Below are 57,671 nucleotides of genomic sequence, written 5' to 3'. Positions count from 1 at the left end.
GCGCATGGCTGAACTCAGCGATGCCTTCATCGCCCTGCCCGGCGGCCTCGGCACGCTGGAGGAGTTGTTCGAAGTCTGGACCTGGGGCCAACTCGGCTACCACGGCAAACCGCTGGGGCTGCTGGAAGTGAACGGTTTCTACAGCAAGCTCACCGCTTTTCTCGATCATATCGTCGGCGAAGGCTTCGTCCGCACGCCCCATCGTGACATGCTGCAAGTGAGCGAATCCGCGCAGAACCTGCTCGATGCCCTGGACGAATGGCAACCGTCCGTACAGCCAAAATGGGCCGAACAAAAACCCAGCTAACGGCTCGGCCCCGATACAGGGCAGAATATGCGCCGCTCAACCTCACCTTCGACCCCAGAGGATCGCCCATGGCCAAACCCAATTATTCCTTCGCCAAACGTCAGAGAGACTTGGCCAAGGAGCAGAAGAAAGAGGAAAAGCTGCAGCGCAAGAAAGCCACAGCTGAAGAAGAAGCCGCACTGAGCCCGGATAGCGAAGGCGAAGTAGCAGCAGAAGACGATGTCGATGCACCGAAAGATCAGGCTCCCGACGCCTGATTCCCCCAGGGCCCGATGATCCGATCCACACTGTGGGAACGAGCTTGCTCGCGATAGCGGATTAACAGTCAACCTCCTCATTGGCTGACACGACGTCATCGCGAGCAAGCTCGCTCCCACAGGGTTCACACAGTGTTCATGATTCCAACGGCATCACCGTCACCCGCACTTCAGGATCATGGGCACCGCCCCCCAGGATCACCCCCCGCAACGGTGACACATCGGAAAAATCCCGGCCCCAGGCCAGGGTGATGTGTTCCAGGGCCGGTTGGACGTTGTTGGTCGGGTCGAAATCCACCCACCCCAACACCGGGCAATACACCGAGACCCAGGCGTGGGACGCATCGGCGCCAATCAGCCGGGGCTGGCCGGGCGGCGGCTGGGTCAGCAGGTAGCCGCTGACGTAACGCGCCGCCAGGCCGCGAGAACGCACGCAAGCCAGCATCAGGTGGGCGAAGTCCTGGCATACGCCCCGCCGCCGTTCCAGCACCTCCACCAGCGGCGTCGCCACTTGGGTCGCCTCGGCGTCGAAGGTGAATTCCTCGAAAATCTTCTCCATCAGCGCTCGAACGCCGACCATCAACGGTCGTCCCGGCGGGAAGCAGCTTTCGGAAAACTCGACGAAGCTGCGCTTGAGATGCACATACGGTGATTCGAAACGATAACGGCACGCCTCCAGCAACGGCGCCGCCAATGGCCGGCCACTGTAGGTCAGCGCGTTGCGGGTCGACTCCCAGGCCGGGGACAGGTTGAAATCCAGCTCGGGACGGGCCAGCACCTCGACGCTCAGGCGGGCATTGACCAGCAGCTCGTCATGGGGCCGTTCAAAGGCCAGCCGGGTCAGCGGGTTGCCGAACACATCCTGTTCATCGCGCCGGGTCGTCGGTTCCGGGCTGATCAACAGTTGCTGTTCGGTGCAACGCTGCCAGTCACAGGCCCGAGGCCACAGATGAGCAAGCTGCTGGGCCAGGGACACCGGGCTGTCGTAGTGGTAATGGGTATCGTGGAGGATCTGGTAACGAGCGCTCATCAGACGGACACCGTGCGTTGGCTGACGTCATCGACGTGGGCGAAATGACGCAAGGCCAGGCGATCGGACACTTGGCCACTGGCATCGGCCACTTCCTGCAACAGGTCGGCCAGCCCATCGAGTGCGGCGCGCAGGCTGGCTTCGCCGAACAATGGGTTTTCCAGGCAACGCAGGTCAAAGCGTGACAGGCGTGCGACCAGGTCCGGCAAGGCGGTTTCCCTGGGCGCGGCAAAATCATCGTTCAAGCGCTTGAGCGTGCGGCTCACCAGCTTCAACTGGAAGAGCACCGCGTGGGGGTTCTGTTCGTCCAGCAGCAACAAGTCCAGCACCGGGATCAACTGGGCCACCGCCAAATAACGCGAACGGTAGGTGATGCTGCTGTTGCCCAGTTCCAGCAACCACTCAAGCCCAGCCTGATCGAATACCGCATCGCTGCGCAGGAACGCCGCCAGGCTGCTGCTGAGAAACTGCAGGCGCTCCAGGCGCCGGCCGATCATCAGGAAGCGCCAACCTTCGTCGCGGGTCATGTCATCCAGGGCGAACCCGGACAACGCCGCGAGGGACATCACCAGCCGATTGAGGAAATCCAGCAGCTCGCCGAAGTCCGCTTCCTCGGTTTCCAGTTCCATGGCTTCGCGCTGCAGTTCCACCAGCGCCTGCCAGTTCTCCCGGGACAGCTTGCCGCGCACTTGCGAGGCGGCCCATTGCAAACGCTGCAGGTTGGAGCGCAGGCTGAACGACCAGTCGTCCCCCAGCAGAGCCGCCAGCAAACGCTCGGGCAGTTCGCCCTCTTCGGGCAGCAGCATCAGGCTTTCGCCCAGCGCCACCGCCGATTGCAGGGCCTGCGGGTCGTCGCCATCGACATAACGCGCCAGCATGATCCGCAACAACCGCGCGCTGTCATCGCAACGCTCGCAATAGCGGCCGAACCAGAACAGGTTTTCCACCACCCGTGAAGGCAGGTACGGATCCCGTCGAACCAGGTCATGGACCCCCACGGTTCGCTGGGCCTTCCATTGTTCACCGCCGGGCGCCTGCTCTCCCAAGACCCAGGTGTCCTTGCTGGCGCCACCGCGCTGCATCGACACCACTTCGGCATCGGCCTCGGCGGCCACCCGGGTCAGACCACCCGGCAGCACCCGATAATCATCCTTGCCGGACACGGCATACATGCGCATGCCGATCGCCCGGGGCTGGATTTGCCCATCTTCGGCCTGCCAGACCGGTGCCTGGGACAGTTGCGCCAGTTCCTGGGCGACATAGGCATAAGGCCGTGCCTGCATGCGCGCCGCCAGTTGGCCGCGCTGCGCCTCGCTCAGGTCGCGACCGAACACCGGGCTGAAACTCTGGGAAGGAAACGCCGGCTTGATCAACAGTTGCGGCAATTTTTCCAGGGCCTGGGCCAACACCGGCGGCTCACCGCACCACCAGGTGGCGATGGACGGCAGCAGCAGTTCTTCGCCGAACAGGTACTGGTTGATCTTCGGCAGAAAGCCCAGGAGGCCCGGCGACTCCAGCACGCCACTGCCTAAGGCATTGGCCACCAGCACCCGGCCCTGGCGCACGGCTTCCAGCAACCCTGGCACGCCGAGGGCCGAATCGGTGCGCAGCTCCAGGGGGTCGCAGAAATCGTCGTCGAGCCGGCGCATGATGGCGTGGACCCGGCGCAGGCCGCTGAGAGTCTTGAGGTAGACCGTAGCATCGCGAACCGTCAGGTCGCCGCCCTCCACCAGCGGATAGCCCAGCTGGCGCGCCAGGTACAGGTGTTCGAAATAGCTTTCGTTGAACCGCCCCGGCGTCAACAGCACCACCAGCGGCGACTCGCCGTCGCTGGGTGCCTGTCGCGCCAGGGTTTCCTGCAAGGTGCGGAAAAATCCGGACAGGTGCCGCACCTTCAAGTCGCGATACAAGTCGGGAAAGGCGCGGGAAACGATCATGCGATTTTCCAGCGCGTACCCGGCCCCCGAAGGCGCCTGGGTCCGGTCCGCCGTGACCCACCAGCGGCCGTCGGGCGTGCGCGCCAGATCCACCGCATACAAGTGCAGGAAACTGCCGTCCGGCGGCACGATGCCCTGGCAGGGCCAGAGGAAATTGTTGTGCCCGAACACCAGCTCCGCCGGAAGCAGCCCTTCGCTGATCAGCCGCTGCGGCCCGTACAGGTCGGCCAGCACCGCATTGAGCAATCGCGCACGCTGGGCGATCCCGGCGGAAAGATGCTGCCATTCCTGCGGGTCGATCACATGGGGCAGCAGGTCCAGCTCCCACGGTCGGTCGGCGCCTTTCGGATCGGCGTAGACGTTGTAGGTCACGCCGTTTTCCTGGATCTGCCGGGCCAGCAGGGCCTGGCGCTGGAGCAACTGGGCCGGTGTGCTGCGCTGCAACTGGTCGAACAGCCGCCGCCAGTGCGTACGTACCGCACCGCTGTCGTCCATTAATTCGTGATAGGTGCCCGTCGTCAGCGGGTAACGGTCAAGCAGGTCAGGCATGGAAAGCTCGGCAGACGGCAATGAAAGGTGAGACTAGCGCAAGCGCATGACGCCCGGATAGGTGAAAGATTGTGATGATGCGCGCGCGGAGTAACGCCCCGGTAGGAGCTGCCGAAGGCTGCGATCTTTTGATCTTTCGCTCAAGACTCAATTGGCAGGGGAAAGATCGCAGCCTCGTTTCACTCGACAGCTCCTACACAGCTCCTACACCGCAGCTCCTACGCAGTCGAACGGGTTCTTTATTTTGTTGATGCGTCCTGGAAACGTCGCAGGTCGAGCGTGAGTGGAAACTCGTCATCCACTGCCAGGCTGGGCATCGGCAGTTTCCCCGGCGTGTGCCCGAGACGGAAGAAGCGCGCCATGCGCCGGCTCTCGGCCTCGTTGGCATTCACCGGCAGGCTGTCATAGTTGCGCCCGCCCGGATGGGCCACATGATACTGGCAACCGCCCACGGAACGTTGCATCCAGGTGTCGAGCAAGTCGAAAACCAGCGGCGCATGCACCGGGATGGTCGGTTGCAGGCAGTTGGCCGGTTGCCACGCTCGGAAACGCACCCCGGCGACAAATTCGCCGACCCGACCAGTCGGTTGCAACGGCACCGGCACGCCATTGCAGGTCAGCAGGTAGCGTTGCGGCGCCAGGCCGCTGAGCTTGACCTGCAAACGCTCCAGGGAGGAATCCACATAACGCACGGTGCCGCCGACCGCGCCCTCCTCCCCCAGTACATGCCAAGGCTCGAGGGCTTGGCGCAATTGCAGCTCGATACCGCTGACCGCGTAATCGCCCACCTTGGGGAAGCGGAACTCCAGGTGTGCGGCGAACCACTCGGCCCGCAGCGGGTAGCCGGCGGCGTTCAGCTCATGGATGACATCGGCAAAATCCTGCTCGATAAAGTGCGGCAGCAGGAAACGGTCATGCAGCTCGGTGCCCCAGCGCGCCAGTTTCGCCGGCGCATAAGGTTCGCGCCAGAACCGCGCCACCAGCGCCCGCAGCAGTAATTGCTGGGCCAGGCTCATGCGGGCGTGGGGCGGCATCTCGAACGCACGCAACTCCAACAGGCCGAGACGCCCCGTGGCGCCGTCCGGTGAATAGAGCTTGTCGATGCAGAATTCGGCGCGGTGCGTATTGCCGGTCACGTCGATCAACAGGTTGCGCAACAAGCGATCAACCAACCACGGCGGACACGCTTCGCCGGGCTGTGGCATTTGCGCGAACGCGATTTCCAGCTCGTACAAGGCGTCGTTGCGCGCCTCGTCCACGCGGGGCGCCTGGGAGGTCGGGCCGATGAACAACCCGGAAAACAGGTAGGACAACGACGGATGGTTATGCCAGTAACTGATCAGGCTGCGCAGCAGGTCGGGACGTCGCAGGAACGGCGAGTCGGCCGGTGTCGCGCCACCCAGTACAAAATGGTTACCGCCGCCCGTGCCGGTGTGCCGGCCATCGATCATGAATTTCTCGGTGGTCAGTCGGGTCTGTCGCGCTTCTTCGTACAAAAACTCAGTGCGCTCGACCAACTCATCCCAGGTCGCCGAGGGTTGTACGTTGACCTCGATCACACCGGGGTCGGGGGTAATGCGGAAATTGCTCAGGCGCGGGTCGTTCGGCGGTTCGTAGCCTTCCAACAGCACCGGACACCGCAGTTCCTCAGCCGTCGCTTCGATGGCACTGACCAGTTCCAGGTAATCTTCGACCCGCTCCAGCGGCGGCATGAACAGATAGAGCCGGCCTTCGCGGGCCTCGGCACAGAAAGCGGTGCGGGTCAGCCAGTCGGCGGACTTGTCGATCTCCGGGACACGCTCCTGCTCGGTCGCCGCCTCGCCGTGACGCGCCAGTTGCTCGGTGCCGGGCAGTTCGGGCAAGTCCTGGTTCGGGTCGGTGGGGTGGATGAACGGGTACTCGGCCGCCGTCACCCAAGGCTGGGACGCCAGCGGCAAGCGATACCCCAGGGGCGAATCCCCCGGCACCAGGCGACAGTGGTTGTCCCGCAGGTACCAGCGACCGCTTTGCCATTGATCCCCCTTGGCGGTACGAGCCAACGGCAGGACCTGGCCGATGACCTTGTCCAGGCCCTGGCTGAAGACCTTGCGCAACCGTGCACGCTCCAGAGCGTCCTCCAGGCGTGGGTCCTCGGCCGTGACGTTCGAAGGCAGTGCGCCTTCGCGCCAGAGGTAATAGAAGTTGTCTTCGTAGGCCGGAAACACGAACCGCGCAGGAATCTTCAAACGCTCGGCGACGCTCGCCAGGAAGCGTCCGGCCAGTTCGCCATCGGCGCCGTAATCCTCCTGCTCGTCGGCGATCAACGCGCTGTTGTGCCAGATCGGCACCCCGTCGCGCCGCCAATAGCAGTTGAGCGACCAGCGCGGCAGTTGCTCGCCGGGGTACCATTTGCCCTGGCCGAAATGCACCAGCCCCTTGGGCGCATAGTGATTGCGCATGCGCTGGAACAGCTCGGCGGAGAGCCGGCGCTTGTCCGGCCCGAGTGCCGCGGTGTTCCACTCGGCGCCGTCCGGGTCATCGATGGAGACAAAGGTCGGTTCGCCGCCCATGGTCAGGCGCACGTCGCCCTCCAGCAGATCGGCATCGATCTGCCGCCCCAGGGCCTGGATCGCCAGCCATTGCGCGTCGGTGTAAGGCTTGGTCACCCGCGGCGCTTCCCAGACCCGCTCGACGGACATTTCGTGGCTGAACTCACACTCGCAGGGCTCCACCAAGCCACTGATCGGTGCCGCCGAGGACGGATCGGGACTACAGGCCAGCGGGATATGGCCTTCACCGGCGAACAGCCCGGACGTCGCATCCAGGCCGATCCAGCCGGCACCGGGCAGGTAGACCTCGCACCAGGCATGCAAGTCGGTGAAGTCGACGTCAGTGCCGGACGGCCCATCGAGGCTCTTCACGTCGGCGGTCAACTGGATCAGGTAGCCGGAAACAAACCGCGCGGCCAGGCCAAGGTTGCGCAACAGCTGCACCAACAACCAGGCCGAGTCGCGGCACGAGCCGGACGCGTGCTCCAGGGTATGCTCCGGGGTCTGGACGCCGGGTTCCATGCGGATCAGGTAGTTGATGTCTTCGCTCAGGCGCTGGTTGAGCGCCACCAGGAAATCCACCGCCGGCAACGGCGTGCGGTCGATGCCGTCCAGGTAGGCCTGGAACCTCGGCGTCAGCGGCAGGGTTTCCAGGTAAGGCGCCAGCTCCTTGCGTTCGTCAGCCGCGTAGGCAAACGGAATTTTCTCGGCGTAGGGCTCGAGAAAGAAGTCGAACGGATTGAACACCGCCATTTCCGCCAGCAGATCGACTTCGATCCGCAGCTCCCGGGTTTTCTCGGGAAATACCAGCCGCGCCAGGTAATTGCCCTGGGGATCTTGCTGCCAGTTGATGAAATGCTGCTCGGGCGAAACCTTCAGCGCATAGGAAAGAATCCGCGTGCGGCTGTGGGCGGCCGGACGCAGGCGAACGATCTGCGGGCCGAGTTCGACGGCGCGGTCGTAGCGGTAATGCGTGACGTGATGCAATGCGACATGGATCGACACGACGTGCCTCCTGCGAGCCTGGGCGGTATCGAAAGCGGCGCAAGACTTATGCCATGCAGGCAGGCCCGACACTTTCTTTGTCTACTCAAGGCAGTAGAGCACTAAAAACGCGCGATGCCCGTATTCATCTGTAAAGGAATGCACATAAATGCGGCGCGAATCGACTCAGCGACGCGGGCGTGAGGCCTTGGCGGCCTGAATGATCAGCGCGCGTTGGCGGCGGATATCGACGAGTTTGCTGCGCATTTCCCGATGACGCTTGCTGTTGAGCAGTAACAGCCCCAGCAATGGCGACAGCAAAGCGAACAGGTACACGCCCTGATGCGCTCCATAAGCGAACGTCGGCAGCACCGCCGCCAGACAGGCCAGGAAATACCCCGCCACCCACCAGACCGCCCAGGCGCGCCCGCGAGCGATCAAGAGGTTGCCCAGGACCAGGACGAGCACCAGGGCCAAGGTGCCGAGCCCGACATAGTCGGTCCTGGCTGACGGCTCCAGGGCACGCCAATACGTGGCCCCGGCCAACACCAGCAGTGTGGACCCGGAAAAGCAGCCCAGCAGGATCGTCCCCATAAACACCGGAAAATAACGGGCGAGGAACGGCTTCAGCGATCCGCCCCCGATCATTCCGTGAACTCCTCGTACAGGCCGACGGCAACCGTCTTCACGGCGCCATCGCCGGTATAACTGCCAATGACCCCCAGCGCGCCTCCCAGGGAGTCCTTTATCTGTGTCAGCGTCGCGTGCCTGATCTCGGCAGACGAATAACGTGTGGGCAGGGCTCCCGCGCGTTGCTGCAGCTTGAGCAGCTTCGCGGTCAGACTCGGGTCCTTCAGCGTCAACAGCTCCTTGGTCAGTTTGCTGCGCTCTTGCCGATTCAGCCCCTTGAGCAACTGATACCAACTCTTTCCGGTGGCGGCCGCCTTGTTGGCCTTGAGCAGCCGGACAGTCGTCAGGGCCGAGCCACCGACCCCCACCAGGGAAACCCCGTCAAGGATCGGCGACACGATGTTGTACCAGTCGGCGTCGTTCATCTCATCGTTGCCGGTCGGATTGGTCAGCTCATTGGCCACCCGCATCCCGCCAATGACGCATTGCGCGGTACTGGCCGTCGCGGCAGCGGCGCCCAGGGCAACGACAAAGGCACTTGCCCCCGCCGTAAAGGGCACCGCGACGCTGCCACTGAACACCACCACCCAACCGATCACCGCGGCGACACAGGACAAGCCGGCATTGGTCGCTTCAAGCCCGAGCTTGGACTCGCGGGGGCTGCTTTTGACCTGATCGATGAACTGCTGCGGCGCGATGTATTTTTTCGCCTCGCGCAGAATGATGCGCTTGGGCGCGATGCTGCAAATCGGCTTGAACTCCCGCAGGGTCACGACGTTGTATTCGGAATCGACATACACCACGCCCGCCCCGGCGATGCCAGGATCGGCGTCAATGGCAGCAAACAGGCGCGGCAGGTTGATCTGGCTTTCGATGCGTTTGCGGGCCATGAACTGGGAGAAGCTCAGGTCCATGCCGATGCCCGTTGTAGCGCTGCTCATATGAATCGTCCTTGAGAATCGGAAGTGAGTCTTTATCCACACTGAACCCCTATGGTGGGGGAAATTTATCCCTGCTGGCTCTGTAGGAGCTGCCGAAGGCTGCGATCTTTTGATCTTTCGCTTGGGATTCAAGTGTCCGGGGAAAGATCGCAGCCTCGCTTCGCTCGACAGCTCCTACGCCGTCGAGCGGGAGCAAAGCTCCCTCGCTACAAAGGGCTCCGCATTTCGTCTTACATTGCGGGGCGGCGCCACGATAACAAACGGGCAGCACCGTCGCTAGAAAGCAAAACGCCAGCACTGAGGCTGGCGTTTTACATCGTGGATTGACCCGTTAGCGTGGCACGACAGGCTTGCGCGCCGGTTTCGGCCCCTTGCCCTTGGCCGCATCCTTGCGCTCCTTGGCCGCCTGCTGGTTACGGGCGAAAGCCGCGGCCTTGGCCTGCTCGCGCTTGTCCCACGGGTTGCCGCCATCGCTGGCCCGCGGCGGCAGGCCGGTGTGCTGGGTCAGGATCCTGGTGGTTTCCTTGCCTACCTTGTGGCTGCCGGCTGGCGTCGAGTTCTTGCGACGGGCGCTCTGGTAGCTGTCGGTGGCTGGCTGGTGCAGCGGGATCAATTGGTTCTTGCCCGGCCCGATCAGGTCGGCGCGGCCCATGCGGGTCAACGCTTCACGCAGCATCGGCCAGCCCTTGGGGTCGTGATACCGCAGGAAGGCCTTGTGCAGGCGGCGCTGCTCCTCGCTCTTGACGATGGTCACCGCATCGCTCTTGTAGGTGACCTTGCGCAGCGGGTTCTTGCCCGAGTGGTACATGGCGGTGGCCGTGGCCATCGGCGACGGATAGAACGCCTGCACCTGGTCGGCCCGGAAACCGTTGCCCTTGAGCCACAGCGCCAGGTTCATCATGTCTTCGTCGGTGGTACCCGGGTGGGCGGCGATGAAGTAGGGAATCAGGTACTGCTCTTTCCCGGCTTCCTTGGTGTACTTCTCGAACATCCGCTTGAATTTGTCATAGCTGCCGATGCCCGGCTTCATCATCTGGTTGAGCGGGCCTTCCTCGGTGTGCTCCGGCGCGATCTTCAGGTAGCCGCCGACGTGGTGGGTCACCAGCTCCTTGACGTATTCCGGCGACTCGACCGCCAGGTCGTAACGCAGGCCGGAAGCAATCAAAATCTTCTTCACCCCAGGCAAGGCCCGGGCGCTGCGGTACAGCTGGATCAGCGAAGAATGGTCGGTGTTCAGGTTCGGGCAGATGCCCGGGAACACGCAGGACGGCTTGCGGCACGCGGATTCGATTTCCGGGCTCTTGCAGGCAATGCGATACATGTTCGCGGTCGGGCCGCCGAGGTCGGAAATCACCCCGGTGAAACCTGGAACCTTGTCGCGGATCTCTTCGATCTCGCGGATGATCGACTCTTCGGAGCGGTTCTGGATGATCCGGCCTTCATGCTCGGTGATCGAGCAGAAGGTGCAGCCACCAAAGCAGCCACGCATGATGTTCACCGAGAAACGGATCATCTCGTAGGCCGGAATCTTCTCCTTGCCGTACGCCGGATGGGGAACACGCGCGTAAGGCATGCCAAACACGTAGTCCATTTCTTCGGTGGTCATCGGAATGGGCGGCGGGTTGAACCAGACGTCGACTTCGCCGTGCTTCTGCACCAGGGCGCGGGCGTTACCCGGGTTGGTTTCCAGGTGAAGCACGCGGTTGGCGTGGGCATAGAGCACCGCGTCGCCACGGACCTTTTCCACCGACGGCAGGCGAATCACGGTCTTGTCCCGGGTCATTTTCGGGCTCGCCAGGATCTGCACGACCTTGGCTTCGCTCGGGTCCTCAACCGGCCCCTTCTCCTGCTCGATGGCGCAGGCTTGAGTGTCCTGGGTGTTCACGTACGGATTGATGATCTTGTCGATCTTGCCCGGGCGGTCGATGCGCGTGGAATCGACTTCGTACCAGCCTTGCGGCGTATCACGACGGATGAATGCGGTGCCGCGCACGTCGGTGATGTCTTCGATCTTGTGACCATAGGACAGGCGCTGGGCGACTTCGACAATCGCCCGCTCGGCGTTGCCGTAGAGCAGGATGTCGGCGCAGGCGTCGATCAGGATCGAGTTGCGCACCCGGTCCTGCCAGTAGTCGTAATGGGCGATGCGGCGCAGCGACGCTTCGATACCACCCAGCACGATCGGCACGTGCTTGTAGGCTTCCTTGCAGCGCTGGCTGTAGACCAGGCTCGCGCGATCCGGCCGTTTGCCCGCCAGGCCACCGGGGGTGTAGGCGTCATCGGAACGGATTTTCTTGTCGGCGGTGTAGCGGTTGATCATCGAGTCCATGTTGCCGGCCGCGACACCGAAAAACAGGTTGGGCTCGCCAAGCTTCATGAAGTCGTCTTTGGACTGCCAGTTCGGCTGGGCAATGATCCCGACACGAAAGCCCTGGGCTTCCAGCAAACGGCCAATGATCGCCATGCCGAACGACGGGTGATCGACATAGGCATCACCGGTCACGATGATGATGTCGCACGAATCCCAGCCGAGCTGATCCATCTCCTCCCTGCTCATGGGCAGGAACGGCGCCGGGCCGAAACATTCGGCCCAGTACTTGGGATAGTCAAATAACGGCTTGGCTGCTTGCATGTCGATGACCGGTATAAAGGATGAAAAATCGCGGGCGCGGAATATAGCACAAATTTTGACCAATTCCGACGGCTATGGTCGGAAATCGGCGGCGCACCTATCGCGAGCAAGCTCGCTCCCACAGAGGAATGCATTCCTCTGTGGGAGCGAGCTTGCTCCGGGCGGCGATCCGACGATGAGGCCGGATCAGACGACGAAGAACTTACTCATCGTCATCGAAATTGTAGCTACCCGGCGCCAGGTTTTCGAAGCGCGTGTACTTGCCGATAAAGGCCAGGCGGATGAAGCCGATCGGGCCGTTCCGCTGCTTGCCGATGATGATTTCGGCGATGCCCTTGTGCTCCGTCTCGGGGTGATACACCTCGTCGCGGTACACGAACATGATGACGTCGGCGTCCTGCTCGATCGCTCCGGATTCCCGCAAGTCGGAGTTCACCGGGCGCTTGTTCGGGCGCTGCTCCAGGGAACGGTTCAGCTGGGAGAGCGCCACCACCGGGCAGTTGAATTCCTTGGCCAGGGCCTTGAGGGAACGGGAGATTTCGGAAATCTCGTTGGTCCGGTTGTCGCCGCTGGAACCGGGGATCTGCATCAGCTGCAGGTAGTCGATCATGATCAGGGCGATATCACCGTGCTCACGCACCAGGCGCCGGGTCCGGGCGCGCATTTCCGATGGGCTGATACCGGCCGTATCGTCGATGAACAGCTTGCGGTCGTTGAGCAGGTTGACCGCCGAGGTGAGGCGCGGCCAATCGTCGTCTTCCAATTGGCCGGAACGGACCTTGGTCTGGTCGATGCGCCCCAGGGACGAGAGCATACGCATGATCAGCGATTCGCCTGGCATCTCGAGGGAATACACCAGCACCGCCTTGTCGCTGCGCAGCACGGCGTTTTCCACCAGGTTCATCGCAAAGGTGGTCTTACCCATGGACGGACGGCCGGCGACGATGATCAGGTCGGACGGCTGCAGGCCACTGGTCTTCTCGTCGAGGTCGGTGTAGCCGGTGGACAGGCCGGTGATGGCGTTGTCGGTGTTGAACAAGGTGTCGATGCGGTCGATGGCCTTGGTCAACAGGTCGTTGACGCTCACCGGGCCGCCGGTTTTCGGCCGAGCCTCGGCGATCTGGAAGATCTGCCGTTCGGCTTCGTCGAGGATCTCGGCGGCGGTGCGACCTTCCGGGTTGAAAGCGCTGTCGGCGATCTCGGTGCTGATGCCGATCAACTGACGCAAGGTCGCCCGCTCGCGGACGATCTGCGCATAGGCCTTGATGTTGGCGACCGACGGCGTGTTTTTCGCCAGTTCGCCCAGGTAACCGAGGCCGCCAACCTGGGACGTCTGCCCTTCCTTGTCCAATTGCTCGGCCAGGGTGACGACGTCGATCGGCATGTTCTGATCGGCCAGACGGGCGATCGCACGGAAAATCAGGCGGTGGTCATGCCGGTAGAAATCGCCGTCGGAGACCTGATCGAGCACGCGTTCCCAGGCGTTGTTGTCCAGCATCAGGCCACCGAGCACGGCCTGTTCGGCCTCGATGGAATGCGGAGGCACCTTCAGGGCAGCGGTTTGCAGATCGTATTGCTCGGGAGCGGTGATTTCGTTCATGGCCACGTCTGGTTATGAAATTCAGCAATTGCAAAAAGACAAAGGGCACGACCTGTAAACAGGATCGTGCCCGATGTTACCGGCTAGCACCCGAGGGTGCCAACCGACAGGTGTTGCTTAGGCTGCTACCACGACAACGCGTACGGTGGCTTCAACTTCGGCGTGCAGGTGCACGGCTACGTCGAATTCGCCTACGTTGCGGATGGTACCGTTCGGCAGACGAACTTCGCTTTTCGCCACTTCAACGCCGGAGGCGGTCAGTGCGTCAGCGATGTCGTGAGTACCGATAGAACCGAACAGCTTGCCTTCGTCGCCAGCGGTGGCAGTGATGGTCACTTCCAGCTCGGCCAGTTGGGCAGCACGGCTTTCAGCCGATGCCTTACGGTCTGCGGCGGCTTTTTCCAGCTCGGCACGACGCTCTTCGAACGCAGCCAGGTTGGCGGCGGTCGCAGCGGTGGCTTTGCCGAAAGGCAGCAGGTAGTTACGACCGTAGCCGGCCTTAACGTTTACTTTGTCGCCCAGGTTGCCCAGGTTGGCGATTTTTTCCAGAAGGATCAGTTGCATGTGAAAATCCTCTAACTTTTAACCTTCACCGTTCGCGTTGTCGGCGTCTTTCGGCGCCATACGACCGCGAAAATCAATCAGGCTGTCAACGATGGCCAAGACCACGAGCAACGGACCGAGCAAGTGCATGAAAGGCAACAACGTCACGTATATCCCCACCAGCCAGAACGTGGCCAGTCGCTTCTGCGCCACCAGGCCGTGAATCAGGGCCAGGCCGGCGAAGACCAGCGCAACACTGCACAACGGCAACAGGATCAGTGCATGCAGCCCGAAAAACGGAGCGACACACATGACGGCCAGCAGTGACAGCGCCACGCTCTTGGGGAATCGGATGGTGCGAAACTCGCGACCGAAACCACCGGGGTTATACAACGACGCCTGCCAATAGCGCCCAAGAATCAGGCACAGCACGCTAAAGATCTGCAGCGAAGACGCTATCGAAATGATCATCAGCGGAGCGCTCAGGGCGGTGAGAAACGCCTTCTGGTCTGCCGAGAATGTCTCGTAGACCTCACCCATCGCCAGCGGCAGGACGTGTTCGAACGTCTGCGCCAGTGACTCGATGAAGGAACTGAATACAGTTCCCAGGCTCACCGCACACAACAACCCCACGGCCACGCTGCACAGCAGCACGCGGTTCCAGGTATGGCCGGCGCGCAAAACCAACGCCAGGCCACCAGCCCCGAGCAACACCAGAAGTGTTGTCGGGTCCTCCAGGAAGTACCAGCTCACCAACGCTGACAACAACCCGATACCCAGGACGCTCAAGGCGTCCGAACCGCGCCGCAGGAGCACAAGGCACCCAGCGGCGGCACTCAACCAGAACAACAGCGGCAATGCCGCGGATCCGGCCACAACCAACGTGGCCTGCACACGTCCCCGCATGATGAAGTCAGCTAAGGCGCGCATGCATTCAATCCCTTACTACTCGTCGACTGCCCGGTCTCAGCGGCCGTGGCTGTCGGTGTAGGCCAGCAGGGCCAGGAAGCGGGCGCGCTTGATAGCGGTGGCCAGCTGACGCTGATAACGAGCTTTGGTACCGGTGATACGGCTTGGAACGATTTTGCCGGTCTCGGATACGTAGGCTTTCAGAGTGTTGAGATCTTTGTAATCGATCTCTTTCACGTCTTCAGCGGTGAAGCGGCAGAATTTACGACGACGGAAGAAACGTGCCATGTGATTGGCTCCTTAAAAGGTCCGTGGATTACTCGTCAGCGTTATCGCTGTTGTCGCTGTCGCTATCGCTGTCATCGCCATCGGCGCTGTCAGAGTGCTCAGGACGGTCGCGACGCTCACGGCGCTCACTGCGGTTTTCTTCAGCCTTGAGCATCTCGGATTGGCCGGTGACGGCTTCTTCGCGACGGATGACCAGGTTACGGATCACTGCATCGTTGTAGCGGAAGTTGTCTTCCAGCTCGGCCAGGGCCTTGCCAGTGCACTCAACGTTCAGCATCACGTAGTGAGCCTTGTGAACATTGTTGATTGCGTAGGCCAGTTGACGACGGCCCCAATCTTCCAGACGGTGGATTTTGCCGCCGTCTTCTTCGATCAGCTTGGTGTAACGCTCAACCATGCCGCCGACTTGCTCGCTTTGATCCGGGTGGACCAAAAAGATGATTTCGTAATGACGCATGAATGCTCCTTACGGGTTGTAGCCTGCCGCTCAAAAACGGTCAGACAAGGAGTGAATGACACTTATGGACTTGTGGACGCTAGACACATAAGTGCCTGCCATCACAGCAAGGGGCGCAATTGTAGAGAAGGGCCGAGGGCGGCGCAAGGCAATTGGCGATTATTTGAACAGCCACCGAATCTCACCTTGCACAAACACTGTGGGAGCGAGCTTGCTCGCGATAGCGGCGTGCCAGTCGACGTTTACGTCACGGCGGCACCGTCATCGCGAGCAAGCTCGCTCCCACATTTGATACGCGTCTGGATCAGGGCTTTTTGGCGACAGCCTTGACGCTACGCTGGCGCAGCGCCTCGAACAGGCACACGCCGGTGGCCACCGAGACGTTGAGGCTGCTGACGCTGCCCGCCATCGGCAGCTTGACCAGGTAGTCGCAATGCTCGCGGGTCAGGCGACGCATGCCCTTGCCTTCGGCGCCCATGATCAGGATCGTCGGGCCCGTCAGGTCCTGGTCATAGATGCTGACCTCGGCCTCGCCCGCCGTGCCGACCACCCAGAGGCCGCGCTGCTGGAGTTTTTCCAGGGTGCGCGCCAGGTTGGTCACCGCCACCAACGGGATCACTTCCGCCGCGCCGCAGGCCACCTTGCGCACCACGGGCGTCAGGGTGGCCGACTTGTCCTTGGGCACGATCACCGCCAATGCACCGGCGGCATCGGCCGAACGCAGACAGGCGCCGAGGTTATGCGGGTCGGTCACGCCATCCAGCACCAGCAGCAGGGGGGCGCCTTCGGTGCGATCGAGCAGTTCGTCGAGCATCGCCTCGCCCCAGACCTGGCTCGGGCTGACGTCCGCCACCACACCCTGGTGAACGCCTTCGACCCACACGTCCATTTCGCGCCGCTCGGCCTGGCCGATGGCAACCTTGTTCTGGGTGGCCAGTTCGACCAGCGCTTGCACACGGGGCTCGCTGCGACCTTCCGCCAACCACACTTGCTTGACACGTTTGGGGTGGTGACGCAGCAGTGCCTCTACGGCATGCACGCCGTAGATTTTTTCCAGACTCATGACTTGGCCTTAGGTTTGCGCGACCCGCCGCTTTTCGCGGGGGCCGACCCCGCCTTTGGCGGGCCTTTACGGTGTTTACTCGGCTTGCTCGATGGCTTTTCCGCCCCGTGGGACTTTCCCCCAGACGCCGCTTTACCACCGCTTTTGGCTTCGTTGAGCAACTGCTGCTTCAATTCGCGGCTCTTTCGCAGTTCGGCGTTTTTCGCCGCCGCGTCGCTGGGGCGGTAGGCTTCAGGAGCCTTGTCCTTGACAGACGAACGGCGACCGGCCTTGGCTGGCTCAGGCTCTGCGGTTTTTGCAGGAGCGCCTTTACCCCTGGTCGCAGGCGTTGCGGTCTCGCCGCCACGTTTTTTACGGCCAGTCGGTGCTTCGGCGGGTTTGTCAGGCATTCCGAAGTCGATCTTGCGCTCATCAAGGTCGACGCGCATGACCTGCACTTCCACGGTGTCGCCCAGGCGGAAGCTGCGACCGGTGCGCTCGCCCGCCAGGCGGTGGTGCACAGGGTCGAAGTGGTAGTAATCACCCGGCAAGGCGGTGACGTGCACCAAGCCCTCGACGTAGATGTCGGTCAGTTCGACAAACAAACCAAAGCCGGTCACGGCAGTGATCACGCCTGGGAACGACTCGCCCACGCGGTCTTTCATGAACTCGCACTTGAGCCAGTTCACCACGTCGCGAGTGGCTTCGTCGGCGCGGCGTTCGCTCATGGAGCACTGCTCGCCCAACTGTTCCAGGGCCGCCTCGTCGTACGGATAGATCCGCGCCTTCGGAATGGTCATGGCACCGGCGCGCTTGACGTGCGGGGTGTTCTGCTTGGAATGGATCACGCTGCGGATCGCGCGATGCGTGAGCAGGTCCGGGTAACGGCGGATCGGCGAGGTGAAGTGGGTGTACGCCTCGTAATTCAGACCGAAGTGGCCCTGGTTGTCGGCGCTGTACACCGCCTGGCTCAGGGAGCGCAGCATCACTGTCTGGATCACATGGTAATCCGGACGGTCCTTGATGCTCGCCAGCAGTGCCTGGTAGTCCTTCGGCGTCGGGCCGTCCTTGCCTTTGTGCAGGGACAGGCCGAGCTCGCCGAGGAAGGCCCGCAGTTTTTCCAGACGCTCGGGCGGCGGGCCGTCGTGCACGCGGTACAACGCAGGAATCTCGTGCTTCTTGAGGAATTCGGCGGTGGCCACGTTGGCTGCCAGCATGCACTCTTCGATCAGCTTGTGCGCATCGTTGCGGGTCGTCGGGGTGATTGCGGCGATCTTGCGCTCGGAACCGAAGACAATCCGGGTTTCCTGGGTCTCGAAATCGATCGCGCCACGCACGTGGCGGGCACCCAGCAACACCTTGTACAGCGAATACAACTGCTTGAGGTGCGGCACCACGCCAGCGTATTCGCTACGCAGCGCCTTGGCTTCGCTGGTCTTCGGCGTTTCCAGGATGGTGCTGACCTTGTTGTAGGTCAGGCGCGCCTGGGAGTGGATCACCGCTTCGTAGAACTGGTAGTCGGTCATTTCGCCGGTTTTGGAGATGGTCATCTCGCACACCATGGCCAAACGGTCGACTTTCGGGTTCAGCGAGCACAGGCCGTTGGACAGCTGCTCAGGAAGCATCGGAATCACGCGCTCAGGGAAATACACGGAGTTGCCGCGCACCTGGGCTTCGTTATCCAGGGCCGAACCGATCTTCACGTAGCTGGACACGTCGGCAATCGCGACGAACAACTTCCAGCCGCCGGAGAACAGGCGCAGCTTGCCGGGCTTGGCTTCGCAATAGACCGCATCGTCGAAGTCGCGGGCATCTTCGCCGTCGATGGTAACGAACGGCAGATGGCGCAGATCGATGCGTTTTTCTTTATCTTTCTCTTCGACTTCCGGCTTGAGCTTGGCGGCTTCCTTGAGCACAGCCTCGGGCCAGACGTGAGGAATGTCGTAGGTGCGCAGCGCAACGTCGATTTCCATGCCCGGCGCCATGTAGTTGCCGACCACTTCAACGATATCGCCCTGTGGCTGGAAGCGCGCAGTTGGCCAATGGGTGATTTTCACCTCGACGAACTGACCCACCTTGGCGGCGCCATTACGGCCCGGGGTAATCAGCACTTCCTGCTGAACCTTCGGGTTATCCGGCACGACAAAACCGATACCGCCTTCTTCGAAGTAACGGCCAACGATGCTTTCATGGGCACGGGACACCACTTCGACAATCACGCCTTCACGGCGGCCACGACGATCCAGGCCGGACACGCGGGCCAGGGCCCGGTCACCGTCGAACACCAGGCGCATTTGTGCCGGGCTCATGAACAGGTCATCGCTGCCGTCGTCCGGGATCAGGAAACCGAAGCCGTCACGGTGACCGGCGATGCGGCCCAGGATGAGGTCGAGCTTGTCCACCGGCGCATAGGTGCCGCGCCGGGTGTAGATCAGTTGAGCGTCGCGCTCCATGGCGCGCAGACGGCGGCGCAGGGCTTCGAGCTGGTCCTCGGTGGTCAGACCGAACTCTTCGACCAACTGCTCGCGGCTAGCAGGCGAACCCCGATCGGCGAGATGCGCCAGGATCAGTTCACGGCTAGGAATAGGGTTTTCATATTTTTCCGCTTCACGAGCGGCCTCGGGATCGAGGGACTGCCAATCGGCCATTAGAGAGTTTTCACCTTGTCTATATGCGGGTTAGTTTGGCATAGGCTTAATGAAACGGGAAATTTCAAGCATCCGATAGCGTTTCCAGAATCATTTGACCTGCCTTCGAAGCCCCCGGAAAGCACCGCTCGTGAAATTTAGCGGTTTTTTTCTCCGCAGGGGTTTACAGTTAAAAACACGCTCCGTATAGTGCGCGCCATCGACGACGTACACACGTTGCCGATACTGCCCAGATGGTGAAATTGGTAGACACGCCAGCTTCAGGTGCTGGTGACCGCAAGGTCGTGGAAGTTCGAGTCTTCTTCTGGGCACCAATTCAAGCTTCAAGGTCACGACCTTGAACCTCACAGAAACCCGCGAAAGCGGGTTTTTGCGTTTCTGGCCCCTAGCTCTTCTCTCTCGCCAACCACGAACTGTAGGAGCTGCCGAGTGCAACGAGACTGCGATCTTTCCCCAGACAATTGAATCGCGAGTGAAAGATCAAAAGATCGCAGGCTTCGCCAGCTCCTACAGGCCCCATCACGAGCTTGCTCGCGATGGGGCCAGCCCAACCACCCGATCAGGCCCTGAACTGCCCCAGACTTGCCTTCAGTTGCGCCGCCAGGCTGTCCAGCACCTTGCCGCTGGCGGTGGTCTCGACCACGGCCTGGGCCGCTTTCTCAGCCTGGGCATGGATGGTTTCCACCCGCCCACGCACCGCTTGCGCGCCCTGGGCCTGATGAGCCGCCGCCTGGGTCGCCAGGCCGATGGCCGCATGCACCTGCTCGACAGACGCCTGCACCGACTGCTGCAACCGCGCGCTGTCACGCAGCACCAACAAGCCTTCGCTGGCCTGGCGCCCGGCCTGGCCGATGGCGGCCACCGCCTCGCGAGCCCCCTGCTGCAAGGCCACGATATGCGCCTGGATATCGCCCGTAGAGCTCTGGGTCTTGCTCGCCAACGCCCGCACCTCATCCGCCACCACCGCAAAACCGCGCCCGGTTTCCCCGGCCCGCGCCGCCTCGATGGCCGCGTTCAAGGCCAGCAAGTTGGTCTGCTCGGCGATGCCGTGAATCACGGTCAGCACCACTTCAATCTGTTCGCTCTGCTGCGCCAACCGCTCGATCACTTTCGCCCCGGTATCGACCTGGCCGGCCAGGGCCTCGATCAGGCCGCCGACCTTGGCCGAAGTGCGCGTGTTTTCATCGGTGGCCTGGCGGATCTCCACCACTTGCTGCAGGGCCGCCTGCATCGCCTGGCTTTCCGATTGAGCCTCGTCCGCCATTTGCGACAGCGCGCGCAGGCTCTCGGCCACTTCATCACGCTGCATCCCGGCCGCCGCATCGGCGCCGGAGTTGCGCAAGGTCATCGCACCGATTTCCACACCGGTGCGCTGGGCCACATCGCCCGCCTCACGCACGATGGGCTGCAACTTATCCACAAAGCGATTGACCGCCGAGGCCATGTCGCCGATTTCGTCCTTGCTGTTGATTTGCACGCGCTTGGTCAGGTCGCCCTCGCCCGCCGCCAGATCGTTCATGGCCGCTATCAGCAGTTTCAAGCGATTGACCACCCGACGCCCCAGCACCACGGCCAGCAACACCAACACGCCGAAGCCCACCAGCGCCAGGCCCAGGCCGATGCGCCAGCGCAATGTACCCGCAGCGTCCTGCACCGTGCTGGCGGTGTTGGTCTGCATCTGCGTGGCCGTGGTTTGGGCCGACGCCAGGCGACCGCGCATGGCGGTGGCGCTGTCAGCCGCCGCGCCCTTGAGGCTGTCGCCGACCAATTGATCGCTGCTGGCGATCAAGGCCGAGAAGCGCTGGTCCAGCGCCTTCAGGTCGGTTTCAACCGCCGCCGTGGAAACCCCCATCAAGACTTTGCCGATCTCGACGCCATTGGGGTTGATCGAAGCTTCGAGGTAATACACCGACGGATCGTTCTTCGCCGCCTCCAGCACCTTGTCCAACGCCCGCTCGCCCTTGCCTTTTTCCAGCAGCGCCTTGTTGATCGGGTTTTCCCGGTTCAGGTAGCGCGTCAGGTGCTCACCCGCGGCGTCGTCATAGATGACGAACAGTACGTTGGGATTGCGCTGGGCCCGACGGGCGAATTCAGAGAGGGTGGGCACATCGTTATCCCACATGGCACGCGGTGCAACGGAAGCCAGGAGTTGCGCCATATCATTGGCGGAATCCCTCAAGTCCTTCTCCAAGGTCCCACGCAACTGCGCCTGTTCGTCCTTCAGGCGAGCGGACAAGCCGGCATTGAGCCGCTGGCGGGTATTGGCGGACAGGCTGTCCAGGCTCGACGTGACCTCTCGCCCGGCCTGCTCCAGCTCAGCGGAAAGCTTCTGGCTGTCCACTCCCAACCGCGCGCCCAGATCGGCTTCCAACGCCGTGACGGTGCTTCGGGTCAGCGCAACGGCTACCAGCACCTGCACCAAAAGGGCGATCCCCAGGGTAACGAACACAGGCCGCAGCAAACGGCTTTGTAACAGTGAGAGAACGGCCGACACGTGAAATCCCTCTACCAAACGCCATTAATTTGATGGCACTCGGGAAAGCGGTGCCTTAATGGAGTTGCATAGCAAGTGTCGTGCCGCCCGGCAGACAGAAACGACAAAGGGCCCAACGAGGGCCCTTTGTTTTTTACATCAAAGACTTATCAGCCGAACGGATGACGCAGAACGATGGTTTCGTTGCGGTCCGGCCCCGTCGAAATAATGTCAATCGGCGCACCGACCAACTCTTCGACGCGCTTGATGTAGTTGCGCGCTGCCACAGGCAGTTCTTCCAGGGTCTTGGCACCGACGGTCGATTCGGTCCAGCCTGGCATCTGCTCGTACACCGGCTCCAGGCCGATGTAGCTGTCGGCGTCGGTCGGTGCGTCGATGACAGCGCCGTCCTGGTTCTTGTAGCCCACGCAGATGTTGATGGTTTCCAGGCCGTCCAGCACGTCCAGCTTGGTCAGGCACAGGCCCGAGATGCTGTTGACGTCGATGGCGCGACGCAGGATGACGGCATCGAACCAGCCACAACGGCGGGCACGGCCGGTGGTGGCACCGAATTCGTGGCCACGCTTGGCCAGGAAGGCACCGACGTCGTCGAACAGCTCAGTCGGGAATGGACCCGAACCGACGCGAGTGGTGTAGGCCTTGGTGATACCCAGGATGTAGTCCAGGTACATCGGGCCGAACCCCGAACCGGTGGCGATGCCGCCGGCAGTGGTGTTGGAGCTGGTGACGTACGGGTAGGTACCGTGGTCGATATCCAGCAACGAACCCTGGGCACCCTCGAACATGATGTCCTTGCCGGCGCGACGCAGCTCGTGCAGCTCGGCGGTGACGTCGAGCATCATCGGCTTGAGCAGCTCGGCGTATTCCATGCACTCGTCCAGGGTCTTCTGGAAGTCGATGGCCGGTTCTTTGTAGTAATTGACCAGGACGAAGTTGTGGTAGTCCAGCAACTCACCCAGCTTGGCGGCGAAACGCTCACGGTGGAACAGGTCACCGATGCGCAGGCCACGACGGGCCACCTTGTCTTCGTAGGCCGGGCCGATGCCACGACCGGTGGTGCCGATCTTCAGCTCGCCACGGGCCTTTTCACGGGCCTGGTCCAGCGCCACGTGATAGGACAGGATCAACGGGCAGGACGGGCTGATACGCAGGCGCTCGCGCACCGGTACGCCTTTTTCTTCCAGCTTGATGATTTCCCGCAGCAGGGCATCGGGCGCAACCACCACACCGTTGCCGATCAGGCACTGGACGCCTTCGCGCAGCACGCCCGACGGAATCAGGTGCAGGACGGTTTTTTCACCGTCGATCACCAAGGTGTGGCCTGCGTTGTGGCCACCCTGGTAGCGCACTACGGCGGCAGCATGTTCGGTCAGCAGATCAACGATCTTGCCTTTGCCCTCATCACCCCACTGGGTGCCCAGGACTACGACATTCTTACCCATAACACTTGTCCTCATTCGCGCAAACTTGGTGCCGGCCACGGCCGGCGGGAAAACTCAAGAAGCCAGCGGCAATACTTGCCAAAGCCCGTTCTGCTGAATCAATTGCCGGTCGCAGTCCGCTTCACGGGCGGCGGCCAAAGGCTGCCCAGGCAAGGCCTGGACGACACGCTGACCCTCACTGCGCAACTGACAGACTGCCTGCCAGAGTGCCGCATCCGTACTGTCAGGCATCCAGATACCGCCAGACGGTAGCTCGACTTCAGCACGCCCCAGGGTCACCAGGGTTTTCAAATCGGTAGAGAAGCCGGTCGCCGGACGGGCGCGACCGAAGTCGGCACCGATGTCGTCATAACGGCCGCCCTGGGCAATGGACTGGCCCACGCCCGGCACGAACACGGCGAACACGACGCCGGTGTGATAGTGATAACCGCGCAACTCGCCCAGGTCGAAATACAGCGGCAACTCGGGGAAACGCACCGACAGACGCTCGGCAATCGCCAGCAAATCGTCCAGCGCAGCCAATACCGGCGCCGGCGCATGGGCCAGGCGCTCACGGGCTGCGGCCAATACTTCACGCCCGCCGCACAGGTCCACCAGTGCCCGCAGCATGCCCGACAGATCGGCCGGCAGGCCCTCGGTCAGGCTGATGACTTCGTCGATGGCCTTGCGTTGCAGGGCATCGAACAGCTGTTGCTCCACTTCGCCGGACAAACCGGCCGCACGGGCCAGGCCGCGATAGATGCCGACATGCCCCAGGTCCATGTGGACATCAGGCACGTCAGCCAGTTGCAGCATGGCCAACATCAGGCTGATGACTTCCACGTCGCTGCTCGGGCTGGCATCGCCATACAACTCGGCGCCCAGCTGGATCGGGCTGCGCGAAGATGACAAGGCTCGCGGCTGGGCATGCAGCACGCTGCCGGCGTAGCACAGGCGGCTCGGGCCTTCACGGCGCAGGGTATGGGCGTCGATACGCGCCACTTGCGGCGTGATATCGGCACGAAAGCCCATCTGCCGACCCGACTGTGGGTCGATCACCTTGAAGGTGCGCAGATCCAGGTCCTGACCCGCGCCGGTGAGCAGGGATTCCAGGTACTCGATATGCGGGGTGACGACGAACTCGTAACCCCAGCTCTGGAACAGATCCAACACCTGCCGACGCGCTACTTCGATACGCGCAGCTTCCGGTGGCAGTACTTCTTCGATGCCATCTGGCAGCAGCCAGCGGTCTACCGTTGCCATTACGCCATTCCCCTATGGTCCGGGCGGCCAGCCCTCGGGCAAGCCTTGAGTGAAGCAGAAAATACTTGGCCCACGCGCAAAACACGCGCATGAGCGACGTGACGAACGGCCAGCAATCGGCCTCGCCCAGCACTTTCCTCGAAAAACCTGTCGAGTCGTTCAACCCGACGCCTGCAACCAAAACCACAATCAAACGTGCAGACGCAAAAAAGCCGGGAATTTCCCGGCTGCCGCATCATACACACGTTTTCCCAAAGGATCACCCCGCCCGACGCTTTAGCCGCCGGGCGGAGTGCTTCAGGTCAACGCCGCATCAAGGCTTGGACTTTTCCAGGTAGTGGAAGAAGTCGCTGCTTGGGTCCAGGACCATGACGTCGGATTTGTTCGCGAAGCTTTCACGGTAGGCACGCAGGCTACGGTAGAACGCGTAGAACTCCTGATCCTGGCCATAAGCCTTGGAGTAGATCGCAGCGGCCTGGGCATCGCCATCACCCCGGACCTCTTCCGATTCACGATAGGCTTCGGCCAGCAGTACGCGGCGTTGGCGATCGGCGTCGGCACGGATGCCTTCGGCCAGCTCGTTACCCTTAGCGCGGTGCTCACGGGCTTCACGCTCGCGCTCGGTGCTCATCCGCTCGAACACGCTGCGGTTCACTTCCTTCGGCAGGTCGATGGCCTTGACCCGGACATCGACCACTTCGATACCCAGCTCTTTTTCCGCCATCGTATTCAGCGAACGGGTGATGTCGGCCATGAGCGCATCACGCTCGCCGGATACCACTTCATGCAACGTGCGCTTACCAAACTGGTCACGCAGGCCCGATTCCAGACGACGGGACAGACGCTCGTCGGCGATCTGCTTCAGGCCCGAGGTCGCGGTGTAGAAGCGCTCGGCATCCTTCACGCGCCACTTGGCATAGGCATCCACCATCACGGCTTTCTTTTCCAGCGTCAGGAAGCGTTGCGTCGGCGCATCCAGCGTCATCAGGCGGGCGTCGAACTTGCGCACCTTGTTGACGTACGGCACCTTCACATGCAGCCCCGGCTGGACATCAGCCTGGACCACGCGACCGAATTGCAGCAACACCGCGCGCTCGGTCTGAGCCACGATGTAGAAGCAGTTCCAGGCAGCGATCGCCACGACGACACCGACAATAAGGGCGATCAGCGATTTATTGCTCATCAGCGACTCTCCCTGGTACGTGCTTGCTGTTGTTGCAGGTCCGCCGCCGCACGGGTGCCGACCTCATTACCGGCCGCCGCCGAACTGGCCGGTGGCGTGCTGGTGTTGCGACCGCTCTCGACCATCTTGTCCAGCGGCAGGTACAGCAGATTGCTCTGGCCGTTCTTGTTGCCGGTCACGAGGACCTTGCTGGTGTTGCTGAAGACTTCCTGCATGGTGTCCAGGTACAGACGCTGGCGGGTCACTTCAGGGGCCTTGCGATACTCGGCCACCAGCTTGGTGAAGCGATCGGCCTCACCCTTGGCACGGGAGACCACCTCATCGCGGTAACCGTTGGCATCCTCGATGATGCGCTGGGCCTGGCCACGAGCTTCCGGCACGACGCCGTTGGCATAGGTTTCAGCCTGGTTGCGCGAACGCTGCTCGTCTTCACGGGCACGGATCACGTCGTCGAAGGCTTCCTGGACCTCACGCGGTGCCGCTGCGCTCTGGACGTTGACCTGGGTGACGGTGATACCGGTGCGATAGGTATCGAGGAACCGTTGCAGGCGCTCCTTGATTTCACTGGCCATCAGTTCACGACCTTCGGTCAGCACCTGGTCCATGGCGGTGGAACCCACCACATGGCGCAGGGCACTTTCGGTCGCGTGCTGCAGGCTGGTTTCCGGCTGGTCGACGTTCAGCACGAAGTCCTGCAGGTTGGTGATCTTGTATTGCACGGTCAGCGGCACCTCGACGATATTCTCGTCTTCGGTCAGCATCTGGCCCTGCTTGGTGTACGCCCGCTCACGCGTGACGTTCTCCATGAACTTCTGGTCGATCGGCGGAAAATAGATGTTCAGGCCCGGACCAACCGTCTCGTAGTACTTGCCAAAGCGCAGCACCACGGCTTGCTCCTGCTCGTCCACGACATAGACCGCGCTGTACAGCCAGACAGCCGCCAGCACGACGAGACCGATGCCGAGCAGGCCGAAACCGCCGCCCTTGCCCGAACGACCGCCCCCCTCGTCACCGCGTTTTTTACCACCACCGAACAAACCGTTCAGGCTTTCCTGCAGCTTTCGGAAGGCCTCGTCGAGATCCGGCGGCCCCTTGCGGTCGCCGTTGTTACGACGCTTGCCACCCCAAGGATCCTGATTATTCGAGTTGCCACCCGGCTCATTCCAAGCCATAGCGCTCTCCATCTGATAAAGCAAAGACGCACCCACGGCGCGCCGACCAATGCTACAGAATGCCTGACACCGCTTTCTCAGGCTTTTATTGCAAAGTGTGTTGCTCGATGAATTCCATCGGTTGCAGCCCTTCGCGACTGACCAGTCGGTTGAGCTCCGTCCGAGGCAGGCGAACAGCCAGCAGGCAGACACCTTCTTCGTCGTGTTCTTCTTTTTGCACGGCCCCCAGCTCGAAAAACTGCGCACGCAGCCGGGCGAAACGTTGTGGCAATTTCAGGGTGCCGACAAACAGATCGCTGCCCAACAGTTCGGCCACGGCCTGCTTGAGCAGGTCCAGGCCGGTGCCATCGCGGGCCGACAGCCAGACCCGTTGCGGCTTGCCATCGGCATCGCGCTGGATCTGCGGCTCCACGCCTTCGAGCAAATCGAGTTTGTTGTATACCTCGAGGATCGGCAAGTCCTGGGCTCCGATCTCGCCCAGCACCACCATCACCTGCTCGATCTGCAGCATCCGGTCCGGCTCGGCGGCATCGATCACGTGCAGCAGCAGGTCGGAGTTGCTCGACTCTTCGAGCGTAGCCCGGAAAGCCTCGACCAGTTTATGCGGCAGGTGACGGATAAAGCCCACGGTGTCGGCCAGCACGATCGGCCCGAGGTCGTCCAGGTCGAGCCGGCGCAGGGTCGGGTCGAGTGTGGCGAACAACTGGTCGGCGGCGTAGACGTCGGATTGGGTGACATTGTTGAACAGGGTCGATTTGCCGGCGTTGGTATAGCCCACCAGTGAAACCGTCGGGATATCCGCGCGCTTGCGACCACGTCGCGACTGCTCGCGCTGGCTGCGGACCTTTTCCAGCCGCCCCTTGATCTGGCGCAGGCGAATCCGCAACAGGCGTCGGTCGGTTTCCAGCTGGGTTTCACCCGGGCCGCGCAGGCCGATACCGCCTTTCTGCCGCTCGAGGTGAGTCCAGCCGCGGACCAGCCGCGTACTCATGTGCTCAAGCTGGGCCAGTTCGACCTGAAGCTTGCCTTCATGGGTGCGGGCGCGCTGGGCGAAGATATCGAGGATCAGCCCCGTGCGGTCGATCACGCGACACTCGAAGACACGTTCGAGGTTACGTTCCTGACTGGGCGTGAGGATGTGATTGAAAATCACCAGATCGACCTGCTCGGCCTTGACCAGGTCGCGCAACTCCTCGACCTTGCCACTGCCGATCAGGAACTTGGCGGTTGGCCGATGACGCGGCACGTTGAAAAACGCGACGGTCTCGGCGCCGGCCGAAAGTGCCAATTCCTGAAACTCCTGCGGATCTTCGCGCGCCTCAGGGTCCTGTCCATCCAAGTGAACGAGAATGGCCCGTTCACCACCACCGTGGCGCTCAAAGAACAAAGGAGGCTCCTATCAGGCGTTACCCGGTTCAGCGTCACCGCCTTCGGATTCGGTTGCGCTAGGCAGACGAATTGGACGAACTGGCACCACTGTCGAGATCGCGTGCTTGTAGACCATCTGGCTGACGGTGTTTTTCAGAAGGATGACGAACTGGTCGAAAGACTCGATCGTGCCTTGCAGTTTGATCCCGTTGACCAGATAGATGGACACCCCAACTTTCTCTTTACGTAAAGTGTTCAAGTAAGGGTCTTGTAGCGAATGCCCTTTTGACATGTGCCGCACTCCTTTAAGGATCAATTATAAAAATCGGAATCAGATGGCTTGGGCCGTCACACCCCCAAGGATAGACGGCAATTGCAAGGACTCAGCTCAATATGGAGATGGTCCCGAGGTATTTCAAGGCGCGTGGCAGATTGTCGCAATCGAGACTGTCGAGCCAATGCAGGTCAGTCCAGCTGCGCAGCCAGGTGAACTGGCGTTTCGCCAATTGGCGCGTGGCAATGATCCCACGCTCCCGCATCTCGGCTGACGTCAGCTTGCCGTCCAGGTAATCCCAGACTTGTCGATAACCTACCGCACGTATAGACGGCAACCCGGCATGCAGGTCACTTCGCTCACGCAGGGCTACGACCTCGTCTATGAACCCCTGTTCCAACATTAGTGTGAATCTTTGTTCAATTCGCCGATGCAGCACTTGCCGGTTCGCCGGAGCGATGGCCAGATTCGCGACAGTATAGGGCAATTGTTGCAGTCCCGAAGCGGCTGCTTCAGTACTTTGCGCAGATTGTCGCTGGCGCAGGGCGGTCATGCTCTGGCCGCTGACCCGATAAACCTCCAGGGCCCGACTGAGCCGCTGCGGGTCATTGGGGTGAATACGCGCCGCCGACTGCGGGTCGATGACCGCCAATTGCTCGTGCAGGGCCTGCCAGCCCAGGCGCGCGGCCTCTTCTTCGATCTGCGCGCGCACCTCGGGATCGGCCGCCGGCATGTCCGCCAGCCCGTCGACCAAGGCCTTGTAATACAGCATCGTTCCGCCCACCAGCAGCGGGATCTTGCCCCGTGCGGTGATTTCGGCCATGGCCTGGAGTGCATCGCGCCGGAAATCGGCCGCCGAATAAGCCTCGGCCGGGTCCAGGATGTCGATCAGCCGGTGGGGAAATTCGGCCAGCAGTTCTTTTGACGGCTTGGCGGTGCCGATGTCCATGCCCCGATAGACCAGGGCCGAATCGACACTGATCAACTCGCAGGGCAGGACCTTGGTCAATTCGATAGCCAGGTCGGTCTTGCCGGCGGCGGTCGGCCCCATCAGGAAAATCGCGGGTGGCAACGGGCTCATCAACGACCGCGCAGGAACAGTTTGTCCAGGTCGTCCAGGCCCAGTTGGGTCCAGGTCGGCCGGCCATGGTTGCATTGACCGCTGCGTTCGGTGTTTTCCATGTCCCGCAGCAGACCGTTCATTTCCGGCAGGGCCAGGCGCCGGTTGGCGCGGATCGCGCCGTGGCAGGCCATGGTGCCGAGCAGTTCGTTCAGGTGCGCCTGGATCCGGTCGCTGGTGCCGTACTCCATCAAGTCCGCCAGCACGTCGCTGACCAGGCGATTGGCCTCGGCCTGCTTCAGCAAGGCCGGGATCTGGCGGATCGCCAGGGTTTCCGGGCCCAGGCGCTGCAATTCGAAGCCCAGGCGCTGGAACCAGGCCACATGTTCTTCGGCACAATCGGCTTCGCGTTGGCTGACGGCCAGGGACTCGGGCACCAACAGCGGCTGGCCGCTCAGGCCTTCGCTGGCCATGGCGATTTTCAGCCGCTCGTACATGATCCGCTCATGGGCGGCGTGCATGTCCACCAGCACCAGGCCTTGGGCATTTTCCGAGAGGATATAGATGCCTTTGAGTTGCGCCAGGGCATAGCCCAGCGGCGGGATATCGCCCTGGCCGTCGGGCAGCGCCGCCGCACTGGTTTCCGGCAAAGGCTTGAAGAACTCGCGATAGGCCGCCTGGGCCTCGGCTGCCGGCACGTTGGATTGCGGGCGCGGGGTGTATTGATACTGATAGCCGCTGCCAGCGCCGCTGCCGGCCGTGTTGTAGCTGGGCTGAGGCTGGGGTTGCTCCAGCAGCGCATTGGCCGCCAGGCGCATTTCGCCCTGGGGACCGAACTCACCGGCATCCAGCCCTGTCGGCCGGACCATGCCAGCCACCGCCGCCGGAGCCGCCAACTGATCTTCCGGACGCACATCGCCCAGGGCACGGTGCAGGGTGCCATAGAGGAAATCGTGGACCATGCGCCCGTCACGGAAACGCACCTCATGCTTGGTCGGGTGCACGTTGACGTCCACCACTGCCGGATCGACCTCGAAAAACAGCACGAAAGTCGGATGCCGGCCATTGAACAGCACATCACGATAGGCCTGGCGCACCGCGTGGGCCACCAGCTTGTCGCGCACCGCCCGGCCGTTCACGTAGAAATATTGCAGGTCCGCCTGGCTGCGGGAGAACGTTGGCAAGCCGACCCACCCCCACAGGTGCAAGCCGTTGCGCTCCACCTCGATGGGCAAGGCCTGCTCCAGGAACCCCGCACCGCACACCGCGCCCACGCGCCGGGCGCGGGCGGCATCGTCGTGGGCCTCGTGCAGGCTGAGGATGGTCTTGCCGTTGTGGCGCAAATGGAACGCCACGTCAAAACGCGCCAGGGCCAGGCGCTTGATGACTTCTTGCAGGTGATCGAATTCAGTCTTCTCGGCCTTGAGAAACTTGCGTCGGGCCGGGGTGTTGAAGAACAAGTCGCGCACTTCCACCGAAGTGCCCACCGGATGGGCCGCGGGCTGGACGCGAGATGCCATGTCGCGGCCTTCGGTCTCGACCTGCCAGGCCTGCTCGGCATCGCGGGTGCGGGAGGTGAGGGTCAGGCGCGACACCGAACTGATGGACGCCAGCGCCTCGCCCCGGAAGCCCAGGCTCATGACCCGCTCGAGGTCTTCCAGGTCGCGGATCTTGCTGGTGGCATGACGCGCCAGGGCCAGCGGCAGGTCGTCAGAGGGAATTCCGCCACCGTCATCGCGCACCCGCAGCAGCTTGACGCCGCCCTGCTCGACATCCACATCGATGCGCCGGGCCCCGGAGTCGAGGCTGTTCTCCAGCAGTTCCTTGATGACCGACGCCGGACGCTCGACCACTTCACCGGCGGCGATCTGGTTCGCCAGCCGAGGGCTGAGCAGTTCGATGCGGGCGGTGTTGCCGATCACTTCGTCACTCATTGCTTGGCCGCCACTTCATTGCCCGGAATGGTCAGGGTCTGGCCAATCTTGAGCTCATCGCTCTTGAGATTGTTGGCGCTGCGCAAGGTGGCGGGCGACACCTGGTAGCGCACGGCAATCATCGCCAGGGTTTCGCCCGGGTTGACGCGGTGATCCCGCGGCCCCTGGGCGATCTTGCCGGAGTCCCGCAGCCAGGCGATGTAGGTGCCCGGCGGTGGGTTCTGCTGGAAGAACTGCCGTACGCCGCTGCTGATGGAGCGGGCCAGGGCCTGCTGATGGCTCGACGTCGACAGTTTCGAGGCTTCGTTGGCGTTGGAAATGAACCCGGTTTCCACCAGGATCGACGGGATGTCCGGCGACTTGAGCACCATGAACCCGGCCTGTTCGACGCGCTGCTTGTGCAGCGGCGTGACGCGACCGATGTTGCTCAAGACCTTCTGGCCGACGTTCAGGCTGGAGGTCAACGAGGCGGTCATCGACAAGTCGAGCAGGACGCCGGCGAGCATCCGGTCCTTGTCGTCGAGGCTGACGTTGCCGGCACCGCCGATCAGGTCCGAGCGGTTTTCAGTGTCGGCCAGCCAACGGGCGGTCTCGGACGTCGCGCCACGGTCGGACAGAGCAAACACCGAGGCCCCGAACGCTGCCGCCGAAGGCGCGGCGTCGGCGTGAATGGAGACGAACAGGTCGGCGCCTTTCTTGCGGGCGATTTCGGTGCGTCCGCGCAAGGGAATGAAATAGTCGCCGGTGCGGGTCAGTTCGGCGCGGAAGCCTTTCATGCCGTTGACCTGGCGCTGCAATTCACGGGCGATGGACAGCACCACGTCTTTTTCACGTTGCCCGCGCGAGCCCGAGGCGCCCGGGTCTTCGCCACCATGACCGGCGTCGATCACCACGATGATGTCGCGCTTGCCGGCCGGGGCCGGTGGCAGTTTGAGCGCAGGCTCGGTCGGGGTCACCGGCACCGCTGGCACCGTGGCCACATTGGTTGGCGGCGGTGGCGGTGGCTCGGCATCGGCCGGGTTGTCGAACAGGTCCACCACCAGCCGGTTGCCGTACTGGGCGTTGGGGGCCAGGGTGAAGCTCTTCGGGGTCACGGCTTTTTTCAGGTCGATGACCACCCGCAGGTCGGTCGGCGTACGCTGGGCCGAACGCATGGCGGTGATCGGCGTGTTGGCGGTAGCGACATTCAGCGGCGCCCCCAGGGTCGCGCCGTTGATGTCGATCACCAGGCGATCCGGGGCGGTCAGGGTGAATACGCTGTGCTGCACCGGCCCCGTCAGGTCAAACACCAGCCGAGTGTTGTCCGGCGCCCGCCAGAGGCGAACGCTGTTGACCTTTGTCTCGGCCACAGCATCGACGGCCAGTGCCGTAAGCAACAGTCCTACGACAGCAACCACCGCGCGAAAGCGCATACCAAACCCCATCATCAATTAGTTTTCCAATGCCAAAGCGGCACACCACGACTCACCACGGGAGCCTTGCGGCGTCAGTTTCAGCGAACGCCCGCCGTTCTGCGCGCCAATGGTAATGGTCAGGTCGGGCTTTGGCAAAAAGCCTGCACCCTTCTGGGGCCATTCGATCAGGCACAAGGCGTCATCTTCGAAATAATCGCGGATACCGAGGAATTCCAGCTCCTCGGGATCCACCAATCGATACAGGTCGAAATGGAAGGCGCGAATGTTGCCGATCTCATAGGGCTCGACCAGGGTGAACGTCGGGCTCTTGACTGAACCGACGTGCCCGAGGCCGCGAATGATGCCACGGGACAAGGTGGTTTTCCCCGCGCCGAGGTCGCCTTCGAGAAAAATCAGGCCGTGGCCGGCGGTGATCTGCGCGATGCGGGCGCCAAATTGTGTCATGGCTTGTTCGTCCGCCACGTACAGGGTTACTTCAGACACGGTGAATGCTCCTCCAACAACTGACGAATGGCCGGGATCAGATCGGTCGCCGCCAATCCCCGGCCCGAGCGACCGACCTGGGCACCGGCACTGGCATGCAGCCAGACCGCCAGGCACGCGGCCTCGAAGCCTTCCATGCCCTGGGCCAGCAAGGCCCCGACCACACCGGCCAGCACATCCCCCAGACCGGCGGTGGCCATGGCCGGATGGCCCTGGCAGCAAACCGCCAGGCGACCGTCCGGGCTGGCAATCAGGCTGCCGGCGCCCTTGAGGATCACCGTGGCGCTGTATTTCTGGCTCAAGGCATGGGCCGCCGCCGGGCGTTCGGCCTGCACCTGGGCGGTGGATATCTCCAACAGGCGCGCCGCCTCGCCCGGGTGCGGGGTGATGACGCACTGCTCAGGCAAACGGACATCGCCGCTGCTCAGCAGGTTCAGTGCATCGGCATCCCATACTTGCGGCAGTGGCGCATTGGCCGCCGTCGACAGCAGGCTGCGCCCCCAGGCCGCCTGGCCCAGGCCCGGCCCGACCACCAGCACGCTGGCCTGTTGGAGCAAGCCCATCAATTGGTTCGCCGAATGGGTGCCCTGCACCATCACTTCCGGTAAACGCATCAGCGCGGCGGACACATGCTCACTGCGGGTCGCCAGCGAAACCATGCCCGCACCGCAGCGCAGGGCGCTTTCGGCACTCATCTGGATAGCGCCGCCGAAGCCGCGGTCGCCGCCAATCAACAACACATGACCAAACTTGCCCTTGTGGGAAGTGGCGGCACGAGGTGACAGACGAGGCAGATTGTGGGGCAGGAGCAATCGGGCACAGACTGGTGCCGTTTCAACGATATCCGGGTCGGCGTGCAGGTCATTGAACACCAGCTCACCGACCCGGTCCGCCGCCTCGCCAGTGAACAACCCCAGTTTCAAGCCAATGAAGGTCACGGTCAGGTCGGCCGCCACCGCCGTGCCCAGCACCCGGCCGGTGTCGGCGCACAACCCCGAAGGGATATCCACCGCCGCGACCGGCAGGCCGCTGACGTTGATCGTATCGATGGCCTGCACATAAGGCTCGCGCACATCGCCATTCAGGCCGGTGCCGAGCAGCGCGTCCAGCAACACGCCGCGCAACTCGGCCTCATCCGACCACGGCTCCATCGGCACGCCCACCGCCACGGCCTCGGCATGGGCATTGGCGGCGTCCCCCTGCAATCGCCGGGGCTCGCCCACCGTCAGCACCCGCACCGACCAGCCGGCGCGCCGGGCCAGGGTCGCGACCAGGTAGCCATCGCCGGCATTGTTGCCATGGCCAGCCAACACGGTCAGCTCGCGTGCGTCAGGCCAGCGTCGGACGATCGCTCGCCAGGTGGCGCGGGCAGCACGCTGCATCAATTCGAAACCGGCGGTGCCTGCCGCGATCAGTTGAGCATCGAGGGCCCGGACCTGCGCGGCGCTGTACAGCGCGTCGGGAAAATCATCTTTAGTGTGCGGCATGCGTCTTCGGGCTCCGATGTCTGGCAGAATTATACGCATCTCAGCTCCGGTTTCTCTCGCCTCATGCCTGCCATTCCCACAGACCTCCCCGCCCTCGCCCAATCCATCAAGGAATGGGGCCGCGAGCTGGGTTTCCAGCAAGTCGGCATCAGCGGCCTGGACCTGGCCGAGCATGAACAACACCTGCAACGCTGGCTCGAAGCCGGCTACCACGGCGAAATGGACTATATGGGCGCCCATGGCAGCAAACGCTCGCACCCCGAGGAACTGGTGCCGGGCACGCTGCGGGTGGTTTCCCTGCGCATGGATTACTTGCCGGGCGATACGCAAATGGCGCAATTGCTCGGCCAACCGGAAAAAGCCTACGTCTCGCGTTATGCGTTGGGCCGCGATTACCACAAATTGATCCGTAAACGCGTGCAGCAATTGGCGGAAAAAATTCAGGCGGTCATCGGTCCCTTTGGCTACCGCGCCTTTGTCGACAGCGCACCGGTGCTGGAAAAAGCCATCGCCGAACAGGCCGGCCTGGGCTGGATCGGTAAAAACACCCTGGTGTTGAACCGCAAGGCCGGCAGCTATTTTTTCCTGAGCGAGCTGTTTGTCGACCTGCCGCTGCCCGTCGACCCGCCCCACGGCACCGAACATTGTGGAAAATGCACCGCATGCCTGGACATCTGTCCTACGAATGCCTTCGTCGGCCCTTACGTGCTCGATGCTCGCCGTTGTATTTCCTACCTGACCATCGAGCTGAAAAGCGCCATTCCTGAAGAGCTGCGGCCACTGATCGGCAACCGGGTGTTCGGCTGTGACGACTGCCAGATCGTCTGCCCTTGGAACCGCTTTGCCCGCCCCTCCGGGGAAAGCGACTTCAAGCCGCGGCACAACCTGGACAATGCCGGGCTGGCCGAGCTGTTCATGTGGGACGAAGAGAAATTCCTCAGCAGCACCGAGGGTTCACCGTTGCGCCGTGCCGGTTACGAGCGCTGGCTGCGCAACCTGGCGGTGGGCCTGGGCAATGCGCCGTCAACCATTCCCGTGCTGCAAGCGCTGGAGGCGCGGCGCGACTATCCCTCGGAACTGGTACGCGAGCACGTGGCGTGGGCGTTGCGCCAACATGCCGAGCGTCAGACCTCGTCGTTGTAGACGAACTTCGGCATTTCCCAGTGAAAGCGAATCGCCAGGAGCCGCAGCAGGAAACCGCCGAACAAGGTGATGAGGATCGCCTGCTCGTTCGGCAATTGCAGGAAGACACACAGCAGATAACACCACGCCGCGGCAAACGAGACGCTGGCGTAGAGTTCGCGACGGAAGATCAGCGGAATATCGTTGCAGAAGATGTCCCGGAGGATGCCACCGAACACCCCGGTGATCACCCCACTGACCGACGCCACCAGCATGCCATGGCCCATTTCCAGGGCCGTCATGCAGCCGATCAGGGTAAACGCCACCAGGCCCACGGCGTCGAGCACCAGGAATAGCGAGCGCAAGTGGCGCATCCAGCGCGCCAGGAACACCGTCAGCATCGCCGCCGCGGTGGTCAGCACCAAGTACTCAGGGTGCTTGACCCAGGTGAGCGGGTAATGACCGAGCAACACATCGCGCACCGAGCCGCCCCCCAACGCCGTGACACAGGCAATCAGCACCACGCCAAACCAGTCCATGCCCCGCCTTCCGGCGGACAAGGCGCCGGTCATGGCTTCGGCGGTGATGGCGATCAGATAAAGCATCAGCAACATTGATGACGATCCTTGCAGGAGAACAAGCCCGTAGGAGCTGCCGAGCAAAGCGAGGCTGCGATCTTTTCCCAGCCAATTGAGCCGCAAGCGAACGCTCAGCGGATCTACATCAAAAGATCGCAGCCTTCGGCAGCTCCTACATGGGACAGGCTTCAGAACTTGATGAAATGCTTGCGGTAATGCTGCAACTCGGCGATGGACTCGCGGATGTCGTCCAGGGCCAGGTGGGTGCTGCCCTTCTGGAAACTGTCGCGCACTTCTGGTGCCCAGCGGGCGGCCAGCTCCTTGAGGGTGGAGACGTCCAGGTTGCGGTAGTGGAAGTAGCTTTCCAGGGATTTCATGTGGGTATAGAGGAAGCGACGATCCTGGCAGATGCTGTTGCCGCAGATCGGCGACTTGCCCTTGGGCACCCATTGTTCCAGGAAAGCGAGGGTCTGGGCCTCGGCCTCGGCCATGCTGATCCTGCTCTCGCGCACCCGCTGGGTCAGGCCCGAGCCGCCGTGCTGGCGGGTGTTCCATTCGTCCATGCCGGCCAGGACTTCGTCGCTGTGGTGGATCGCGATCACCGGGCCTTCGGCCAGGGTGTTGAGGTCGCTGTCGGTGACGATGGTGGCCATTTCGATGATGACGTCGGTGTCAGGGTTCAGACCGGTCATTTCCAGGTCGATCCAGATCAGGTTCTGCGGGTTTTGCATAGGGAAGCTCCTCGGCGTAGCCACGCAGTTTAGCTTAGGCAGGCCCTTGGGCGTGCTAAACTCGCCGCCGTTTTACCCTATTCGCTGCATTTCTTCATACGGAACACCCATGGCCAAACGCCAACTCAATCGTCGTCAGAACTGGCGCATCGAAAAGATCCAGGGCGAGCGCGCCGCCCGCGCCGCCAAACGCGAATCCAGTGCTGTCGAAGCCCTGGAGGGTGGCGACCTGGGCCCTGAACAGACCGGCCTGGTGATCGCCCACTTCGGCGTGCAGGTCGAGGTCGAGGCCCTGGAAGGCGAACTGGCCGGCCAGGTGTTCCGCTGCCACTTGCGCGCCAACCTGCCGGCGCTGGTGACGGGCGACCAGGTGGTCTGGCGGGCCGGCAACCAAGGCATCGGCGTGATCGTCGCGCAGTTGCCGCGCCATACCGAGCTGTGCCGGCCGGACAGCCGAGGCCAGCTCAAGCCCGTGGCCGCCAACGTCGACATGATCGTCATTGTGTTCGCTCCGTTGCCCGAGCCTCACGCCAACCTGATCGACCGTTACCTGGTGGCCGCCGAACACGCGGGTATCCGCCCGTTGTTGCTGCTCAACAAGTTCGACCTGATCGACGAACACAACGCCCCGGCGCTGAACGCCCTGCTGGCGGTCTATCGGGATCTGGGTTACCCGGTACTGGAAGTCTCGGCCCATCACGGCAACGGCATGGAGCAGTTGCAACAGCAGCTGGACGGGCGCATCAGTGTGTTCGTCGGCCAGTCTGGCGTGGGCAAGTCTTCCCTGGTCAACAGCCTGCTGCCGGACGTCGAGACGCGCGTCGGGCCGTTGTCCGAGCTGTCCGGCCAGGGCACCCACACCACCACCACCGCGCGGCTGTTCCACTTCCCTGGCGGCGGTGAATTGATCGACTCGCCGGGTATCCGCGAATTCGGCCTGGGCCACGTCAGCCGGGCCGATGTCGAAGCCGGGTTCATCGAGTTCAACGAGCTGATCGGCACCTGCCGCTTCCGCGACTGCAAGCACGACCGCGAACCCGGTTGCGCCCTGCTCAAGGCCCTGGAAGAAGGTCGCGTGCATCAGCAACGGATGAACAGCTACCGCTCGATCATCGCCAGCCTGCCGGAAAACGGTTACTGACAACGAGTTACCAGCAATTGCGCAGGAATGTAGGAGCTGACGAGTGCAACGAGGCTGCGATCTTTCCCCTGACACTTGAATCTCAAGCGAAAGATCGCAGCCTTCGGCAGCTCCTACCCCGGCGGCGCGGCCGGCTTGGGCGCGGCATCGTCGAACAGGTTCAGCCGCTCGCGCAGCTCATGGGCCGGTACGGGTTGCTTGTCCGCCGGCAACGCATTCGGATCGACCGCCGCGCCAGGTGTGGAGGTCGGAGCAGGCGCTTCACCCGGCGCACCCTCGCCCGGCACCGGATCGGGTGCCGGATCGTCGGTTTGCGAACCCTCGATGGCTTTCTGCGCCTTCTTGGTCAATACCACGATATCGATACGCCGGTTGACCGGGTTGAACGGGTCCTTGCGGTCGAACAGCGCCGAAGACGCATAACCGACCACCCGCGCCACCTGCTCGTCCGGATAGCTGCCGGCCACCAGGGCGCGACGGGCCGCGTTGGCGCGGTTGGCGGACAGCTCCCAGTTACCGTAGTCACCCTTGCCAATGTAGGGTTTGGCATCGGTATGACCACTGATGCTGATCTTGTTCGGCACCGCCTTGATGGTGTCGGCCATGGCCAACAGGATGTCCTCGAAATACGGCTTCAGGCGCGCGCTGCCGGAATCGAACATCGGCCGGTTCTCGGCGTCCATGATCTGGATGCGCAAGCCGTTCGGGGTGATTTCGAACAGGATCTGGTCCTTGAATTTCTGCAGTTGCGGGTTCTCTTCGACCTTGTTCTGCAGTTCCTGCAACAGCAGTTCCAGGCGCTCGCGCTCGACCTGTTCGGCCATGCCTTCGACCTGCTCGGAATCCACCGTCACCTTGTCAGGCTGGGGCTGGGACTTGACCTCGGGGTTGAGGGTGTTTTCCGGGGCCAGGGTCGGCGAGCCGCCCAGGTCGATGATGTAGGGCGTGCCACTTTCGGAAAAGCCGACCGGGTCCTTGAAGTAACCGGCGATGGCGATCTTCTGCTCCGGGGTCGCCGTGGACAGCAACCACAGCACCAGGAAGAAAGCCATCATCGCCGTGGCGAAGTCGGCAAAGGCAATTTTCCAGGCACCGCCATGGTGCCCGCCGGCAATGCGCTTGACGCGCTTGACGATGATCGGCTGGTTATTTTCCATGATTTAGCGACCGCGAACCGCTTGTTCCAGCTCGGCGAAGCTTGGACGGTGTGCCGGGTACAGGACCTTGCGACCGAACTCTACCGCCAATGATGGCGGCATGCCCGAGGCCGAGGCCACCAGGGACGCCTTGATGGCTTCATAGACATTGAGTTCTTCCTTGGCATCGTGGGCCAGGCAGTGGGCCAGCGGGCCGAAGAAACCATACGCCGCCAAAATACCGAAGAAGGTACCCACCAATGCCGCCCCCACGTGCAGGCCGATGGACTTCTGGTCACCGTCGCCCAGGGACGCCATGGTCACCACGATACCCAATACCGCCGCGACGATACCGAAACCAGGCATGGCATCCGCGATGCCATTGACCGCGTGAGACGGGTGCTCCAGGTCTTCCTTGAGGCTGTACAGCTCCATGTCGAACAGGCCTTCGAGCTCATGGGGCGCCATGTTGCCGGACGACATGATGCGCAGGTAATCACAGATGAACGCCGTCATCCGGGCGTCCTTGAGCACGGCCGGGTACTTGGCGAAAATCGGGCTGGCGGCGGCGTCTTCGATGTCGCCTTCGATCGCCATCATGCCTTCGCGGCGGCTCTTGTTGAGGATCTCGTAGATCAGCCCCAGCACCTCGAGGTAGAAGGTGTGGCTAAAGCGCGAACTGAACATGCCCAGGGATTTCTTGAGCACGTGCATCGTCATATAGCCAGGGTTGGCCTGCAGGAATGCGCCGAGGGCCGCGCCACCGATGATCATGACCTCGAAAGGTTGGATCAGGGCGGCAATCTTGCCATGGGAGAGCACGTATCCGCCGAGTACGCTCGCGAACACGACAATGATGCCGATAATTTTAGCCATAGATAGAAAGTACTTATTTAAGTCGGGTTCAAGGTCATATTCGGAAGCTGAAAAATCTCTTCTTCTACTTATCGGCAAAACTGCGCCAGACTATAGGCTGTTCTGGCGAAAAGCCAATTTGCCCCGTTCCGGGCGTAGAGAATTCATACGATGATCACGTCCAGCCATGACTAACGAAACCAAGGTTCCAACGCCCCGACCGACCACCCTCGAAGGTTGGGTGAAGCTGCTCAAAGGCGTGCATCTGCCGGTGCCCCAGGCCAGCCACGACCTGGTCTGCAAGGCCCTCGCCGACAGCCGCCGCTCATTGCGCGACATCGCCGACCTGATGCAGGACAGCCCCGCCCTGGCCCTGAGCGTTATCCGCGAGGCCAACCATCACACCCATGGCAGCCTTGCAGAACCTGCGGAAAACCTCGAAGTGGCCATCAACCGCCTCGGCCTCAAGCGTACCGAGGAACTGCTCGCCCGCCTGCCGTCGTTGCCGGAGCATGAAATACCCATCGCCTTGCGCCAGTTGCAATTGATCAGCCAGCACGCCACGCAACAGGCCAATGGTTTTTTTGCCAGCCGCCTGGCGCGGCTGTGGCAAGACATACACTGGGGCAGCCTGTTGTTCCTGTCGCCGCTCTGGCCCCTGGCCCTGACCCATCCACGACTGCTCGGGGAATGGGAACTGCGGGTCGTCCATAAAGGCGAGCCCGCGCCCAAGGTAGAGCGCGAACTGTTCGGCGTCAGCCTGCTGGAAATCTGCCTGGGGCTGGTGGAAACCTGGCGCTTGCCCATCTGGGTGGCGCAAGGTTATCGCCTGCTGCTCAATGAACGCCGCGAGCTGGTGAAAGTCTTGCGCATCGCCCGGGACAGCGAACACCCCCTGCGCCAGCAGAATCGCCTGGACGACGACCCGATCCTGCGACGCTGGCTCAACCAGCCGGCCAACACCGTATTGCTGGCCAACGGCCTGGCACTTGCCGCACAACAGGCCTGGGACAGCCCCGCTATCACCCGCTGGCAGTACCTCACCAGTTTGTATCTGCAGATGTCTATGGACGAGGTCCAGCAACAGTTGCACCAACAAGCGGCCAATAGCGCCCATCATCACGCCATGCCGGACCTCTGGCACCCGGCCGTGGCGCTGATCTGGCCTTCGGGCAGCCGTCGCATCCACCCCGGCTTGCTGCCCGCCGCCCCACCCAGCGCCCAAGACCTGGGCCAGTGGCGCAAGCAATGCTCCGCCATGCTGGTGGAGCCGAGCCCCTTTCGCAATGCCATGCACCTGACCACCTCGGCACGGGACGTCCTGGTGGCCTGTGGCATGCGCCGAGTGATGATCCTGATGGCCGACCGCAGCCAGATCAGCATGCGCGTACACCAGACTGCCGGCCTGCCCAAGGAAGCCGCAGCCATGAGCTTTACCATCAGCCAGAGCAAAATATTGCAACGGTTACTGGCCCAGCAGGCCCAGGTTCGCCTGAACCCGGACAACAACGCGCAGTTTTCGGCACTACTGCCGCCGGGCCTGCGCAGCCTGTTCCGGGGTGAGCACCTGCTGTTGCGCTCACTGACCTGCAACGGCCGGGTGATCATGCTGGTGGCGGTGGACCAGGGCGGCGGGCCGTTCTCGGATATCACCGTGCAAGCCTTTGGCAAAACCGTGCAATGCATCGAAAGGGCCCTGCATACCTTTACCAACCGCGGTCGCTGAACTTGCTACAATCCTTTCCCTTTGCGCCCCTGGAGACCTCACATGCCTGACTTCTCTGGCTTGCCGCTGGTGATCGAGCCGAGCGAACTGCTGCCGCGCCTCGACGCCCGCGAACTGATTCTGGTGGACCTGACCAGCGCCGCGCGCTACAGCACCGGGCACATCCCCGGTGCACGTTTCGTCGACCCCAAGCGCACCCAGCTCGGCCAACCGCCGGCACCGGGCCTGCTGCCGGCCAAAACCGACCTGGAAACCCTGTTCGGCGAGCTTGGGCATCACCCGGACGCGGTCTACGTGGTCTACGACGACGAAGGCGGCGGCTGGGCCGGGCGCTTTATCTGGCTGCTGGACGTGATCGGCCACTCGAACTATCACTACCTCGACGGCGGCCTGCTGTCCTGGCTGGACGAAGGCCTGCCAGTGTCCGTCGATGTTCCGGCACCGGTTGCCGGCCCGGTGCCCCTGACGTTGCACGATGCCCCCACCGCCACCCGCGAATACCTGCAAAGCCGCCTCGGTGCCGCCGACCTGGCCATCTGGGATGCGCGTGGCCCGCTGGAATACTCCGGCGAGAAAGTCGTCGCGGCCCGGGGCGGACATATTCCAGGGGCGGTCAATTTCGAATGGACCGCCGGCATGGACCCGGCGCGCAACCTGCGCATTCGCAAGGATATGCCGCAGATCCTCGAACGATTGGGCATCACGCCCGACAAAGAAATCATCACCCACTGCCAGACTCACCACCGCTCTGGCTTCACCTACCTGGTGGCCAAGGCGCTCGGTTATCCACGAGTCAAAGGCTATGCCGGTTCCTGGGGCGAATGGGGCAACCATCCCGACACGCCCATCGAGCTTTGAAGGTTCTTAAGGACAGTTAATGAAAAACCGTTTGTTCATCCTCACTCAATACCTGCTGCCCCACCACCTGCTGTCGCGGTTGGCCGGTTGCATTGCCGAATGCCGCGTGCGCTGGTTCAAGAATGCCTTCACCGCGTGGTTCGCCAAGCGCTATCAAGTGGACATGTCCCAGGCCCTGGTGGAAGACCTGACTGCGTATGAGCACTTCAACGCCTTCTTCACCCGCGCCCTGAAAGACGGCGCGCGGCCGCTGGACGAAACCCCGGGCGCGATCCTCAGCCCCGCCGACGGCGCCGTCAGCCAGCTCGGCCCGATCGAGCATGGCCGGGTGTTCCAGGCCAAGGGCCACAGCTTCAGCGTGCTGGAGCTGCTGGGCGGTGACGCGGCCAACGCAGCGCCGTTCATGGGCGGCGATTTCGCCACCATCTACCTGTCCCCCAAGGACTACCACCGCGTGCACATGCCATTGGCCGGCACCCTGCGGGAGATGGTCTACATCCCCGGGCGGATTTTCTCGGTCAACCAGACCACCGCCGAAAACGTTCCGGAGCTGTTCGCCCGCAACGAGCGCGTGGCGTGCATTTTCGACACCGAGCGCGGGCCGATGGCCGTGGTGCTGGTGGGCGCCATGATCGTGGCCTCCATCGAAACCGTCTGGGCCGGGCTGGTGACGCCGCCCAAGCGTGAGCTGAAAACCTTCCGTTACGACGAAGCCGCCCGTGGGCCGATCCATCTGGAAAAAGGCGCCGAACTGGGACGCTTCAAACTGGGTTCGACCGCCATCGTGCTGTTCGGTCCAGGCCAGGTGAAATGGGCCGAAGACCTGGTGGCCGGGTCGCCCGTGCAGATGGGCCAGGGCCTGGCGCTGCCCAAAGGCTGAGTCACACCCGCCCTTGAAGCAGGTCTGTGGGAGCAAGGCTTGCCCGCGATGAACGATAACGCGGTCTAAAAAACGCGGCGCCTGCATCGCGAGCAAGCTTTGCTCCCACAGCACTTTCAGGGCAACACGCCTGCCTGTCAGCTGCTAGAGTTGGAAACATCACGTTTATTTCCCGCCGGAGCCCGTACACGGCATGAATGAGACCAGCCCTCTCCAGCTATTGCGCGTCCTGACCCCGACACAATCACGCCTGTCGTTCTGCGATGCTACGCCACGGGACCTCAAGCGCTGGATCGCCAACCTGCCCAAGGCCAACATCGGCGAAACGGCCCGCCTGTTGTACCAGGCCCTGGGTGAACTCAACCAACTGCTCACGCCCAGCGACAATCGCCTGCAATTGCTCGAACTGCTGCGGCCCGAGGTGTATTACGTCTGCAAGCACCTGGAGCGGCACTTCCTGCAACAGGCCATCGTGCTGGATGATCGCTCGCGCAAGATCGTCAACCTGTGCCAGGCCCTGCAAACCCAACTGGCGATGGGCTACAAACAGATCGTGGCGCGTATCGCGTCGAAATACACCAAGGACCGGGCCCGCCTGCTGAGCACCGCGCTGCAACGGGCGATGCATGCCCTCAACGGCCCGCTGCTGCGTGCCAGCCAGCTCTACAGTCCAGTGCCCGAGGGGCTATGGCTGGACTTGCATCAGTTGTACCGGATCGCCTGCCTGCATCGCTTGCAACACCTGAGCGTGAGTGACGAGCTGGCCAGCCAGGTCCATCAATTGAACGCCGAGCAGACCTATGTCGTCGCCCTGCTGCTGGGCGCGTCACGCAGCAATCAATTGCGCCAGAGCCAGATCGGACGACTGACCGAGGTGCTCGAATCCTGGAGCCAGTGGGTCAAGCTGGACCCTGCCACCGCTGCCAGGAGCCTGTTCGCCGTCGCTCCAGAGCTGGATGTCGGGCCACGCTACCGCTCCAAGTTCCGGGCCGAACAGCAGCCGACCTTGCAGGGCTTCGATCCCCAGCCACTGGTGCGTGCAATCGCCACTCACCTGGAACAACCTGCCGATAATACGTTGCCAGTCCCTGGCGGCATGAGTGCCGACACTTTGCATCACCTGCAAGCCGCCTGGGGCGAAGCGGCTGAACGCAGCTTCCAGCGCACCGAGGGCAACGGCACGCTGACCCTGTGCGTCGGCATGAGTGCGCTGCACTACTACCTTGGCGGCGAGCGCTCGTTCAACGAAATCCTGAAAAGCCCCGCCACCCGCAAGGCCCGCTTCGAAGCCTCGCCGAGCAAGACAAACGATACCTGGAAGCAAGCGTTCGACGCCGCCCCCGCCGGCGACAGCGACCTGCTGCCCTATGAAGAAATCGAGTACCCGGTCAACCCGGCCGATGACGATGGCACCAGCTCCGACAACCAGCATCACTTCCCCACCTACGACCTGCCGATCATCAACCACAGCCCTGGCGGCTATTGCCTCGGTTGGCCCAAGGAGGTGCCGGAACAACTGCAAGCCGGGGAAATGATCGGCATCCGCGACAGCAGCGACCAAGCCTGGAGCGTCGCCGTGGTGCGCTGGATCCGCCAAGTGCGCAACGGCGCCATGCAAATGGGCATCGAACTGGTCGCCCCCCATGCCCAGCCTTGCGGGCTGCAACTGGTCCGGGAGAACGAGCACGGTCACTACCTGCGCGGGCTGTTGCTCCCCGAGATCAGCGCCATTGACCTGCCCCCGACCATGATCGCCCCCCGCCTGCCCTTCCAGGAAGGCCAGCGGGTGTTGATCAATACCAACGGCCAGGAACGCCGCGCCGGCCTGGACCGCCGGGTGACCAGCACCCACAGCTTCAACCAGTTTTCCTATCACCCGGAAGATTCGGGAGCCACCGAGGAGAGCGGCGACCAGGAAGGGAATTTTGATTCGTTGTGGAAATCGCTTTGAACCACACATAACCCATTGTGGCGAGGGAGCTTGCTCCCGCTGGCCTGCGCAGCAGGCCCCTGCGGTCGATGCGACACAGTCAGGCCCCAGGCTTCAGGGCCGCTTCGCGCCCCAGCGGGAGCAAGCTCCCTCGCCACAATTGCGCTCACTCCAACGTCAGTGTGTCAGTCAGAGCTGACCGTCACGATCCCTGAAGCCCAGCAAGTACAACACCCCATCCAGCCCCAGGGTGGAAATCGCTTGCCTGGCCGACTGCTTGACCAGCGGCTTGGCGCGAAATGCCACGCCCAGGCCCGCGATCGCCAGCATCGGCAGGTCGTTGGCGCCGTCGCCCACGGCGATGGTCTGCTCCAGGCGCAGGCCTTCCTTTTCAGCCAGTTCACGCAGCAGGTCGGCCTTGCGCTGGGCATCGACGATCGGCTCGACGGCCACGCCGGTGACCTTGCCGTCCACCACTTCCAACTCATTGGCGAATACGTAGTCGATACCGAGCTTGGCCTGCAACTGCTTGGCGAAGTAGGTGAAGCCGCCGGACAGGATGGCGGTCTTGTAGCCCAGGCGCTTGAGTTCGGCGAACAGGGTTTCGGCGCCTTCGGTCAGGCGCAGCGAAGCGCCAATGGAATCCAGCACGCTGACGTCCAGACCTTTAAGCAGGGCCAGGCGTTCCTTGAAGCTGGCACGGAAATCCAGCTCGCCGGCCATGGCTCGCTCGGTGATGGCCGAGACCTTGTCGCCCACGCCGGCCGCCTTGGCCAGTTCGTCGATGACCTCGGCCTCGATCAGTGTCGAGTCCATGTCGAACACCGCCAGGCGGCGGTTGCGGCGGAACAGCGAATCTTCCTGAAAGGCGATGTCGACGTTCAGTTCCTGGGCCACGCTGAGGAATTCCGCACGCAACGCCTGGGGATCGGCCGGCTCGCCGCGTACCGAAAACTCGATACAGCCCTTGCCCTTGTCGGCCGGGGTGTCCAGCGGCATGCGCCCGGACAGGCGGTCGATGTGGTCGATGTTCAGGCCATATTGGGCGGTGATCGAGCTGACGCGCTGCAACTGCTCGGCGGTGACCTTGCGAGTCAACAGGGTCACGATATGGCGCTTCTTGCCCTGGCCGGCCACCCAATGCTGGTAATCGTCCTCGGACACCGGGGTGAAGCGCACCTGCTGGTCGAGCTTGTAGGCGGTGAACAGGATGTCCTTGAGCACGGACTTGCTTTGTTCGGCGTCCGGGATTTCAACCAGGATGCCGAACGACAGCGTGTCATGGATCACCGCCTGACCGATGTCGAGAATGTTCACACCACCCTGGGCCAGAACGCCGGTAATGGCCGCAGTCAGACCCGGACGGTCGCTGCCAGTGATGTTTATCAGGACGATTTCGCGCAAGGCGCACCCCCGCAGGTGGAAAAAAACCGCATTCTACCCACATTCAGTGACCATCGGGCACCGCCAGTGCTTTGCCGGTCATGGGCCTGTCGCTATACTGCGCGTCAATTTCACGGACAAAGAGCCGAGCTCAGTGAACCGGCCCACGCCAGTCAAAACCGACAATTTCTTCCTGCTGATCTTCCGTGCGCTGCGCCACCGTCGTGTGCCGATCGCGTTGCGCATTGCCAGCCATAACGTGATCCTGGTCGCCCTGGCCCTGGTCATCTATGCCTGTGTGATGGGTTTGCAGTTCAAGCAGGCGATGCACGAGCAGGCCGATGCCCTGGGTGAAAGCCTGACCACCCAGACCGCCACGTCCGCCACCGAGCTGCTGGTGTCCAACGACATCCTCAGCCTCAACGTGCTGCTCAACAACCTGACCAAGAACAAGCTGGTGGCCCACGCCGCCATCTACAGCGTGGACAACCGCATCCTCGCCGAGGCCGGCCAGCGGCCCAAGCCTGGCCTGCTGGGCGAGTCCGGCGGCATGTACCAGAGCAAGATCACCTTCCAGGACGTGACCGCCGGGCAACTGCGCATCAGCCTGGACATGGACCAGTTCCAGCAACCGATGACCATCAGCCTGCAAAGCATGGGCATTCTCAGCGCGATCCTGCTGGCCCTGGCACTGGCCCTGAGCCTGCGCCTGGGGCGGCACATCTCCACGCCGCTGCTGCAATTGCGCGTCTGGCTGCGGGACATCGACGAACACACGCCGGCCACCCAGCGCCAGGACGAGATCGGCGACCTGGCCCGGCAACTGCACGCCAGCTTCGCCCCGGAACCCGAGCCCCAGCCGGAACCTGAAGACCTCGACTACACGGACGACGATGCCGAGCCAGGCTTCGAAGTGCGTGACCTGCGCGACCCGGGCTTCGACGAAAGCCAGCCGATGCCGGCCTCCAAACCGGCCCCACGCCACGTGGTGCGCGCGGTGGAGGACGAGGAAGACGACGACGCCTTCGCCGACCTGCGTGACGAGTCGGTCAATGGGGCACCTCAGCCGGTCGCCAGGCCTGTGGCCTCGAACCTGCCCCAGCACAGCGCCGTACTGGCCGTGCAACTGGGCGCCCAGGATCAACTGCGTCGCCTGCCCCAGGCGCGCCTGAAGGAGTTGCTCGAGCGCTACCGCGACTGCCTCGACCAGGCCGCATCACTCTATCAGGGCGAATTGCACACCTTGAACGACGGCAGCACGCTGATGCTGTTCCACACCGAAGACAGTGGCGACGACTACCTGACCAATGCCATTTGCTGCGGTGAGTTGCTGCGCGCCTTGGGTCACCAGTTGCAGATCGAAGTCGCCGACAGCGGCATCACCCTGCAACTGCAGTTGGGCCTGACCTTGGGCGATGGCTTGTTCGGCTTGAGCCAGATCGACCTGCTGCTGACCGAAACCGCCCAGGACGCCCTGGCGCTGTCGCAACACAGCCGCAACCTGCTGCTGGTGGAGCGCAAGATCAACGACGACGCCCTGATCCGCCAGCGCGCGCGCATCCGCCCCATCGCCAGCCCCGAAGGCGCGTGTTGCGTGGAGCGCTTGATGGAGCCTTATCCATCGATGCTGGAGCGGCAACTGGCGCGGATGCATGAGCGCCAGGCCTGAGTTTCAGGACATGAAGTAACGAAGCCCGCAGATGAGTGATTGTCTGCGGGCTTTTTTGTTGCCTTCAGCGCCGCCATCGCGAGCAAGCTCGCTCCCACAGGGGATCCCTGCAAGCCTCAGACCTGCTGTGGGAGATGAGTGATTGTCTGCGGGCTTTTTGTTGCCTGGGCCGGCCTCATCGCGAGCAGGCTCGCTCCCACAGGGAGATGTCTGCCGGTCTCAGACCCAGTGTGGGAGCGAGCTTGCTCGCGATAGGGCCGGCCCAGGCACGAGAGATCCAACCGGCAGAAACGACAAAGCCCGCATCAACGCGGGCTTTGTCGTGTATCCGGTCCAACCGTCAGAACCTGAACACTTCCATGTCCGTACGAATCGGCAAGGCCATGGGAATCTTGTCCTTTTCCTTCTCTGCCGGTTTGGCCGGGGCTGGCGCGGCCTTGCGGGGCACTTCGGCGACAGGCGGCTGGTTGGCCAGGGGCTTGAGCGACACCGACAGCTGTTCGGCCAGGCGTTGCAGCAGCACGCCCTGGGCCTGGACCTGTGCCGCCGTGGTGCCGGCATGTTGCTCTTGCAGATGAACGATGCGGTTCTCGCGCACCTTGCCACGACGGTCGATCAACCGCCATTGGGCATCGAGCACTGCCGGCTGGGCTTTACCCGAGTCCAGGCGGGTAATCGACAGCAGTACCTGCACATCCGGGGTGAAACCCTGGGTCGCCGGTGCCAGCACCACGCGCTGGCTGTCCAGGTGCCCGGCGAGCTGGCGCAACAGCAACTGATCGATGTCGGAGGACAGGCTGCCGGCCCAACGGCCGTCAGTGGCGGCTTGCAGGCTGCCGTCCGGTTGGCGTTGCAACAAGGTTTCACGCTGCAGGTAGTCAGCGATCAGAACCGGGCCGAGCAATACGGCCATGCCTGTGCTTTGCGCAGGCTGGGCCGGGGTTCCGCTGTCCAGTTGGTACAGCGACACCGGCTGGTTCATGCTGCAGCCCGCCAGGCCAAGCAGGCCGGCGAGCCACAAAATAGGGAGGCGCAGAGCAGTCATCGTTCCGTCCAGGTGGCAGCCACAAGGCTTGCCACAGTGAAAAAATACTCGGTCAATGTGAAGAACGCTCGGCTACGCCGGCGCTTGAAAGGGCCTATCATCCGTGAATATGCGCGCCGACTCCAGCGCGAAAGCATCGATCTGCGGCATTTAATCGCAGACCGAGCCCTCTACTACGCCTAATTGAGGTTTTCGACGAGCAGCGCATCGACCCGCTGAAATCCCCTCGGAAGCTTGTTGCCCCGCCGACCACGTTCACCCTTGTAATGCTCAAGATCGTCCGCCTTCAACGAAAGCGTACGCTTTCCTGCCTGTAGCACAAGCGTGGCGCCCTCCGGCAACACTGCAATATCCGTGACATATTCCTCACGACTGGCGACCCGTTCGCCGGGAATGCCGATAATCTTGTTGCCCTTGCCTTTGCCCAACTGTGGCAAGTCGCTGATCTTGAACACCAGCAAGCGACCTTCGGTGGTCACCGACGCCAGCCAGTTGTTCTCCCGATCGGCCACCGGGCGCGGCGCAATCACCTTGGCGTTGTTCGGCAGGCTCAACAGCGCCTTGCCCGCCTTGTTCTTGGCTTGCAGGTCCTCGCCCTTGACCACGAACCCGTAACCCGCGTCCGACGCAATGACGTACAGTCCATCATCATCAGGCATCAGCACACATTCAAAAGTTGCACCCGGTGGAGGCGTTAATCGACCGGTGAGCGGCTCGCCCTGGCCGCGAGCCGACGGCAAGGTATGCGCCGGCACCGAATAGCTGCGCCCGGTAGAGTCGACGAACACCGCGAACTGGTTGGAACGCCCGGCCGCCAGGGCCTTGAAACCGTCCCCGGCCTTGTAGGAAAGCCCCGTCGCGTCAATATCATGACCCTTGGCGGAACGTACCCAGCCTTTTTCCGACAGCACGACGGTGACTTTCTCGTTCGGCAGCAGATCGTGCTCAGTCAGGGCCTTGGCTTCGGCGCGCTCGACGATTGGCGAACGCCGGTCGTCGCCATAGGTTTCGGCGTCCTTGAGCAGCTCGGTACGTACCAGCTTCTTGAGCTTGGCTTCGCTGCCCAGCAAGGCTTGCAACTTGGCCTGTTCCTTGAGCAGTTCATCCTGCTCGGCGCGCAGCTTCATTTCTTCCAGGCGCGCCAACTGCCGCAGGCGGGTGTCGAGGATGTAGTCGGCCTGGATTTCACTCAGGTCAAAGCGCGCGATCAAGCTGGCCTTGGGGTGCTCCTCGGTGCGGATGATGTGGATCACTTCATCCAGGTTGAGGTAGGCAATCAACAAGCCGTCCAACAGGTGCAGGCGGCGCTCGACCTTGTCCAGGCGGAATTGCAGGCGCCGGCGCACGGTCTTGACCCGGAACTCCAGCCATTCCACCAGCAATGCCCGCAGGTTTTTCAACTGCGGCTTGCCGTCCAGGCCAATGATGTTGATGTTGACCCGATAGCTGGACTCCAGGTCGGTGCTGGCGAACAGGTGCTGCATCAGCGCGTCGTGGTCGACCCGGCTGTTGACCGGGATGATCACGATGCGGCAGGGGTTTTCATGGTCGGATTCGTCGCGCAGGTCCGCCACTTGCGGCGCTTTCGACGGTTTTGCCTGCATCATCGCGGCAATCTGCTCCAGGACCTTGGCTCCGGAGACCTGATGCGGCAGCGCCGTGACAATGATGTCGCCGTCTTCGATGTGGTACACGGCGCGCATGCGCACCGAACCGCGACCGGTCTCGTAGATCTTCAGCAGGTCGGCGCGCGGGGTGATGATTTCGGCTTCGGTCGGATAGTCCGGCCCCTGGATGTGCTCGCAGAGCTGTTCCACCGTGGCTTTCGGCTCGTCCAGCAGACGCACGCACGCCGTGGCCACTTCCCGCAGGTTGTGGGGCGGCACGTCAGTGGCCATGCCCACGGCGATGCCGGTGGTGCCATTGAGGAGGATATTGGGCAAACGTGCTGGCAGAACCAGGGGTTCGTCGAGGGTGCCGTCGAAGTTCGGCCCCCAGTCCGCGGTGCCCTGGCCCAGCTCGCTGAGCAGCACCTCGGAATAGCGCGACAGCCGCGCCTCGGTGTAACGCATGGCCGCGAAGGACTTGGGATCGTCCGGCGCACCCCAGTTACCCTGGCCGTCCACCAGTGTGTAGCGATAGCTGAACGGCTGGGCCATCAGCACCATGGCCTCATAGCAGGCCGAGTCGCCGTGGGGGTGGAACTTGCCGAGCACGTCACCGACGGTACGCGCCGATTTCTTGTGCTTGGAATCCGCATCCAGCCCCAGCTCACTCATGGCATAGATGATCCGCCGCTGAACCGGCTTCAAACCGTCGCCGATGTGCGGCAAGGCACGGTCCATGATCACGTACATGGAGTAGTTGAGGTAGGCATTTTCGGTGAAGTCAGCCAGCGATCGGCGTTCTACGCCGTCTAAGCTGTCTGCAAGAATGTCGCTCATGCGGGCCTCATCAGTTCGTTGTCTGGCGCAGCAGCATGGTGCCGTCGCGCTGGGTAAATTCAAGTTTGTTCAAGGCGCTCATGCCCAGCAGCACTTGCGTGCCACCCAGGCCGGGCGCCACCAGGGCACGGACATCGCGCAAGACGATGTCGCCCAATTGCAGCCGGTCGACGCGGGTACGGTAGCCTTCGCTCACACCATTGGCGGTGCTCAAGGTCACGCCGAACCCTTTTTCCAGCTTGAGGCGCTCGGCCAGCTCCATCGGAATCGCCACGTCAGTGGCACCGGTGTCGAGCATGAAGTCCACCGGCTGGCCGTTGATCTGGCCGCTGGCGACGAAATGCCCCTGTTGATTGCCGACCAGCTTCACCTCGATAAAACCTTCACCTTTTTGCGAATACACCTGGGTATTGGGGTTTTGCTGGCGCTGCTCCCATTGGGCAAAAAACCGCGTCGCCAGAAACAGCGCGGCGCACCAGGCCAGGATCATCAGCACCCGGCCGGCGCGCTTGCCCGGCACCTGCTGGCTCACGGCGAGGCACTCCAGCCACCCTCGGGCGCGGCGAAGCGCCAGACGATTGGCCGCTGCTCACCATCGGCCCGCTTGCCATCGTTGTTGTCCAGGCCGATCCAGGCCCCCTCGGCATCCACCACCAGTGCTTCGGCCAGCCCGTAGGCCTGGGGATAACGGCGGTTATCCTGCAACGCCTCGGCGGCGAACGACCAGCAACGCTCGACCTGGGCGGTCCGCGGGTCACGCCGGCAGATCTGATAGGCGTTGCGTTCCAGGGTAAACAGCTTGCCATTGAACAATGACAGGTCCGCGAAATCCCGCGGAACCGCCTTGGCCTTGGGGAACTGCGTCGGCTGCATCTCCCGTCCGGCTTCGCTCAGCAACACGCAATTGCCATCGCAGTCCCACACCGTCTGCTGACGCTTGATCAGCAGCAGGCCGCGACGTTCGCGCTCGGCCGCCAACCACAGCTGGTCACCGGCCGGGTTGATCGCCAAGCCTTCGAACAACGCATTGAAATGCAGCAACATGCCGCTGGCACGGGCCTGGCGGATCAGGGTGGGGGCGATTTTCAACCAGGACGCGGGGCCCGACGGCGGCACCTGCAATACCGCGGCATGGGACTCACTGACCACATAACGGTTGCCGACGCTGTCACAGCTGATGCCTTCGAAATCCAGCTCGCCACCACGCAGGAACGACGCCGCCCAGGTCCGCGAGCTCAAGCCCCAGGGCAAACCGTTGTCCGGCACCTTCGGCACCTCGATTTCAACCACCTCGGCCTGCCAGACCGGCGCCTCGGAGGGTGCGAGGCGATAGATGCGGTCATCGTCGCGATCGGACACCGTCCACATCTCGCCGCCGCACAGCGCCAGCCCGGACAGGTTGCCGCCGCGCATGCCATCGACGACATGCTCGGACAGCAGCTTCAGTTCCGGCGCAGGTCCTGCGACTACCACCCCCACCCACAGCCACAACGCCAGGGCGAACCCGTTGCGCATCAGGCCAGCACCTCGGCCAGGTCCCCTTTGGATTCGAGCCAGGACTTGCGGTCGCCGGCGCGCTTCTTCGCCAGCAACATGTCCATCATTTCCGAGGTCGCTTCGAAATCATCCAGGGTCAACTGCACCAGCCGGCGAGTGTTCGGATCCATGGTGGTTTCGCGCAACTGCGGCGGGTTCATCTCGCCCAGGCCCTTGAATCGGGTGACCTGCGGCTTGCCACGTTTCTTCTCGGCCACCAGGCGATCGAGGATACCGTCGCGCTCGGCTTCGTCCAGGGCGTAGTAGATTTCCTTGCCCAGGTCGATGCGGTACAGCGGCGGCATCGCCACGTAGACGTGACCGGCGTCCACCAACGGGCGGAAATGCTGGACGAACAAGGCGCAGAGCAACGTGGCGATGTGCAGGCCGTCGGAGTCGGCGTCGGCGAGGATGCAGATCTTGCCGTAGCGCAGCTGGCTCATGTCCTCGGCGCCCGGATCGACGCCGATGGCGACGGCGATGTTATGCACTTCCTGGCTGGCCAGCACTTCGCTGCCGTCCACTTCCCAGGTGTTGAGGATCTTGCCCCGCAACGGCAGGATGGCCTGGAACTCCTTGTCCCGCGCCTGCTTGGCCGAACCACCGGCGGAGTCACCTTCCACCAGGAACAGCTCGGAACGCATCGGGTCCTGCCCGGCGCAATCGGCCAGTTTGCCCGGCAAGGCTGGCCCCTGGGTGATGCGCTTGCGCTCGACCTTCTTGCTGGCCTTGAGACGGCGACCGGCGTTATTGATCGCCAGCTCCGCCAGGGCCAGGCCGGTTTCCGGGTTGGCATTGAGCCACAGACTGAACGCATCCTTGACCACACCGGAAACAAACGCCGCCGCCTCACGGGACGACAGGCGCTCCTTGGTCTGGCCGGAAAATTGCGGTTCCTGCATCTTCATCGACAGGACAAAGGCAATGCGTTCCCAAACGTCTTCCGGCGCCAGTTTCACGCCACGGGGCAGCAGGTTGCGGAACTCGCAGAACTCGCGCATGGCATCGAGCAGGCCCTGGCGCAAGCCGTTGACGTGGGTGCCGCCCTGGGCCGTAGGGATCAGGTTGACGTAGCTTTCCTGGACACTTTCGCCACCTTCGGGTAGCCACAACAGCGCCCAGTCCACCGCTTCCTTGTTACCGGCCAGGCTGCCGCAGAACGGCTCGTTGGGCAGGCGCTCGAAATCGTTGACCGCGTCCACCAGGTAAGAGCGCAGGCCGTCTTCGTAATGCCATTCGACTTTCTCGCCGGTGGCCTTGTCCTCGAAACTGACCAGCAGCCCCGGGCACAACACGGCCTTGGCCTTGAGCACGTGCTTGAGGCGGGTCACGGAGAATTTCGGCGAATCGAAGTACTTCGGGTCCGGGGCGAAATACACGCTGGTCCCGGTGTTGCGCTTGCCGACCGTGCCGACCACTTCCAGCTCGGTGGCCTTGTAGCCGTCGGCGAAAGTCATCTGGTATTCGTTGCCATCACGCTTGACCCGCACCCGCACCTGGGTCGACAAGGCGTTGACCACGGAAATACCCACCCCGTGCAAACCGCCGGAGAACTGGTAGTTCTTGTTGGAAAACTTGCCGCCGGCGTGGAGCTTGGTGAGGATCAGCTCGACGCCCGACACACCCTCTTCCGGGTGTATGTCCACCGGCATGCCGCGACCGTCATCGCTGACTTCCAGCGAGTGATCGGCGTGCAGGATGACCTGCACCGACTTCGCATGCCCGGCCAAGGCTTCGTCGACACTGTTGTCGATGACTTCCTGGGCGAGGTGGTTCGGCCGACTGGTGTCGGTGTACATGCCGGGGCGCTTGCGCACCGGGTCGAGGCCCGAGAGGACTTCGATGGCGTCTGCGTTATAAGAGCTAGCGCTGGGAGTGGCCATGGGGTCTCGTCGTCAGTGTTCAATGAAAAAGGGGCGACGGCTCACAGCGAGGTGAAGTCGATCGCCTGGTACAAATCGGCGCCAATGCCGGCAAAACTCAACAGCGCCGGCAACTGCTGGGCAAACCCTTGGAAACTGTGGTCGCCGCCGGCCTGGATGCGCAAGGCACAGGCGCGGTAATACTGCTGGGCGTGGCGATAATCCAGCGTTTCGTCACCGGTTTGCAACCATACCTGATACCGCTGCGGATCCCGGGGCGCCGGCACTTCCAGCTCGGCCAGGGCCGTCACGTGGTCGTGGGTCAATTCCCAGGTTTCGTCGGTGTACAAGTTCTTCTGCGTACCCAGGTAACCGTCGAACATCCGATGCGGGCTGACGGCCGGGTTGACCAACAGGGCCTTGAGGCCGTGGCGCTCGGCCAAGTGAGTCGCATAGTAGCCGCCGAGCGAGCTGCCGACCAGCAGCGGCCGCCCCAGTTGTGCAATCGCCTGTTCCAGCTGACCGATGGCTTGGCGGGGGTGATGGTGCAGGGCTGGGACTTGTAGACGGTCGCTCAGGCCCAATTGCGCCATTACTTTGATCAACTGACTGGCCTTGGTCGACGCTGGGGCGCTGTTGAAGCCGTGAATATAAAGGATAGAACCCGACATTGCCGACTCCCTGGGTGTGGGGCAAAGGCCGGAGTTTACAGGGAGTCCGGGGAGGTCTGGGGCGTTTTGAACAACATTTCGTCTTCGTGGCGAGGGAGCTTGCTCCCGCTGGCTACGCAGTAGCCATGCACTCTGAGCGCTCTCCTTCTACGCCGCCGACGTGGCTGAATACTCCACTGCCTGACAACCATTTCAATGCGATGTTTTTGCGTCACTGCGTACGGCCCGTGCCGCTCTGTGGGTGGACAGGAAGAATGAAAGACCGTTCGTCACGACTGTTATTCCTTACAGTTTAATTCTAGGCGACACCAGAGCCATATGTACGACGGTTGCGTTCACAACCATAAACAATCTCTCAAAAAAAGGAGAATCGCCATGAGCAACAGCACACTCGGCTCTTGGAATATAAAAGCCTTTATTGATAATCGGCAATTCACCCCACCAGATCATGCTAAATCCCGTTACGAGGAAGCCTTCTTCAGGATGGACATCGGGAGCACTTTAGATATAGATGGAAAGGATTACTATGAGGTTACTGACATAACTGCCACATGGCGAATCAGCCATAACTTTGACTACGAAATTTACTTTAAGCAGGTTCAACCTCCCACGACTGCTTCAAGTTCTGGATCACGCCTACCGCCCCCCAAAGAAAACAATCAAGACATTCAACCCATCGAAATAGATCGCGACACCGTCGAATTCATGTTTTTCCGCGACGCAACCTTTACCGAGTCAAACCTGTCAAAAGGCGACACACTTATTATCAGCGCTATAGAGTACAAAATATTACATACCCGCTTTCAATTTGACAACGAAACCGCTAACTACTGGATATATCAGGTCTGTCTTAGACCGTGATTTGTCATCCCACTAAACAGGCCAAGCAGGGGTTCAGAGCAATTCAAGGCAATATTTACTGAAATTTCAACTAACCATAGATTGTCTGGCTGTACTCTGACCATTGTGGGAGCGAGCCTGCTCGCGATGGCGGCCTAGCGGATTGTATGTTTTGACCGTGTACATATCCATTTCTTCGGTAACGGCCACTTAGGGTTCCGCCCTGACGGCGGGTCACTTTCGAAAAGCGCGAAAGTAACCAAAGCGCTTTTGCCCCACCACTTGGTGCCTCGCCTAGGCTCGGCATGCCCGAACGCAGGCATTGCTCCGTGGGCCGCCGCGAAGGGCCATCCATGGCCCAGCGCGGCTACCTCGGCATCCATGCCGAGGTGCCCACTGCGCAATGCCTGCGTTCGGCCAGCGTGGTT

Annotated in this window: 46 protein-coding genes, 1 tRNA gene and 1 pseudogene (1 of these 48 running past the window's edge); 11 read left to right on the top strand and 37 right to left on the bottom strand. The window is 62.5% G+C overall.

Features of this window, described 5'->3' with window-relative positions; genetic code table 11:
- Both BLU85_RS21475 and BLU85_RS21470 read left to right on the top strand, forming a co-directional pair.
- Positions 1 to 307 carry the 3' portion of an LOG family protein gene (locus tag BLU85_RS21475; RefSeq protein WP_092205323.1) on the top strand. 281 nt of this gene lie to the left of the window's left edge, so 307 of the gene's 588 nt are visible here — the last part of the coding sequence; its start codon lies beyond the left edge, outside the window; its stop codon occupies positions 305 to 307.
- A 68-nt stretch (positions 308 to 375) separates the two neighbouring features.
- Positions 376 to 564, top strand: a complete 189-nt coding sequence (locus tag BLU85_RS21470; RefSeq protein WP_092205322.1) for a hypothetical protein — start codon at positions 376 to 378, stop codon at positions 562 to 564.
- 136 nt (positions 565 to 700) lie between these two features.
- On the opposite strand, the gene BLU85_RS21465 is transcribed toward BLU85_RS21470, so the two are convergent.
- The 13 genes from BLU85_RS21465 to rnr form a co-directional block, all read right to left on the bottom strand.
- Positions 701 to 1,594 (bottom strand): transglutaminase family protein, encoded by an 894-nt coding sequence (locus BLU85_RS21465; RefSeq protein WP_060739409.1) that lies wholly within the window; start codon positions 1,592 to 1,594, stop codon positions 701 to 703.
- Positions 1,594 to 4,080, bottom strand: a complete 2,487-nt coding sequence (locus tag BLU85_RS21460; RefSeq protein WP_092205321.1) for a circularly permuted type 2 ATP-grasp protein — start codon at positions 4,078 to 4,080, stop codon at positions 1,594 to 1,596. The genes BLU85_RS21465 and BLU85_RS21460 overlap by 1 nt, the downstream gene beginning before the upstream one ends.
- Before the next feature lie 239 nt (positions 4,081 to 4,319).
- Positions 4,320 to 7,613 carry a transglutaminase family protein gene (locus tag BLU85_RS21455; protein WP_092205320.1) on the bottom strand — a complete coding sequence of 1,098 codons (3,294 nt, stop codon included), beginning with the start codon at positions 7,611 to 7,613 and terminating at the stop codon, positions 4,320 to 4,322.
- Between the two features lie 165 nt (positions 7,614 to 7,778).
- Positions 7,779 to 8,240 carry a hypothetical protein gene (locus BLU85_RS21450; RefSeq protein WP_092205319.1) on the bottom strand — a complete coding sequence of 154 codons (462 nt, stop codon included), beginning with the start codon at positions 8,238 to 8,240 and terminating at the stop codon, positions 7,779 to 7,781.
- Positions 8,237 to 9,163 carry an Ssp4 family T6SS effector gene (locus tag BLU85_RS21445; protein WP_092205318.1) on the bottom strand — a complete coding sequence of 309 codons (927 nt, stop codon included), beginning with the start codon at positions 9,161 to 9,163 and terminating at the stop codon, positions 8,237 to 8,239. The genes BLU85_RS21450 and BLU85_RS21445 overlap by 4 nt, the downstream gene beginning before the upstream one ends.
- 331 nt (positions 9,164 to 9,494) lie before the next feature.
- Positions 9,495 to 11,795: a YgiQ family radical SAM protein gene (locus tag BLU85_RS21440; RefSeq protein WP_092205317.1), complete on the bottom strand. Its 2,301-nt coding sequence runs from the start codon at positions 11,793 to 11,795 to the stop codon at positions 9,495 to 9,497.
- Positions 11,796 to 11,997: 202 nt separating this feature from the next.
- Complete coding sequence (gene dnaB / locus BLU85_RS21435; protein WP_027911801.1) at positions 11,998 to 13,395, bottom strand: replicative DNA helicase; 1,398 nt, start codon at positions 13,393 to 13,395, stop codon at positions 11,998 to 12,000.
- 117 nt (positions 13,396 to 13,512) lie between these two features.
- A complete protein-coding gene (gene rplI, locus BLU85_RS21430; RefSeq protein WP_003186385.1) occupies positions 13,513 to 13,959 on the bottom strand; it encodes a 50S ribosomal protein L9 in 447 nt (148 codons plus the stop codon).
- A gap of 18 nt (positions 13,960 to 13,977) precedes the next feature.
- A complete protein-coding gene (locus BLU85_RS21425) occupies positions 13,978 to 14,868 on the bottom strand; it encodes a YybS family protein (RefSeq protein ID WP_092205316.1) in 891 nt (296 codons plus the stop codon).
- A gap of 36 nt (positions 14,869 to 14,904) precedes the next feature.
- Positions 14,905 to 15,135, bottom strand: coding sequence for a 30S ribosomal protein S18 (gene rpsR, locus BLU85_RS21420; RefSeq protein WP_002551829.1), 231 nt, complete (start codon positions 15,133 to 15,135; stop codon positions 14,905 to 14,907).
- Positions 15,136 to 15,163: 28 nt separating this feature from the next.
- Entirely contained in the window at positions 15,164 to 15,592 is a 429-nt protein-coding gene (gene rpsF / locus BLU85_RS21415) for a 30S ribosomal protein S6 (protein ID WP_003186395.1), read from the bottom strand.
- Positions 15,593 to 15,896: 304 nt separating this feature from the next.
- The gene (rlmB, locus tag BLU85_RS21410) at positions 15,897 to 16,655 is read right to left on the bottom strand and encodes a 23S rRNA (guanosine(2251)-2'-O)-methyltransferase RlmB (RefSeq protein WP_077506233.1); all 759 of its coding nucleotides are present in this window, start codon (positions 16,653 to 16,655) and stop codon (positions 15,897 to 15,899) included.
- Positions 16,652 to 19,282 (bottom strand): ribonuclease R, encoded by a 2,631-nt coding sequence (rnr, locus tag BLU85_RS21405; RefSeq protein WP_092205315.1) that lies wholly within the window; start codon positions 19,280 to 19,282, stop codon positions 16,652 to 16,654. The genes rlmB and rnr overlap by 4 nt, the downstream gene beginning before the upstream one ends.
- Before the next feature lie 227 nt (positions 19,283 to 19,509).
- Here rnr and BLU85_RS21400 point away from each other — a divergent pair.
- Positions 19,510 to 19,596, top strand: a tRNA-Leu gene (locus BLU85_RS21400).
- A 245-nt stretch (positions 19,597 to 19,841) separates the two neighbouring features.
- Here the strand turns inward: BLU85_RS21400 and BLU85_RS31820 are convergent.
- The 13 genes and pseudogenes from BLU85_RS31820 to BLU85_RS21340 form a co-directional block, all read right to left on the bottom strand.
- On the bottom strand, positions 19,842 to 20,546 hold the full coding sequence (locus BLU85_RS31820) for a methyl-accepting chemotaxis protein (protein ID WP_371128541.1): 705 nt from the start codon (positions 20,544 to 20,546) through the stop codon (positions 19,842 to 19,844).
- Between the two features lie 201 nt (positions 20,547 to 20,747).
- Positions 20,748 to 20,801 (bottom strand): annotated as a pseudogene (locus tag BLU85_RS31815) (hypothetical protein); the annotation flags it as partial.
- A gap of 1,124 nt (positions 20,802 to 21,925) precedes the next feature.
- On the bottom strand, positions 21,926 to 23,218 hold the full coding sequence (locus tag BLU85_RS21390; RefSeq protein ID WP_039592540.1) for an adenylosuccinate synthase: 1,293 nt from the start codon (positions 23,216 to 23,218) through the stop codon (positions 21,926 to 21,928).
- Positions 23,219 to 23,272: 54 nt separating this feature from the next.
- The gene (locus BLU85_RS21385; protein WP_046065549.1) at positions 23,273 to 24,460 is read right to left on the bottom strand and encodes an ATP phosphoribosyltransferase regulatory subunit; all 1,188 of its coding nucleotides are present in this window, start codon (positions 24,458 to 24,460) and stop codon (positions 23,273 to 23,275) included.
- A gap of 313 nt (positions 24,461 to 24,773) precedes the next feature.
- Positions 24,774 to 25,643: a protease modulator HflC gene (gene hflC / locus BLU85_RS21380; RefSeq protein WP_060739420.1), complete on the bottom strand. Its 870-nt coding sequence runs from the start codon at positions 25,641 to 25,643 to the stop codon at positions 24,774 to 24,776.
- Positions 25,643 to 26,815 carry an FtsH protease activity modulator HflK gene (gene hflK / locus BLU85_RS21375; protein WP_092205360.1) on the bottom strand — a complete coding sequence of 391 codons (1,173 nt, stop codon included), beginning with the start codon at positions 26,813 to 26,815 and terminating at the stop codon, positions 25,643 to 25,645. Before hflK ends, hflC begins: the two co-directional genes overlap by 1 nt.
- Positions 26,816 to 26,900: 85 nt before the next feature.
- The gene (gene hflX, locus BLU85_RS21370; protein WP_092205359.1) at positions 26,901 to 28,202 is read right to left on the bottom strand and encodes a ribosome rescue GTPase HflX; all 1,302 of its coding nucleotides are present in this window, start codon (positions 28,200 to 28,202) and stop codon (positions 26,901 to 26,903) included.
- Positions 28,203 to 28,214: 12 nt separating this feature from the next.
- Complete coding sequence (gene hfq / locus BLU85_RS21365; RefSeq protein ID WP_003186419.1) at positions 28,215 to 28,475, bottom strand: RNA chaperone Hfq; 261 nt, start codon at positions 28,473 to 28,475, stop codon at positions 28,215 to 28,217.
- 91 nt (positions 28,476 to 28,566) lie between these two features.
- Positions 28,567 to 29,538, bottom strand: coding sequence for a tRNA (adenosine(37)-N6)-dimethylallyltransferase MiaA (miaA, locus tag BLU85_RS21360; protein ID WP_092205358.1), 972 nt, complete (start codon positions 29,536 to 29,538; stop codon positions 28,567 to 28,569).
- Positions 29,538 to 31,451 (bottom strand): DNA mismatch repair endonuclease MutL, encoded by a 1,914-nt coding sequence (mutL, locus tag BLU85_RS21355; protein WP_092205357.1) that lies wholly within the window; start codon positions 31,449 to 31,451, stop codon positions 29,538 to 29,540. The genes miaA and mutL overlap by 1 nt, the downstream gene beginning before the upstream one ends.
- Positions 31,448 to 32,878, bottom strand: coding sequence for an N-acetylmuramoyl-L-alanine amidase (locus tag BLU85_RS21350; protein ID WP_092176170.1), 1,431 nt, complete (start codon positions 32,876 to 32,878; stop codon positions 31,448 to 31,450). The genes mutL and BLU85_RS21350 overlap by 4 nt, the downstream gene beginning before the upstream one ends.
- 3 nt (positions 32,879 to 32,881) lie before the next feature.
- Positions 32,882 to 33,349 (bottom strand): tRNA (adenosine(37)-N6)-threonylcarbamoyltransferase complex ATPase subunit type 1 TsaE, encoded by a 468-nt coding sequence (gene tsaE / locus BLU85_RS21345; protein WP_092205356.1) that lies wholly within the window; start codon positions 33,347 to 33,349, stop codon positions 32,882 to 32,884.
- Entirely contained in the window at positions 33,337 to 34,836 is a 1,500-nt protein-coding gene (locus tag BLU85_RS21340; protein WP_092205355.1) for an NAD(P)H-hydrate dehydratase, read from the bottom strand. Before BLU85_RS21340 ends, tsaE begins: the two co-directional genes overlap by 13 nt.
- Positions 34,837 to 34,899: 63 nt before the next feature.
- Between BLU85_RS21340 and queG the strand changes: the two genes are divergently transcribed.
- Positions 34,900 to 35,979, top strand: a complete 1,080-nt coding sequence (gene queG / locus BLU85_RS21335) for a tRNA epoxyqueuosine(34) reductase QueG (RefSeq protein WP_092205354.1) — start codon at positions 34,900 to 34,902, stop codon at positions 35,977 to 35,979.
- Here queG and BLU85_RS21330 read toward each other — a convergent pair.
- Both BLU85_RS21330 and orn read right to left on the bottom strand, forming a co-directional pair.
- Positions 35,961 to 36,572 (bottom strand): trimeric intracellular cation channel family protein, encoded by a 612-nt coding sequence (locus tag BLU85_RS21330; RefSeq protein ID WP_030140169.1) that lies wholly within the window; start codon positions 36,570 to 36,572, stop codon positions 35,961 to 35,963. The genes queG and BLU85_RS21330 overlap by 19 nt on opposite strands.
- Positions 36,573 to 36,724: 152 nt before the next feature.
- On the bottom strand, positions 36,725 to 37,267 hold the full coding sequence (orn, locus tag BLU85_RS21325) for an oligoribonuclease (protein WP_092205353.1): 543 nt from the start codon (positions 37,265 to 37,267) through the stop codon (positions 36,725 to 36,727).
- Between the two features lie 109 nt (positions 37,268 to 37,376).
- Here orn and rsgA point away from each other — a divergent pair, with 109 nt between their 5' ends.
- Positions 37,377 to 38,408 (top strand): small ribosomal subunit biogenesis GTPase RsgA, encoded by a 1,032-nt coding sequence (gene rsgA, locus BLU85_RS21320; RefSeq protein WP_092205352.1) that lies wholly within the window; start codon positions 37,377 to 37,379, stop codon positions 38,406 to 38,408.
- A 113-nt stretch (positions 38,409 to 38,521) separates the two neighbouring features.
- On the opposite strand, the gene motB is transcribed toward rsgA, so the two are convergent.
- Together motB and motA are read right to left on the bottom strand one after the other, a co-directional pair.
- Entirely contained in the window at positions 38,522 to 39,565 is a 1,044-nt protein-coding gene (gene motB, locus BLU85_RS21315) for a flagellar motor protein MotB (RefSeq protein ID WP_092205351.1), read from the bottom strand.
- Positions 39,566 to 39,568: 3 nt separating this feature from the next.
- Positions 39,569 to 40,420 carry a flagellar motor stator protein MotA gene (gene motA / locus BLU85_RS21310; RefSeq protein WP_092205350.1) on the bottom strand — a complete coding sequence of 284 codons (852 nt, stop codon included), beginning with the start codon at positions 40,418 to 40,420 and terminating at the stop codon, positions 39,569 to 39,571.
- A 166-nt stretch (positions 40,421 to 40,586) separates the two neighbouring features.
- On the opposite strand from motA, the gene BLU85_RS21305 reads away from it, so the two are divergent.
- The 4 genes from BLU85_RS21305 (at position 40,587) to BLU85_RS21290 (ending at position 45,814) form a co-directional block, all read left to right on the top strand.
- Positions 40,587 to 42,125, top strand: coding sequence for an HDOD domain-containing protein (locus BLU85_RS21305; RefSeq protein ID WP_092205349.1), 1,539 nt, complete (start codon positions 40,587 to 40,589; stop codon positions 42,123 to 42,125).
- A gap of 42 nt (positions 42,126 to 42,167) precedes the next feature.
- Positions 42,168 to 42,983 carry a rhodanese-like domain-containing protein gene (locus BLU85_RS21300; protein WP_092205348.1) on the top strand — a complete coding sequence of 272 codons (816 nt, stop codon included), beginning with the start codon at positions 42,168 to 42,170 and terminating at the stop codon, positions 42,981 to 42,983.
- A 19-nt stretch (positions 42,984 to 43,002) separates the two neighbouring features.
- The gene (asd, locus tag BLU85_RS21295; protein ID WP_092205347.1) at positions 43,003 to 43,863 is read left to right on the top strand and encodes an archaetidylserine decarboxylase; all 861 of its coding nucleotides are present in this window, start codon (positions 43,003 to 43,005) and stop codon (positions 43,861 to 43,863) included.
- Between the two features lie 193 nt (positions 43,864 to 44,056).
- Positions 44,057 to 45,814 (top strand): molecular chaperone, encoded by a 1,758-nt coding sequence (locus BLU85_RS21290; RefSeq protein WP_092205346.1) that lies wholly within the window; start codon positions 44,057 to 44,059, stop codon positions 45,812 to 45,814.
- 168 nt (positions 45,815 to 45,982) lie between these two features.
- On the opposite strand, the gene serB is transcribed toward BLU85_RS21290, so the two are convergent.
- Positions 45,983 to 47,197 (bottom strand): phosphoserine phosphatase SerB, encoded by a 1,215-nt coding sequence (gene serB / locus BLU85_RS21285; RefSeq protein ID WP_092205345.1) that lies wholly within the window; start codon positions 47,195 to 47,197, stop codon positions 45,983 to 45,985.
- 133 nt (positions 47,198 to 47,330) lie between these two features.
- On the opposite strand from serB, the gene BLU85_RS21280 reads away from it, so the two are divergent.
- Positions 47,331 to 48,845, top strand: a complete 1,515-nt coding sequence (locus BLU85_RS21280) for an AhpA/YtjB family protein (RefSeq protein ID WP_092205344.1) — start codon at positions 47,331 to 47,333, stop codon at positions 48,843 to 48,845.
- Positions 48,846 to 49,185: 340 nt separating this feature from the next.
- Here the strand turns inward: BLU85_RS21280 and BLU85_RS21275 are convergent, their stop codons facing one another.
- The 6 genes from BLU85_RS21275 to BLU85_RS21250 all read right to left on the bottom strand — a co-directional run bounded on the left by BLU85_RS21275 (position 49,186) and on the right by BLU85_RS21250 (position 56,403).
- Positions 49,186 to 49,890 carry a PqiC family protein gene (locus tag BLU85_RS21275; protein ID WP_092205343.1) on the bottom strand — a complete coding sequence of 235 codons (705 nt, stop codon included), beginning with the start codon at positions 49,888 to 49,890 and terminating at the stop codon, positions 49,186 to 49,188.
- A gap of 179 nt (positions 49,891 to 50,069) precedes the next feature.
- Positions 50,070 to 52,334, bottom strand: a complete 2,265-nt coding sequence (gene parC, locus BLU85_RS21270) for a DNA topoisomerase IV subunit A (RefSeq protein ID WP_092205342.1) — start codon at positions 52,332 to 52,334, stop codon at positions 50,070 to 50,072.
- A 10-nt stretch (positions 52,335 to 52,344) separates the two neighbouring features.
- Positions 52,345 to 52,866, bottom strand: coding sequence for a retropepsin-like aspartic protease family protein (locus tag BLU85_RS21265; RefSeq protein WP_092205341.1), 522 nt, complete (start codon positions 52,864 to 52,866; stop codon positions 52,345 to 52,347).
- On the bottom strand, positions 52,863 to 53,849 hold the full coding sequence (locus BLU85_RS21260; protein WP_092205340.1) for an esterase-like activity of phytase family protein: 987 nt from the start codon (positions 53,847 to 53,849) through the stop codon (positions 52,863 to 52,865). The genes BLU85_RS21265 and BLU85_RS21260 overlap by 4 nt, the downstream gene beginning before the upstream one ends.
- Positions 53,849 to 55,753 carry a DNA topoisomerase IV subunit B gene (gene parE, locus BLU85_RS21255; protein WP_092205339.1) on the bottom strand — a complete coding sequence of 635 codons (1,905 nt, stop codon included), beginning with the start codon at positions 55,751 to 55,753 and terminating at the stop codon, positions 53,849 to 53,851. Before parE ends, BLU85_RS21260 begins: the two co-directional genes overlap by 1 nt.
- A gap of 41 nt (positions 55,754 to 55,794) precedes the next feature.
- Entirely contained in the window at positions 55,795 to 56,403 is a 609-nt protein-coding gene (locus BLU85_RS21250; protein WP_092205338.1) for a YqiA/YcfP family alpha/beta fold hydrolase, read from the bottom strand.
- 375 nt (positions 56,404 to 56,778) lie between these two features.
- Here BLU85_RS21250 and BLU85_RS21245 point away from each other — a divergent pair, with 375 nt between their 5' ends.
- The gene (locus BLU85_RS21245; protein ID WP_092205337.1) at positions 56,779 to 57,264 is read left to right on the top strand and encodes a hypothetical protein; all 486 of its coding nucleotides are present in this window, start codon (positions 56,779 to 56,781) and stop codon (positions 57,262 to 57,264) included.
- Positions 57,265 to 57,671 lie beyond the last annotated feature (407 nt).

The organism is Pseudomonas sp. NFACC14 (assembly GCF_900106885.1).
In the GTDB taxonomy this organism is placed as follows: Bacteria; Pseudomonadota; Gammaproteobacteria; order Pseudomonadales; family Pseudomonadaceae; genus Aquipseudomonas; species Aquipseudomonas fluorescens_AA.
This window is presented reverse-complemented; position numbering and strand designations above follow the sequence as displayed.

Coding starts and splice junctions, on each gene's coding strand:
- BLU85_RS21470 (WP_092205322.1), top strand. CDS start 376: ATGGCCAAACCCAATTATTCCTTCGCCAAACGTCAGAGAGACTTGGCC.
- BLU85_RS21465 (WP_060739409.1), bottom strand. CDS start 1,594: ATGAGCGCTCGTTACCAGATCCTCCACGATACCCATTACCACTACGAC.
- BLU85_RS21460 (WP_092205321.1), bottom strand. CDS start 4,080: ATGCCTGACCTGCTTGACCGTTACCCGCTGACGACGGGCACCTATCAC.
- BLU85_RS21450 (WP_092205319.1), bottom strand. CDS start 8,240: ATGATCGGGGGCGGATCGCTGAAGCCGTTCCTCGCCCGTTATTTTCCG.
- BLU85_RS21445 (WP_092205318.1), bottom strand. CDS start 9,163: ATGAGCAGCGCTACAACGGGCATCGGCATGGACCTGAGCTTCTCCCAG.
- BLU85_RS21440 (WP_092205317.1), bottom strand. CDS start 11,795: ATGCAAGCAGCCAAGCCGTTATTTGACTATCCCAAGTACTGGGCCGAA.
- dnaB (WP_027911801.1), bottom strand. CDS start 13,395: ATGAACGAAATCACCGCTCCCGAGCAATACGATCTGCAAACCGCTGCC.
- rplI (WP_003186385.1), bottom strand. CDS start 13,959: ATGCAACTGATCCTTCTGGAAAAAATCGCCAACCTGGGCAACCTGGGC.
- BLU85_RS21425 (WP_092205316.1), bottom strand. CDS start 14,868: ATGCGCGCCTTAGCTGACTTCATCATGCGGGGACGTGTGCAGGCCACG.
- rpsR (WP_002551829.1), bottom strand. CDS start 15,135: ATGGCACGTTTCTTCCGTCGTCGTAAATTCTGCCGCTTCACCGCTGAA.
- rpsF (WP_003186395.1), bottom strand. CDS start 15,592: ATGCGTCATTACGAAATCATCTTTTTGGTCCACCCGGATCAAAGCGAG.
- rlmB (WP_077506233.1), bottom strand. CDS start 16,655: ATGAGTCTGGAAAAAATCTACGGCGTGCATGCCGTAGAGGCACTGCTG.
- rnr (WP_092205315.1), bottom strand. CDS start 19,282: ATGGCCGATTGGCAGTCCCTCGATCCCGAGGCCGCTCGTGAAGCGGAA.
- BLU85_RS31820 (WP_371128541.1), bottom strand. CDS start 20,546: ATGGCGGACGAGGCTCAATCGGAAAGCCAGGCGATGCAGGCGGCCCTG.
- BLU85_RS21390 (WP_039592540.1), bottom strand. CDS start 23,218: ATGGGTAAGAATGTCGTAGTCCTGGGCACCCAGTGGGGTGATGAGGGC.
- BLU85_RS21385 (WP_046065549.1), bottom strand. CDS start 24,460: ATGGCAACGGTAGACCGCTGGCTGCTGCCAGATGGCATCGAAGAAGTA.
- hflC (WP_060739420.1), bottom strand. CDS start 25,643: ATGAGCAATAAATCGCTGATCGCCCTTATTGTCGGTGTCGTCGTGGCG.
- hflK (WP_092205360.1), bottom strand. CDS start 26,815: ATGGCTTGGAATGAGCCGGGTGGCAACTCGAATAATCAGGATCCTTGG.
- hfq (WP_003186419.1), bottom strand. CDS start 28,475: ATGTCAAAAGGGCATTCGCTACAAGACCCTTACTTGAACACTTTACGT.
- miaA (WP_092205358.1), bottom strand. CDS start 29,538: ATGAGCCCGTTGCCACCCGCGATTTTCCTGATGGGGCCGACCGCCGCC.
- mutL (WP_092205357.1), bottom strand. CDS start 31,451: ATGAGTGACGAAGTGATCGGCAACACCGCCCGCATCGAACTGCTCAGC.
- BLU85_RS21350 (WP_092176170.1), bottom strand. CDS start 32,878: ATGATGGGGTTTGGTATGCGCTTTCGCGCGGTGGTTGCTGTCGTAGGA.
- BLU85_RS21340 (WP_092205355.1), bottom strand. CDS start 34,836: ATGCCGCACACTAAAGATGATTTTCCCGACGCGCTGTACAGCGCCGCG.
- queG (WP_092205354.1), top strand. CDS start 34,900: ATGCCTGCCATTCCCACAGACCTCCCCGCCCTCGCCCAATCCATCAAG.
- BLU85_RS21330 (WP_030140169.1), bottom strand. CDS start 36,572: ATGTTGCTGATGCTTTATCTGATCGCCATCACCGCCGAAGCCATGACC.
- orn (WP_092205353.1), bottom strand. CDS start 37,267: ATGCAAAACCCGCAGAACCTGATCTGGATCGACCTGGAAATGACCGGT.
- rsgA (WP_092205352.1), top strand. CDS start 37,377: ATGGCCAAACGCCAACTCAATCGTCGTCAGAACTGGCGCATCGAAAAG.
- motB (WP_092205351.1), bottom strand. CDS start 39,565: ATGGAAAATAACCAGCCGATCATCGTCAAGCGCGTCAAGCGCATTGCC.
- motA (WP_092205350.1), bottom strand. CDS start 40,420: ATGGCTAAAATTATCGGCATCATTGTCGTGTTCGCGAGCGTACTCGGC.
- BLU85_RS21305 (WP_092205349.1), top strand. CDS start 40,587: ATGACTAACGAAACCAAGGTTCCAACGCCCCGACCGACCACCCTCGAA.
- BLU85_RS21300 (WP_092205348.1), top strand. CDS start 42,168: ATGCCTGACTTCTCTGGCTTGCCGCTGGTGATCGAGCCGAGCGAACTG.
- asd (WP_092205347.1), top strand. CDS start 43,003: ATGAAAAACCGTTTGTTCATCCTCACTCAATACCTGCTGCCCCACCAC.
- BLU85_RS21290 (WP_092205346.1), top strand. CDS start 44,057: ATGAATGAGACCAGCCCTCTCCAGCTATTGCGCGTCCTGACCCCGACA.
- BLU85_RS21275 (WP_092205343.1), bottom strand. CDS start 49,890: ATGACTGCTCTGCGCCTCCCTATTTTGTGGCTCGCCGGCCTGCTTGGC.
- parC (WP_092205342.1), bottom strand. CDS start 52,334: ATGAGCGACATTCTTGCAGACAGCTTAGACGGCGTAGAACGCCGATCG.
- BLU85_RS21260 (WP_092205340.1), bottom strand. CDS start 53,849: ATGCGCAACGGGTTCGCCCTGGCGTTGTGGCTGTGGGTGGGGGTGGTA.
- parE (WP_092205339.1), bottom strand. CDS start 55,753: ATGGCCACTCCCAGCGCTAGCTCTTATAACGCAGACGCCATCGAAGTC.
- BLU85_RS21250 (WP_092205338.1), bottom strand. CDS start 56,403: ATGTCGGGTTCTATCCTTTATATTCACGGCTTCAACAGCGCCCCAGCG.
- BLU85_RS21245 (WP_092205337.1), top strand. CDS start 56,779: ATGAGCAACAGCACACTCGGCTCTTGGAATATAAAAGCCTTTATTGAT.